At 46.5% G+C, this 57,671-nt stretch carries 49 protein-coding genes, 4 tRNA genes, 2 pseudogenes and 1 riboswitch (1 of these 56 running past the window's edge); of the genes and pseudogenes, 14 read left to right on the top strand and 41 right to left on the bottom strand.

Features of this window, described 5'->3' with window-relative positions; translation table 11 throughout:
• Together rluA and asnC are read left to right on the top strand one after the other, a co-directional pair.
• A protein-coding gene (rluA, locus tag DVO77_RS05355; RefSeq protein ID WP_119977612.1) for a bifunctional tRNA pseudouridine(32) synthase/23S rRNA pseudouridine(746) synthase RluA crosses the window boundary here: on the top strand, window positions 1-467 show its 3' portion. It extends 211 nt beyond the left edge of the window; only the last 467 of its 678 coding nucleotides appear in the window; its start codon lies off the left edge, out of view; the stop codon is at window positions 465-467.
• 127 nt (window positions 468-594) lie between these two features.
• Window positions 595-1,056, top strand: a complete 462-nt coding sequence (gene asnC / locus DVO77_RS05350; protein WP_110457221.1) for a transcriptional regulator AsnC — start codon at window positions 595-597, stop codon at window positions 1,054-1,056.
• A 117-nt stretch (window positions 1,057-1,173) separates the two neighbouring features.
• Here asnC and DVO77_RS05345 read toward each other — a convergent pair whose 3' ends face one another.
• The 3 genes from DVO77_RS05345 to DVO77_RS05335 all read right to left on the bottom strand — a co-directional run bounded on the left by DVO77_RS05345 (window position 1,174) and on the right by DVO77_RS05335 (window position 4,494).
• Window positions 1,174-2,280, bottom strand: coding sequence for a succinylglutamate desuccinylase/aspartoacylase family protein (locus DVO77_RS05345; RefSeq protein ID WP_119977611.1), 1,107 nt, complete (start codon window positions 2,278-2,280; stop codon window positions 1,174-1,176).
• Window positions 2,277-3,635, bottom strand: a complete 1,359-nt coding sequence (gene lysC, locus DVO77_RS05340; protein ID WP_119977610.1) for a lysine-sensitive aspartokinase 3 — start codon at window positions 3,633-3,635, stop codon at window positions 2,277-2,279. Before lysC ends, DVO77_RS05345 begins: the two co-directional genes overlap by 4 nt.
• 131 nt (window positions 3,636-3,766) lie before the next feature.
• Window positions 3,767-3,943, bottom strand: a riboswitch (Lysine riboswitch).
• A 119-nt stretch (window positions 3,944-4,062) separates the two neighbouring features.
• Entirely contained in the window at window positions 4,063-4,494 is a 432-nt protein-coding gene (locus DVO77_RS05335) for a DUF3293 domain-containing protein (RefSeq protein WP_110457218.1), read from the bottom strand.
• A gap of 573 nt (window positions 4,495-5,067) precedes the next feature.
• Here DVO77_RS05335 and arcA point away from each other — a divergent pair.
• Window positions 5,068-5,787 (top strand): two-component system response regulator ArcA, encoded by a 720-nt coding sequence (gene arcA / locus DVO77_RS05330; RefSeq protein ID WP_110457217.1) that lies wholly within the window; start codon window positions 5,068-5,070, stop codon window positions 5,785-5,787.
• 311 nt (window positions 5,788-6,098) lie between these two features.
• Here arcA and DVO77_RS05325 read toward each other — a convergent pair whose 3' ends face one another.
• A complete protein-coding gene (locus DVO77_RS05325; protein ID WP_259650883.1) occupies window positions 6,099-6,545 on the bottom strand; it encodes a lysophospholipase in 447 nt (148 codons plus the stop codon).
• Window positions 6,546-6,769: 224 nt separating this feature from the next.
• Entirely contained in the window at window positions 6,770-9,028 is a 2,259-nt protein-coding gene (locus DVO77_RS05320) for a S9 family peptidase (RefSeq protein ID WP_119977609.1), read from the bottom strand.
• Between the two features lie 215 nt (window positions 9,029-9,243).
• On the opposite strand from DVO77_RS05320, the gene DVO77_RS05315 reads away from it, so the two are divergent.
• On the top strand, window positions 9,244-10,233 hold the full coding sequence (locus DVO77_RS05315; protein WP_119977608.1) for a class 1 fructose-bisphosphatase: 990 nt from the start codon (window positions 9,244-9,246) through the stop codon (window positions 10,231-10,233).
• Window positions 10,234-10,354: 121 nt separating this feature from the next.
• Here DVO77_RS05315 and DVO77_RS05310 read toward each other — a convergent pair.
• From DVO77_RS05310 to DVO77_RS05290, 6 genes and pseudogenes are all read right to left on the bottom strand, one after another.
• A pseudogene (locus tag DVO77_RS05310) lies at window positions 10,355-10,600 on the bottom strand (transposase); the annotation flags it as partial.
• Between the two features lie 430 nt (window positions 10,601-11,030).
• Window positions 11,031-12,731, bottom strand: coding sequence for a hypothetical protein (locus DVO77_RS05305; RefSeq protein ID WP_119977607.1), 1,701 nt, complete (start codon window positions 12,729-12,731; stop codon window positions 11,031-11,033).
• 465 nt (window positions 12,732-13,196) lie between these two features.
• Entirely contained in the window at window positions 13,197-13,637 is a 441-nt protein-coding gene (locus DVO77_RS05300) for a hypothetical protein (protein WP_119977606.1), read from the bottom strand.
• A gap of 1,183 nt (window positions 13,638-14,820) precedes the next feature.
• Window positions 14,821-14,979 carry a hypothetical protein gene (locus DVO77_RS19000; protein WP_162924149.1) on the bottom strand — a complete coding sequence of 53 codons (159 nt, stop codon included), beginning with the start codon at window positions 14,977-14,979 and terminating at the stop codon, window positions 14,821-14,823.
• Between the two features lie 253 nt (window positions 14,980-15,232).
• Entirely contained in the window at window positions 15,233-16,636 is a 1,404-nt protein-coding gene (gene dbpA / locus DVO77_RS05295; RefSeq protein WP_119977605.1) for an ATP-dependent RNA helicase DbpA, read from the bottom strand.
• 303 nt (window positions 16,637-16,939) lie between these two features.
• On the bottom strand, window positions 16,940-18,376 hold the full coding sequence (locus DVO77_RS05290) for an MFS transporter (RefSeq protein WP_249038109.1): 1,437 nt from the start codon (window positions 18,374-18,376) through the stop codon (window positions 16,940-16,942).
• 513 nt (window positions 18,377-18,889) lie between these two features.
• On the opposite strand from DVO77_RS05290, the gene DVO77_RS05285 reads away from it, so the two are divergent.
• Window positions 18,890-19,201, top strand: coding sequence for a hypothetical protein (locus tag DVO77_RS05285; protein ID WP_119977604.1), 312 nt, complete (start codon window positions 18,890-18,892; stop codon window positions 19,199-19,201).
• 54 nt (window positions 19,202-19,255) lie between these two features.
• Here the strand turns inward: DVO77_RS05285 and DVO77_RS05280 are convergent, their stop codons facing one another.
• Window positions 19,256-19,456, bottom strand: a complete 201-nt coding sequence (locus DVO77_RS05280; RefSeq protein WP_110457518.1) for a YheV family putative zinc ribbon protein — start codon at window positions 19,454-19,456, stop codon at window positions 19,256-19,258.
• 175 nt (window positions 19,457-19,631) lie between these two features.
• Between DVO77_RS05280 and DVO77_RS05275 the strand changes: the two genes are divergently transcribed.
• A complete protein-coding gene (locus DVO77_RS05275) occupies window positions 19,632-21,545 on the top strand; it encodes an ABC transporter ATP-binding protein (RefSeq protein WP_119977603.1) in 1,914 nt (637 codons plus the stop codon).
• 248 nt (window positions 21,546-21,793) lie between these two features.
• Window positions 21,794-22,237, top strand: a complete 444-nt coding sequence (locus DVO77_RS05270) for a TIGR02444 family protein (RefSeq protein ID WP_119977602.1) — start codon at window positions 21,794-21,796, stop codon at window positions 22,235-22,237.
• A gap of 32 nt (window positions 22,238-22,269) precedes the next feature.
• Here DVO77_RS05270 and DVO77_RS05265 read toward each other — a convergent pair whose 3' ends face one another.
• A complete protein-coding gene (locus DVO77_RS05265; RefSeq protein WP_119977601.1) occupies window positions 22,270-23,862 on the bottom strand; it encodes a GMC family oxidoreductase in 1,593 nt (530 codons plus the stop codon).
• 106 nt (window positions 23,863-23,968) lie between these two features.
• Window positions 23,969-24,475 carry a TAT leader-containing periplasmic protein gene (locus DVO77_RS05260; protein WP_119977600.1) on the bottom strand — a complete coding sequence of 169 codons (507 nt, stop codon included), beginning with the start codon at window positions 24,473-24,475 and terminating at the stop codon, window positions 23,969-23,971.
• A 122-nt stretch (window positions 24,476-24,597) separates the two neighbouring features.
• Between DVO77_RS05260 and DVO77_RS05255 the strand changes: the two genes are divergently transcribed.
• The 3 genes from DVO77_RS05255 (at window position 24,598) to DVO77_RS05245 (ending at window position 26,798) form a co-directional block, all read left to right on the top strand.
• On the top strand, window positions 24,598-25,572 hold the full coding sequence (locus tag DVO77_RS05255; RefSeq protein ID WP_119977739.1) for a hydrolase: 975 nt from the start codon (window positions 24,598-24,600) through the stop codon (window positions 25,570-25,572).
• Window positions 25,573-25,575: 3 nt separating this feature from the next.
• Window positions 25,576-25,827, top strand: a complete 252-nt coding sequence (locus tag DVO77_RS05250; protein WP_119977599.1) for a YheU family protein — start codon at window positions 25,576-25,578, stop codon at window positions 25,825-25,827.
• Between the two features lie 83 nt (window positions 25,828-25,910).
• Entirely contained in the window at window positions 25,911-26,798 is an 888-nt protein-coding gene (locus tag DVO77_RS05245; protein WP_110457205.1) for a phosphoribulokinase, read from the top strand.
• A gap of 428 nt (window positions 26,799-27,226) precedes the next feature.
• On the opposite strand, the gene DVO77_RS05240 is transcribed toward DVO77_RS05245, so the two are convergent.
• Window positions 27,227-28,000 (bottom strand): tetratricopeptide repeat protein, encoded by a 774-nt coding sequence (locus tag DVO77_RS05240; RefSeq protein ID WP_110457204.1) that lies wholly within the window; start codon window positions 27,998-28,000, stop codon window positions 27,227-27,229.
• A 584-nt stretch (window positions 28,001-28,584) separates the two neighbouring features.
• On the opposite strand from DVO77_RS05240, the gene crp reads away from it, so the two are divergent.
• The 4 genes and pseudogenes from crp to DVO77_RS05215 all read left to right on the top strand — a co-directional run bounded on the left by crp (window position 28,585) and on the right by DVO77_RS05215 (window position 31,961).
• On the top strand, window positions 28,585-29,220 hold the full coding sequence (gene crp, locus DVO77_RS05230) for a cAMP-activated global transcriptional regulator CRP (protein WP_012156707.1): 636 nt from the start codon (window positions 28,585-28,587) through the stop codon (window positions 29,218-29,220).
• 83 nt (window positions 29,221-29,303) lie between these two features.
• Complete coding sequence (locus DVO77_RS05225; RefSeq protein ID WP_110457202.1) at window positions 29,304-29,642, top strand: PepSY domain-containing protein; 339 nt, start codon at window positions 29,304-29,306, stop codon at window positions 29,640-29,642.
• Window positions 29,643-29,921: 279 nt separating this feature from the next.
• Window positions 29,922-30,596 carry a response regulator gene (locus DVO77_RS05220; RefSeq protein ID WP_110457201.1) on the top strand — a complete coding sequence of 225 codons (675 nt, stop codon included), beginning with the start codon at window positions 29,922-29,924 and terminating at the stop codon, window positions 30,594-30,596.
• A pseudogene (locus DVO77_RS05215) lies at window positions 30,593-31,961 on the top strand (sensor histidine kinase). Before DVO77_RS05220 ends, DVO77_RS05215 begins: the two are co-directional and overlap by 4 nt.
• Before the next feature lie 178 nt (window positions 31,962-32,139).
• On the opposite strand, the gene DVO77_RS05210 reads toward DVO77_RS05215, so the two are convergent.
• The 26 genes from DVO77_RS05210 to DVO77_RS05095 all read right to left on the bottom strand — a co-directional run bounded on the left by DVO77_RS05210 (window position 32,140) and on the right by DVO77_RS05095 (window position 57,661).
• Entirely contained in the window at window positions 32,140-32,934 is a 795-nt protein-coding gene (locus DVO77_RS05210) for a DUF1338 domain-containing protein (RefSeq protein ID WP_119977598.1), read from the bottom strand.
• Between the two features lie 104 nt (window positions 32,935-33,038).
• Window positions 33,039-34,499 carry a succinylglutamate-semialdehyde dehydrogenase gene (gene astD / locus DVO77_RS05205; RefSeq protein ID WP_119977597.1) on the bottom strand — a complete coding sequence of 487 codons (1,461 nt, stop codon included), beginning with the start codon at window positions 34,497-34,499 and terminating at the stop codon, window positions 33,039-33,041.
• Between the two features lie 9 nt (window positions 34,500-34,508).
• Window positions 34,509-35,528: an arginine N-succinyltransferase gene (gene astA / locus DVO77_RS05200; RefSeq protein WP_110457197.1), complete on the bottom strand. Its 1,020-nt coding sequence runs from the start codon at window positions 35,526-35,528 to the stop codon at window positions 34,509-34,511.
• Between the two features lie 133 nt (window positions 35,529-35,661).
• Complete coding sequence (locus DVO77_RS05195) at window positions 35,662-36,879, bottom strand: aspartate aminotransferase family protein (RefSeq protein WP_110457196.1); 1,218 nt, start codon at window positions 36,877-36,879, stop codon at window positions 35,662-35,664.
• 408 nt (window positions 36,880-37,287) lie between these two features.
• Window positions 37,288-38,433, bottom strand: coding sequence for an HDOD domain-containing protein (locus tag DVO77_RS05190; protein WP_119977596.1), 1,146 nt, complete (start codon window positions 38,431-38,433; stop codon window positions 37,288-37,290).
• A 197-nt stretch (window positions 38,434-38,630) separates the two neighbouring features.
• Window positions 38,631-41,105, bottom strand: a complete 2,475-nt coding sequence (locus DVO77_RS05185) for a S9 family peptidase (RefSeq protein ID WP_119977595.1) — start codon at window positions 41,103-41,105, stop codon at window positions 38,631-38,633.
• 169 nt (window positions 41,106-41,274) lie between these two features.
• Window positions 41,275-41,850: an anthranilate synthase component II gene (locus tag DVO77_RS05180; RefSeq protein WP_119977594.1), complete on the bottom strand. Its 576-nt coding sequence runs from the start codon at window positions 41,848-41,850 to the stop codon at window positions 41,275-41,277.
• 178 nt (window positions 41,851-42,028) lie between these two features.
• Window positions 42,029-42,484 (bottom strand): ClpXP protease specificity-enhancing factor, encoded by a 456-nt coding sequence (locus DVO77_RS05175; protein WP_119977593.1) that lies wholly within the window; start codon window positions 42,482-42,484, stop codon window positions 42,029-42,031.
• A gap of 2 nt (window positions 42,485-42,486) precedes the next feature.
• Complete coding sequence (gene sspA, locus DVO77_RS05170) at window positions 42,487-43,116, bottom strand: stringent starvation protein SspA (RefSeq protein ID WP_110457191.1); 630 nt, start codon at window positions 43,114-43,116, stop codon at window positions 42,487-42,489.
• Between the two features lie 106 nt (window positions 43,117-43,222).
• Window positions 43,223-43,924, bottom strand: a complete 702-nt coding sequence (locus DVO77_RS05165) for a cytochrome c1 (RefSeq protein ID WP_110457190.1) — start codon at window positions 43,922-43,924, stop codon at window positions 43,223-43,225.
• Window positions 43,924-45,138, bottom strand: coding sequence for a cytochrome b (locus DVO77_RS05160; RefSeq protein WP_110457189.1), 1,215 nt, complete (start codon window positions 45,136-45,138; stop codon window positions 43,924-43,926). Before DVO77_RS05160 ends, DVO77_RS05165 begins: the two co-directional genes overlap by 1 nt.
• The gene (gene petA, locus DVO77_RS05155; RefSeq protein WP_110457188.1) at window positions 45,138-45,728 is read right to left on the bottom strand and encodes a ubiquinol-cytochrome c reductase iron-sulfur subunit; all 591 of its coding nucleotides are present in this window, start codon (window positions 45,726-45,728) and stop codon (window positions 45,138-45,140) included. The genes DVO77_RS05160 and petA overlap by 1 nt, the downstream gene beginning before the upstream one ends.
• A 324-nt stretch (window positions 45,729-46,052) precedes the next feature.
• Window positions 46,053-46,931 carry a protease modulator HflC gene (gene hflC / locus DVO77_RS05150; protein WP_119977592.1) on the bottom strand — a complete coding sequence of 293 codons (879 nt, stop codon included), beginning with the start codon at window positions 46,929-46,931 and terminating at the stop codon, window positions 46,053-46,055.
• A gap of 2 nt (window positions 46,932-46,933) precedes the next feature.
• Window positions 46,934-48,076, bottom strand: a complete 1,143-nt coding sequence (gene hflK, locus DVO77_RS05145) for an FtsH protease activity modulator HflK (protein ID WP_119977591.1) — start codon at window positions 48,074-48,076, stop codon at window positions 46,934-46,936.
• A gap of 41 nt (window positions 48,077-48,117) precedes the next feature.
• On the bottom strand, window positions 48,118-49,416 hold the full coding sequence (gene hflX, locus DVO77_RS05140; RefSeq protein ID WP_110457185.1) for a ribosome rescue GTPase HflX: 1,299 nt from the start codon (window positions 49,414-49,416) through the stop codon (window positions 48,118-48,120).
• 20 nt (window positions 49,417-49,436) lie between these two features.
• A complete protein-coding gene (gene hfq / locus DVO77_RS05135) occupies window positions 49,437-49,715 on the bottom strand; it encodes an RNA chaperone Hfq (RefSeq protein ID WP_110457184.1) in 279 nt (92 codons plus the stop codon).
• 92 nt (window positions 49,716-49,807) lie between these two features.
• Window positions 49,808-50,698 (bottom strand): tRNA (adenosine(37)-N6)-dimethylallyltransferase MiaA, encoded by an 891-nt coding sequence (gene miaA / locus DVO77_RS05130; protein WP_373317385.1) that lies wholly within the window; start codon window positions 50,696-50,698, stop codon window positions 49,808-49,810.
• Between the two features lie 28 nt (window positions 50,699-50,726).
• Complete coding sequence (mutL, locus tag DVO77_RS05125) at window positions 50,727-52,601, bottom strand: DNA mismatch repair endonuclease MutL (protein WP_119977589.1); 1,875 nt, start codon at window positions 52,599-52,601, stop codon at window positions 50,727-50,729.
• An 11-nt stretch (window positions 52,602-52,612) separates the two neighbouring features.
• A complete protein-coding gene (locus DVO77_RS05120) occupies window positions 52,613-53,935 on the bottom strand; it encodes an N-acetylmuramoyl-L-alanine amidase (protein ID WP_119977588.1) in 1,323 nt (440 codons plus the stop codon).
• Window positions 53,922-54,395 carry a tRNA (adenosine(37)-N6)-threonylcarbamoyltransferase complex ATPase subunit type 1 TsaE gene (gene tsaE / locus DVO77_RS05115; RefSeq protein ID WP_110457180.1) on the bottom strand — a complete coding sequence of 158 codons (474 nt, stop codon included), beginning with the start codon at window positions 54,393-54,395 and terminating at the stop codon, window positions 53,922-53,924. Before tsaE ends, DVO77_RS05120 begins: the two co-directional genes overlap by 14 nt.
• A 106-nt stretch (window positions 54,396-54,501) precedes the next feature.
• Complete coding sequence (locus DVO77_RS05110) at window positions 54,502-55,980, bottom strand: NAD(P)H-hydrate dehydratase (protein ID WP_119977587.1); 1,479 nt, start codon at window positions 55,978-55,980, stop codon at window positions 54,502-54,504.
• A 364-nt stretch (window positions 55,981-56,344) separates the two neighbouring features.
• Window positions 56,345-56,800: a hypothetical protein gene (locus DVO77_RS05105; RefSeq protein ID WP_110457178.1), complete on the bottom strand. Its 456-nt coding sequence runs from the start codon at window positions 56,798-56,800 to the stop codon at window positions 56,345-56,347.
• 441 nt (window positions 56,801-57,241) lie between these two features.
• Window positions 57,242-57,340, bottom strand: a tRNA-Gly gene (locus tag DVO77_RS18995).
• Between the two features lie 15 nt (window positions 57,341-57,355).
• A tRNA-Gly gene (locus DVO77_RS05100) sits at window positions 57,356-57,431 on the bottom strand.
• Window positions 57,432-57,478: 47 nt separating this feature from the next.
• Window positions 57,479-57,576 (bottom strand) — tRNA-Gly (locus DVO77_RS18990).
• A gap of 9 nt (window positions 57,577-57,585) precedes the next feature.
• Window positions 57,586-57,661, bottom strand: a tRNA-Gly gene (locus tag DVO77_RS05095).
• Window positions 57,662-57,671: the final 10 nt, after the last annotated feature.

Raw genomic sequence — 57,671 nt, 5'->3', positions numbered from 1 at the left:
TCGTCCTTGCCCTGCGCCGCAGCGCCGAGCGCGAATTGAAACGCCAATTTAGGGACAGAGAAACTCACAAAACCTACTACGCGCGCGTCGCAGGCCATGTTAAAACCCAAGGCGGCACCGTTGAGCTGCCGCTGATCTGCGATTGGCCTAATCGCCCCAAACAGAAAGTCGATCACCAATTAGGTAAGCCCTCGACCACCCATTTCGAGGTGATAAGCCGCGCGAAACGTTCAACCTTGGTTAAACTCACGCCTATTACTGGCCGCTCTCACCAATTGCGGGTACATATGATGGCCTTGGGACACCCCATTCTTGGCGATAACTTTTACGCCGATGCATTAGCCAAACGACTCGCCCCTAGATTACTACTGCATGCCCAGTCGCTAACCCTTCATCACCCCTACAGCGGTGAGCCGATGACCTTTAGCACAGACATCCCATTTGCAACGCCGAGCGAACAGCAATAGCTAACAACAACCTAACTAGGCTGCTATTAGCTATTGAAATTGGCATTAATTGGCCTAAAAAGTTAGCCGTTACTCAAAAAATATCGTAGATTAGCAAACAATATTAATCATAAAGCGGTATTGACTAGTGGATAGTTCATTTCAACGTGATCAATTAGATAATCAAATTCTGTCGGCATTAATGCAAGAGGCACGCACCCCCTTTGCCGAGCTTGCTAAGCGATTTGGTGTCAGTGCTGGCACCATTCATGTGCGGGTAGAAAAGATGAAGCAAGCGGGCATCATTACTGGCGCGCAGATCACCGTCAACCCTAAGGCGCTAGGCTACGATGTGTGCTGTTTTATCGGCATTAACCTTAAGAGCGCCGGTGACTACCCTGCCGCCATCGCTAAGCTGAATGCGTTAGAGGAGGTGACCGAAGCCTATTACACCACGGGCAACTACAGTATTTTTGTCAAGGTGATGTGCCAGTCTATCGATGGTTTGCAGCATGTGCTGATTAACCGCATTCAATCGATTGATGAAATCCAATCTACCGAAACCTTAATTAGCCTACAAAATCCGATTATTCGTGCCGTTAAACCATAAAGGTTACCAATAACGCAGCAGCGATGTCCGCTATAGGTAGTGGCGACCTCTGGCATCGCTAATACCTAAAACCTATGACGCTTTACAACTCAGGTTTATAGCTTGAATATCGGTGCATTAGAGCTCAAATACATGGGTCATTACTTTATACAGCTCGGTACCTTGATAAACCGAGGCAGAAGCAAAATGCAAAATCGGCACGCACGCTTGCGATAAGCATAAAGGGGTTAATGTAGACCCACAGCCATACTGATCCACCCGCAAAATAGTCGCTAAAGGCGAACCAGCGGCTAATGGCTCGCCTAACTTAGCGGTATACTCCACCATGCCCCCCATGGGGGAGTGGTATTTTTTATAGTCACGAAGATAACAGCCATACCGCGCCATCTTAGCGGGCAAAATGGGGTCGGCAACCACACCGCGATGACTCAAATACGCCATGATCCCATCGGCATCTAGGCGTGCATCGGCGAGATCGATATGCTCTTGCGAGCCCAGCTCCAAGGTAAACGCAGACACAGGTAGCGCTAATTCTCGCCCCTGCGCTGCTAGGTACTGACACAATTGCCACCAAGGATAAAATATCGATTCATCCATCGCCCCACCAAACTCATTAGGCATAAATAGCGTGTGGGCTATCGAAAATAACCTCGCGGCCTCACTATCATATTCTGGACAATACAGATGTTTGCAGGCCTTGGGCCCGGTGTGCAGATCCAACACGATATCCGCTTGATGCCCTAAATGCTGCAGAGTGACCGCTTGGCGATGCCCCGTCGTCACGCCCCACTCATGCTGCAGACGCTGCTGACAGCTATCAAGCAACATGGCGCGATAAGCCGCCACCAAGGCGTTATCGTCTAACTCGGCATGCTGTCGATACCAAGCGGCCACATCGATATGATGATTTAAGTATTCGCGATTCCAATTCACCCCGGTTATCGGGTCAAAACGCCCAAGGGTAAACTCACCACTTTTTTGGTTAATCCCCAAAGGGTTGGCGAGTGGCACCAAGGTGACACTGCCAAGCAACTCGCAGTTTTCCAGTTGCTGCATTAACTGGTAAATCACCGCATTGCCCTGCACCTCGGCGCCATGCACATTCGCCTGAATATAGACACTCGGCCCACGCATCACGGCTGGCGTAAACTGAAAAATGGGCAACTCGAGATCTTGCCCTGTCGCCAACTCGCCAATTTTCAACGTACTACGAGTGGGTTTCATCGTGCACCTTCGAACAGATTTTCATGTAACGAGCGGACCACCTGCGCCGCCTCACTTTCGGCAACCAACACACATAGGTTATGTGGGCTAGCTCCTTGGCAGATCATGCGCACATTATGCGGCTCTAGCACCTCAAACACTCGGCGGCATACCCCAGGTGTAGAGGCAATTTTATTGCCCACTATCGCCACTAAGGCTAAATTATCTTCCACACGCACCCGGCAATGCTGCGACAACTCTTGCAATAGCGCTTCACTAAGCAAATTATTGCCAGCCGAATCAGAGCCGGTTTTATCTAAGGTCAACGACACGTTAACTTCCGAGGTCGTGATCAAATCGACACTTATTTTGTGCCTTGCTAGCGTAGCAAAGGTCTCAGCCAAGAAACCTTGCGCATGTAGCATCTGCAAACTGTGTAGATTCAGTAAGGTTTGATCGCGGCGCACGGCCACGGCGCGGTAAATAGGCTCATCACTCACTTGATGACGTATCCAAGTACCGCCACGTTCAGGTTCTTTGCTCGAGCCCACAAACACCTGAATTTTTTGCCTTACCGCAGGTAAAATGGTCGCAGGATGCAGCACCTTAGCGCCAAAAGTCGCCATTTCAGCGGCTTCATTAAAGCTAATTTCGGCGATGGGCTGTGCATTGGGGGCCAAGCGTGGATCGGTAGTGTAAATCCCAGCCACATCGGTCCAAATTTCGACCGCCGATGCCTTAAGGGCCTCGGCCAATAATGCCGCCGAGTAATCGCTACCGCCACGCCCTAAGGTAGTGGTGGCGCCCTGTGCATCGGCCCCAATAAACCCTTGAGTAACAATACGCTGCTCGGCCAGCAGCGGGGCTAAATGCGCCGCACATAAGGCTGCAACCTGTTCAATTTGAGGCTCAGCACGGCCAAAATGACTGTCGGTGCGCATCACTTGGCGTACATCAAAGGCTGACGCCGCCTCACCTTTTTCACGTAACACAGCAGCAAACAGCGCCGCTGAACATTGCTCTCCTTGTGCTAACAACTCATCCATGGTGGCTTTGCAGCGTTCACGACTCAAGGACTCACTTAACATAGCGATACGGCTGAGCACGCCATCGAGCTGGGCTGCAACCTCTGCAGGACGACCGAGTTGGTCAAGGATTTGGTATTGAATTGAGGCAATCTGCTTAAGTAGCTGTTGACGTCGCTCGTCATCGAGCTGCGCTTGAGTCAACTCCACCAGCAAATTGGTGACGCCGCTAGAGGCACTCACGACTACAATACGTGTATTAGGATTGGCAATAATGATGTCGGCACAGCGACTCATTGCTGTGTAGTCAGCAACGGATGTACCACCGAATTTAGCTACGACAATCGACATTAGCCCACCTCAACGACATTGAAGCAGTAACAAGACACGACAAGAATAGATAACATGATAAACCTCCGAACTTACTTCGTTCGAAGAGCCTGGTGCAAAGATTACGCACCCCAAGACGGGAAATAGCGATCACCACCAGAAGCTCTCCACCAAAAAACAGGTGACAATCGACAGGATTCAACCATATCGACCGATAAACAAACGAAACCAAACACTTGTCTATCTCGGCGTTAATCTCCATCATAAGCAATCGTCAGAGTTTGGCCTCTTCATGCTTACTACCTAGTTAACGCTCCTCTTCTGTATCTCAAGCGCATTGACGCACAAGATGGTTGAAAATTAGCAAATATCTGTCTAATAAGTCAACGATATTTATTCAATATGAGTAAATATCCTTTCAAGGTGACCGTCATATTTAAAAACAGCGCTAAGATTGGATTTCGGGTAACTCACTGACCAGACAAACCCGCGCCGAAAAAGCGCCCATGGTCAGCTCAGGGTAATTAAGTAAGCAAGGCACCAATTGCAACTGATCGCCTTCGACAAAATAGATCGCATTTTGATTAAACTGCCTGCCCAGTGCCACCGCTAATGGCTTCTCTATTGGGACAGCCCAGCTTTTTTCCATATGACGACGGTCATAAGAAGCACCGATGATGGCACGATAAGGACGCTTAAGTTCGATGATATGTCGCTGTAATTGACTATCTAACAGACGATTTTGAGGCGCTGACAACACTCGCCCCCTTGGGTTGTGTGCGGTGATGATGGCGAAAGATAAGGCGGGAGAAAACCCTTGGGTCAATAGAAATTGGGTATGCTGATAACTGTGCCAAAAATGGTCATCTATGGTACTCATTCGCCGAACATTCCTAAATTAGCGTGCGATAATTATAGTTAAATCATCTCATCTGCCTAGAACAAACAGATTATATCTCTGTTAAATTATAATTAATGACCATAAAATCAAAAGATTAGCCATAAAAAATTGATAAACATCAAATCTAAGCGTAAATTTGTTAACATTTCATTTGTTAACAAATGACTAAAACGAGTACAATACGTCGGTTGATTCACTTCCACTCGTCAAGCATGAACAACTTTTGTTACGCCATGTCTAAATCACTGTGATCAAAAGTTGTCAATTTCCTATAGATATGAGCGATTTTGTCGCTTTTAATATTGAAACTTGAAAATTTCAATAGTTAAAGGAACTATTTCCTACTATTGTTAATCGTAGTGGATACAGTTAGCGCATCTTTTTCAACAAAGAGATACGCATACCTTACTAATCATGAAGTGTGTTGCGGTTTCAGTCGTTTTAGTGAAAGCACCTACGTGACTCGGTAATTTTCAACACGACAAGTTAGGGCGCAACCGCACGCCGCGCTCATGGTTAGCACAGATGTAAATAAATATTAGGTAGATAAATATGCAAAATCCGCACATTCTGATCGTAGAAGATGAAGCCGTTACCCGGAACACGCTAAGAAGTATTTTCGAGGCTGAAGGATATGTGGTAACTGAAGCCAATGACGGCGCAGAAATGCATAAAGCAATGCAAGAAAACAAGATCAATCTCGTCGTTATGGATATTAATCTTCCAGGCAAGAATGGTCTTTTGTTGGCACGTGAACTTCGTGAAATAAACAATATCGGTCTAATCTTCCTAACGGGCCGTGATAACGAAGTTGACAAGATCTTGGGCCTTGAAATTGGTGCAGATGATTACATCACTAAGCCATTCAACCCACGTGAGCTAACAATTCGTGCACGTAATTTGTTGACCCGTGTGAATAGCACAGGTGTAGAAACAGAAGAAAAGAGCGCGGTAGAATACTACCGTTTCAACGGCTGGAGCTTAGAAATTAACAGCCGTTCATTGGTTAGCCCACAGGGCGAGTCATACAAGCTTCCACGCAGTGAATTTCGTGCGATGCTTCACTTCGTTGAAAACCCAGGTAAGATCCTGACTCGTGCAGACTTACTGATGAAGATGACCGGCCGTGAGCTTAAGCCACATGACCGTACGGTTGACGTCACGATTCGTCGTATCCGTAAGCACTTTGAAAGCTTACCAGATACACCAGAAATCATCGCGACAATCCACGGTGAAGGTTACCGCTTCTGTGGTAATTTAGAAGACGCATAAGTTTACGCTTATGTTATTCAATGAAAAAGCCAGTCGTGAGACTGGCTTTTTTGTGTCCGGAACACTTATGCCACTGTGGACTAGACTTCGAATCCAGCTCGATATCATTTCAATCCGGCCGAGTGGCTTTTGGATATGCTGATTTGAAGCTAAAACCTCATGGTTACCCATCGCCTGCCCTGCGATATCTGCAGCACATTTTTGGCTAGATCAGCGAAGTCTAACTTAGTATTTATAGACGAAAAACAGGGATTATGAGTACGGTTGCCCCTGTCCCAATATTTGCGATTAGCATCATATTGCAGACCAAGTTACTCCGTAACTACGGTTTGCAACCAGTCCTGTAGCTGCTGTAATTCTTGGTTATTAAACATCACTAGACCAGCATGTGTCCTCCTCTGGGAAAAATGTAACTGCAGGTTTGGCGATTGTAAATGGCTAAAGTAACTTGCTGGAGCTATCGAATCTTGCTCTGATGCTATCAATAAAGTGGGTGTATTTGAACGGGTCAATAAAGGGGCGATTGCCGTATCTTGAAGAGTTATATTGCGTTGCTGCAAAACGGTATCTGTGATCTGGCGTAATTGCTGTTCGCCCAATATTCGGTAATACCATGAATATTCCTGTGCGACGTAATTCTTTAACCCGGTACTAAAGTCATGCATAGGCGCAATTAATACTTGTCCAGTAATGTTCTGTCGTCTTGCGCTAATTTGCGCAGCGACATTGGCGCCAAGTGAATGCCCCAATAAATACACAGGCCCAATTATTTGGTGCCTTTGTTGGTGGCGCTGGGCTTGAGCTCATAGAAGAAAAAGGAAAACAAGAAATTAAAAAGCTAAAACTGGCTAAAAAGGGCATCTGCAGTAAATAAGAATTAGTGATTCCTTTCCCCAAATAGCCCTGTGACTTATATCAAACCACAGGGCTTGTTGTTCTAACGCAGCGCTAAAAATTCCAGCTTGCCGCCTAGAAACTATCGTTAACCTTTCTGTTTCAGTTGTTTATCTAAGAAATCGGCCAGCGAGCGGTATAGATGCGTTCTCACTTTCTCACCGCGCATCGAATGCTTAGACCCGGGGTAGTCGATCATCTGAAACAGCTTGCCCTCATCTTGCAGCGCCTTATAAACCCGCGTGCTGTTTTCAAACAACACATTGTCATCGGCCATGCCGTGATACATCAACAATCCCGACTGATAATCTTTCACATAAGGCAGTACACTGCTGGCTTCATAACCTTTGGCATTGCTGCCTGGGTGCGACAAGTAACGCTCGGTATAGTGGGTATCATACAAGGCCCAGTCAGTTACCGGCGCTCCCGCAATCGCAGCTTTGAAATGCGTGGGGGCTTTAAATAGACTCATTAAGGCCATATAACCGCCGTAGCTATGACCATAAATCGCAATGTTGTCACCATCGACATAATTTAAGCTACGCAAATAATCGACGCCCGCCTTTTGATCGTCAACTTCCGCTTGCCCAAGTTGCTTGTAGATCACATGTTCAAACTGAGTGCCCCTATGGGCCGAGCCACGATTATCGAGCTGAAACACGATAAAGCCTTGTTGCAACAGGTACTGGGTAAAGTAGTCTTGTTCACTCCAGCTATTGACTACCAACTGAGCGTGAGGGCCACCGTACACACGCACTACGACCGGATACTGCTGGGTGGCATCAAAGCCTGTGGGTTTAAAGAGACGATATTGCAAGGCTTGACCATCTTGGGCTTTTATCTGACCAAATTCCGGTAATTGCCATTGACCGAAGAAGGGATATAAGGGATGAGATTCATCGACATTATTTTGCTCGACCCAAGCCAAGCGCTCCCCTTTAGCACCATGCAGGCTGACCTGTGGCGGCTGCGCTAGGCTATTAAAGTAATCGAGGTAAATAGGCTGATTGTCGGCAAATACCGGCCCATGCATACCCGCTCGACGGCTAATTTGCTCTATTTCGCCGCCAGTTAAGGGCACGCGGTATAGGTGCTTTTCGATGACACTGGTTTTGCGGCCCGTAAAATAGACCCAGCCAGCCTGCTCATCGACATATTCCACCTCATCGACCGCCCAAGCTCCTTTGGTAAGTTGCTTAATAAGCTTACCTTGCAGATCAAATAGGTAAAGATGATTAAAACCATCACGTTCCGAGGCCCAAACCAGTTGTGGCTGCTGTTTCAAGAAATGCAGGTCGTTGTTTAAATTAACCCAAGCCTTACTGCGCTCTTTGATAACCGTTGTAGGTGCCGCGCTGCCGTTTAAAGCGGCAATGCGTAGGTCTAAGGTCTGTTGATCTCGGCTTTGCCACTGAAATGACACATGCTGACTATCTGGCAGCCACTTAACCCGAGGCAGGTAGCTATCTGGGGTTTGGCCGATATCAATCCAGCGTACGTTGTTATCTTCAATATTGACCACACCCAGTTCGATACTGACATTATTTTTGCCCGCATAAGGGTAACGTTGCTCGGTAAGCTTGATGCCATCGGCATAAATTTCGTTGCGAGTCACCAACTCGACAGCCGACTCGTCGATACGGGTAAAGGCGATAGCCGACTCATCGGGTGCCCACCAATAACCAGTCATGCGGTCCATCTCTTCTTGCGCAACAAACTCGGCCATCGCATTTTTAATCGCGCCACCACCATCTTGGGTTAACGCAGTTAATTGGCGAGTCTCAAGGTTAAGCACATACAAGTTTTGCTCGCGCACAAACGATACAAAATGCCCCTTAGGCGACAATCTTGCGTCGGTAATAAAGCCCTCACCGGTTGGCAACACTTCCACTTTGGCATCGACAAGCGAATAGTAATACAAGGCTCCAGACGCTGGGATCAATATGGCTTGGCTGTCATCGGCCCAGAAATACTCCATGATCCCTTGACCATAAATGCGTTGACGCTCGCGACGGGCCTTCTCTTCGTCCGACAGCTCGCCACTTTTAAGGCGATCGGCATTGAGCAAGATATCTTGCTCGCCGGTGGCCACATCCATCTGCCATAGGTCATATAAGTATTGGTCGTCGACCCGCCCTGCAAGGTAAGTCACCCGTTGACCATCGGGAGACAAGGTTAACCCCCGCGGACTGCTGCCAGCTAATGCCGGCGAGGCATACAAGCGCTCGACAGTTAACGCTGCCTTACCTCCTTGGGGTTGATTAAGCTCGGCTTGCGCCGCAGATACACAGTGAGATAAAAGCATAGGCACCACCATTAGCGCAGAACTAATCCATTTTTTTTTCATTATTATGTCCTGGATATAAAACGAGTTTGATTAACTAAGCTATGACGCATTGTGCCTCAAAGTTGCGCAAAATAAAAACGCAGCCACTTAGCCCCCGGCGTAATTAGCCGCTGAAAAAACGATTCATCTACGGTAGAATAGCCGCCAGAATTAAACCCTATAAAAACATGCTGACCTCAAATGTGAGCCTAGCTCGCTATGTCATAGGAAATAACATGCAAACTCTGGCGCAACACCTCAGTTCACAAGGGATTGAAGCTCCTTTGTCTCAACTCATTCTGACCCTAGCCGACACCTCTAAAGCGATAAGCCATGCAGTGCGTCATGGCGCACTGGCCGGTGTACTCGGTGCCACCGAGCAAGAAAACGTCCAAGGCGAAACCCAAAAGAAGCTCGATGTGATCACCAATGACATGCTTAAAGACGCGCTAAAAGCCGATAGCACGGTACGCGGCTTAGCATCAGAAGAGGAAGACCATATTGTTGAGGTCGGCCAAAGTGGCGATTTTTTAGTGTGTTTCGACCCACTAGATGGCTCATCGAATATCGATATTAACTCACTGGTGGGCACCATTTTTTCGGTGCTACCCGCGCCAAAAGGTGAACTGAGTCAGCAGAGTTTTTTACAAAGTGGTCGCCATCAAGTGGCCGCGGGTTATGTATTGTATGGCCCATCGACCATGCTGGCCTTAACCACAGGTAAAGGGGTGCAGCTATTTACCCTCAACCCAGATACCAACGAATACTTACTCACCAATGATGCCATGGCCATTAGCAAAGATACTGGCGAGTTTGCCATCAATATGTCAAACCAACGCTTCTGGGAAGCGCCAATGCAGACCTATATTAGCGATCTACTGCTAGGGAAAATTGGCCCGCGTGAAAAGTCATTCAACATGCGCTGGATTGCCGCCATGGTGGGCGATGTGCACCGCGTATTGTGTCGCGGCGGACTCTTTACCTACCCAACTGACAATAAAAACCCAGACAAACCTTATAAACTGCGCTTGATGTATGAAGCCAACCCCATGTCGTTTTTGGTCGAACAGGCAGGCGGTAAAGCCTCAACCGGCTATGAAAACATCATGGATATTGAGCCCAGCGACATTCACCAGCGCGTCGCAGTGATTTTAGGCTCGGCTAACGAGGTCGATGCCTGCCTCGAATATCATGGCGTCGATTACAGTCAAGAGCCTAGCCTGTAGCCAATCAGCTAGCAGCACTCGCAACAAAAAAGTCGCCAAGGGCGACTTTTTTATTGCTTCTAACCATGACCTTTTGATGTAACGATGACTTGCTGCAAATATGTGCCAGCCATTATTAATCAGTCTCGATATCAATCTGTAGCACCACATGAAGGTGATTCGACATTACGGCAAATGCTGCTACATCCATGGCAAAGGCCGCTGCAAGCTCAAACACCAGCGATTCTATCCAACTGCGGCAATGATCATAATTTTTCCCCGAATAGGCATCATCACCACATAAAAAGGCGCGCCTCACTACACGGCTACAACAATGATAATAGGGTATGTCTTCAAGACTAATTTGGGTACGGCGAGGGCGTCGCATAACAACCTCCTTGTCTAATGCTTCTTCAAAGCTTAGTAGAAGGTCGTTTCTGATGCACATTAACTATGGGCGTCTATTTATTTCATTTAGTTAACGATAGTAGCGTTAACCTTCATCATTTTGAATTGCTTGCCGCAGGCCTTTCGTGCAGGTGCTTCCTCGGCACCGCTGTAAACCCATCCTTGGGCGCTCTGCGATTTCATCCCTGAAATCGAAGGCCTCAGCCGCACCTACACCCGAGTTCTTAATCTCTTCGATTTGACCTTACTAGTGTCACTCGGACAATCAAAAGTTAAATTGTTTTTGGACATTTTTGAGTTAGGACTTTTGGTCTACTATGTGAATTTAAGATTAATATTTCTATGGCTAACGCCGTGCTCTGCGGTAAATTTGGTGCGCAGCGGAAAATTTATCCGACAGAAGCACCTTGTTATGTGAGTATTTCAACGCTGCTCGCTGTCCTGCTATCATTAAAGGTAGCTGGATAGAATCTTACTCTTTTCCCAATAACCTTCGTTTTATGCTTATCCGAATCAATAACACTCAAATCAGTGAAGAAATAGCGATTACCAGCATCACACTGTATAAAGCCAGCGTCTTCGTGAACAAAGGAAATCTCACCTTCGATTTTCCCAGGTAGTGCAGCCTGTTCTATTAGTTCTTCACTTATTTGTGCAACCCTACTAATCCAAGTTCCATTCTCAAGGCTTCTTTCTTTGTTTTGCTTTTCTGTACCTTTAATATAATGGGTAGGCAGGTCACGCAGAATACAATATGCGTAATCAAAAGAATAAACCGTTCCCCTCCGCCCTGTTCCCAACTCTTCTATATTGATCAGGTTGTACTCTCTTGATTTACTGGTGTACTTGTATAGAACTGGCGACATATTTGGAAATTTGAATTTATAAGCGCCTCGTGTTTTACAAACGCTTATTATGTTCTCAAGAAATTCTTTTTCTTGCGCATTAAAAAGAGATTCAATATCTTCGCCATGCTCTTTAAGCGCTTCAAAAACAAACTCTTTTGTAACCATTAGATTGTCTGGAGACTCCCTAAAAGTAACATTTAGCGACGAGTCGAGAAGTTGTATTAATCTACGCATGTTACCTTGCGAAGCATAAAGAAGCTGCTCAAGGCAGTCTCCGTATTGGCTGTCATTTAATGAAAAAATATCAGTGGCTTTATATTCCACATCATCATGTGATTCAGGATTTAGATAATTATTAATTAGAGTTTCAATTTTCCTTCTATACCGGAGGTAGCCCCTCTCCGTATGTATAGTTTCCTCAAGTCGAACAGCATCCCCATACCTTGTTTCTGTGAGCATATCTGAATACGAATTAGGATATACAGCAATCTTTGTTCTCATAAATGAGGAAGTTCGAAACTGATTCATGAGAATTTCAAAAAATGCAGACCCTTCATCATTTTGAAAAAACTTCCGATCAAGTGACCCCGCTTCATCAATTAAAAGGATTATTTTGCCAGTTTGACCTTCAAGCAGGTTTTTATAACACTCTTCTATATCCTTGATACCCGGGTTAGGTTTTTTCTTAATTTCCGTGAATTCAGTCCCTTTCCACTCTGAAGAAAGCTCAATAAATTTAGATTTAACACCGCCTTTTATTCCTAATTCGTTGCTTACACGTTCTACATACTCCTCACTTCCCAACTTAGCTAATTGCTTCATGCTCGCTGAAAGCCTGTGAGCAGAATACATATCGTCTGTTAGGTATTGAAACCCCTGATGAATCTCAGCAAGTCTTTTTTGATCTTCAAGATGAAGATATATAGAGGTTAACTCTTCTATTATCTTGATAATAATAGCTCGATATATTTCAGAAGGTTCTTGCAGGTGCTGGAAGTCACTAAGCCGGATAAATACGGGCAAAATAACTTCTGACTCAGGGTCGAGTAAACTTGGGACGATGCCATAAAGATAGAAGGCATAATTAGCTCTAAGATACATCGTTTTACCAGAGCCCATTCTTCCTTTGACGATTGTATTTTCATAGTCAAAAGGAGTATTTAGTCCAATGATTGGATTCACATACAAATTTAGAATGCTGGACAAATTAAATTCGTCAGCATTGCGGGTTTTAAAAGGTCTAGACTTGAATAGTTCTTCCATAATCTCTTATCTTATTTATCAATAAACCTGATTCACTTGAGCACATAACGATCGTGGTTCACGAGACGAAGGTCTCGTGTAACGGGTTGTTCTTTACTTTCGGAGAGAGGAGGTTATCGCTACTCAATCCGTGAGCTCTTATTCCATGACCTTGGGGCTTAATTGATGCCCCCTGCGGCGTGAGGGAAGCATCGCTTCTTTACTTGAAGTCAATTGCAGGTCTCTTTGAAAGCTTCGCTTTACGAGCCTTAGCAAGTGCCTTCAAGCTATCATAAATGAGGCGTTTCTTCCATCGCGTTTGGCTCTATCTATGCCTTCGGCTAGACTTAAATATCACTTCTTTTTTGCTAAAAATCGTCTACCGCAGGTCAAGAACGCCGCCGTAAGAGGCGGAAAATGCTTGGCTATAATTAGCGAAGAATGAGCGCAAGCCAAGCTTTTTTGCGTCCTTTCTTGACGGCCTTGTTATGTTACGGGAACTCTAATGCTTAAAAACTTACGTAGCTCAGAATTAAATTTAGAGGCTTTTTTCTGAATTTCTTTTTTGTCATTACTAGACAGCGAGTGCAAGTAACCGTTACGCAACTGCCTAGCTGATTTTTCATTTTGTTTGCCCGGCCCGCCTTTAAATAGTTTGGGTAAATCTGCGTCACTAAAATCGAGCTTGAAATGATCTAAAGCGGCTTTAAGAGCTGTAATGTTTAGCTCATCTTTGCTATTTTTGTTGGTGTCCGTTCGATAATATCGCTGTAACTTTTTTGCGAAAACTTCCGACTGTAAATACAAACCTATAAAAGTTCCAACATCTCCTTGGCAACTAAACTGAGGATCTAATTTTCGAACAGCATCTAACTCTTTGTTTCTAGAATTAGCTAAAGCTTCTTTTTGTTTTATAGATTTAGACACTAACCTTCCTTAGCAACATAACGATCTAGTTCACGAGCCGAAGGTCTCGTGTAACGGCTTGTTCTTTACTTTCGGAGAGAGGAGGTTATCGCTACTCAATCCGTGAGTTCATATTCCATGCCCTTGGGGCTGATGTGAGCCCCCTGCGGCGTGAGGGAAGCATCGCTGCTTTACTTGAAGACTCTTGCAGGTCTCTTTGAAAGCTTCGCTTTACGAGCCTTAGCAAGGGCCTTCAAGCTATCATAAATGAGGCGTTTCTTCCATCGCGTTTGGCTCTATCTATGCCTTCGGCTAGACTTAAATATCACTTCTTGTTTGCTAAAAATCGTCTACCGCAGGTCAAGAACATTTTATTAGTGCGCATGCGCATATATTTGGCAAAACGCGCATGCACATTTAATAAACCTATTATTTAAAATTTACTAAATGAAAGCTATTGATTTATAAGCACTCTATCAGAACAACGCTGGATAAACGAGCATAAAAATCTGCAAAGTGAGCATTGGCATTGGTGTTGAATCGAAAGTAATAAGTAATTGTCACTTATAGATTAGTAATAGTAGGTCAATAGTCTCGTCACTGTTCTGCACTGCTTATCGCCTGTAACTCACAAAGGGGCAAAAGTACGTTAGCTTTTAATTCTGAGTTCACACCAAATACGGCTAAATCGAAGAGGCGTTAGAGATAGGTGTAAGCGCGGTTTTGGCCTTCGAAATCATGGATGATTTCGCAGAGCCCACACGGACGTGCTTGCGGCGAGCCAAAAGAGCGCTTGCACATAAGCCTGCTGCAAGCAATTAACTCACATTGAAGGTTCGACCTTCAAACACTTTCAATTAATAAAAATACAGCCAGCCGCTACTCAAGAAAATGTCATTGTTCTTCATTTCAAGACCTCCAAACTTTGGGGCGAACGTTTGTTAGCTTTTGAACTAGCGGCTCACACCAAGTGAAGCTAAATCGAAGAAACGTTCGAACCCAAGTGTAAACGCGGCTGCGGCCTTTGCCAGCAGGGATGCTGGCGTAGAGCCCACAAGGATGTGCTTGCGGCGTGTCGCAGAAGTGTTTGCACATAAAGCCTGCGGCAGGCAATTAACAACCATGAAGGTTCGGCCTTCAAACACACTTAACAAATAAGATGTAGCCGAACGCTACTATAGCTAATCCCAAAAATGCCAAACCTTCATTCCAAGGCCAGCACACTTTGGGGCAAAAGCTTCTTAGCCTTTAACTCACTAGTCGTATCAAATGAAGTCCAATCGAAGAGGCGATAGATATAAGTGTAAGCGCGATTTTGGCCTTCGAAATCATGGCCAAAAATATTCCCAACATTTTTCGGCATCCATACCTCTCTCGTTCGTAAGCATAAAGCTACGCTTCACTCACAGTGTCGCAGAAGTATCTGCACATAAACTCACCGCAGGTGATAGGTTGCCATAAAAGTACGCCTTCAAACCCACTTAACCAACACCAATTCGGCCAAACACTAAACAACAAAAACACCAATACACAACAAACAAAAAAGGAGCTAACGTTAGTTAGCTCCTTTTCAACATAGCCTGATAGCTAATTAAGCCCAATCACTAGCTAAAGAGTTAGCGCAGTTCCCAGGCGCGATAGCTCTTACCTTTAAGCTTACCCTTGGTTATCTTGTTAAGGGCTTTATTGAGCACTTTGCGATCGACAGCAACGTATGAGCGAAACTCGGTGATCTTAATCTTGCCCACTTCTGAGCCTTCGATGCCGTTGTCACCTGTGAGGCAACCTAAAATATCGCCTGGACGAATTTTGTTTTTCTTACCGCCATCAATTTGAATGGTGACCATGCGTGGCTGGGGTGGGTAAGTGTCGAGCAGGCTTTCGCTTGGCAAGGCTTCGCCCACGATGTCACGGCCAATTTCATCTTCAAGTAGTGCCATTTTGTAACCGTCTTCATGGTTAAAGAAAGTATGCGCTGCCCCTTTGCTGCCCGCGCGACCAGTACGGCCAATTCGGTGAATGTGCACTTCGGTGTCGTAAGCAACATGGTAGTTAACCACCATATCGAGCGCATCGATATCGAGCCCGCGTGCGGCCACATCGGTAGCCACCATCACGCTGGCACTCTTGTTGGCAAATCGCAGTAACATCTGGTCGCGATCACGCTGCTCTAAGTCGCCGTGCAGCGCCACAACGCTAAAACCATCGTTAGCCAATTTCGCGGCCACATCTTTGGTTTCGCGTTTGGTATTACAAAACACCACGGCACTTTCTGGCTTGTGATGCAGTAGCAACAGGCGCAGGGCTTTCATGCGATCATTATTGTTACCGCACTCATAAAAATGCTGGTCAATGGTGTCACCGTCGTGCTTGCCTTCAACCTTGATCATCACAGGGTTGACCAAAAACTGCTCGCTAATGGTTTGAATTTGCTCAGGGAAAGTGGCGCTAAACAGCAAGGTTTGGCGCTCACGCGGCACGGCGAGCATGATGGCGTCGAGCTCTTTTTGAAACCCCATTTCTAACATGCGATCGGCTTCATCCAGCACTAACATGTTAACGTTTTCAAGATCTAAACGACCGCGATCGAGATGATCGATAATACGACCCGGCGTACCCACAATGATATGGGCACCATGTTCAAGCGAGCCAATTTGTGGCCCCATAGGCACGCCGCCACACAAGGTTAAAATTTTAATATTGTGGATGCCACGGGCCAGCGTACGCAGATCGGCCGCCACTTGGTCGGCCAGCTCGCGGGTTGGGCACATCACTAACGCTTGAATGCGAAAACGTTTCACATCCAATTTATTGAGTAATCCTAAGCCAAAGGCGGCGGTTTTACCCGAGCCTGTTTTGCCTTGGCCAATCACATCTTCGCCGTTTAAGATGGCTGGCAAGCTTTTGGCTTGAATGGGGGTCATAGACTCAAAACCTATGGTGGTTAGGGTCTCGAGCAGTTCAGGTTTTAACGCCAGGCTGTTAAAAGCAGTTGCGGTGTTATTGTCGGCTTGACTCACGGTATTTTCCTAGTCGGACAGCTGGGCTTGGCCGAGTATTAATCGCGCGTGCACAGCTAATCGAATTTAAAGCATGTCGATAGGCAAACCCAACACCCTCATATTACCGAATGCGCTAAGCTCTGCCCTGTATTGGCGGCGATTATAGCAATCTTTTAGTCAAAGTGCGTTAGGCAAGTGTGCTTAAAAAGGTTTATCGCTAAAAAGCCCCCGGCGCCGCGTGAGTGTTTGTCTACGCGGTGCAGGGGCTTGAGATAACAGCTGTTAAGATAATGGTTAAAGTGCAGCTACAAGAGTCGCGATTTAAGCGGTGGCCAGCTCGGCCTCTGCAGTCACTTTAGCATCCATGCGTTTAATCACAGCGCCATAGATAATTAATGAGACTGCTGACACGCTGGCGATACCGGCAAACACGTACCAGATATAGTGGGCATGGGATGATGCTTCAACCCAAGCAGCATGGTCACTAAAAGTGCGCGGATCGGGGCAGTAGGCCTCGAGTAAATAGCCTGACAAACCAAAGCCCAGTAATGAGCTAATAAACGAGTGTAGATGTGAGAAACCTAAGTACAGCCCCTCTTCGCCCTTAGGTGCTTGCAGTGAAAAGTATTCCAAGAAACGCGGCGAAATAAAGCACTCAGCTAAGCCTTGGAACACAATGCCGATGATCATCATCGCCGCAATAGGATGCATGCCTAAAATAGTGTCAGTCCCGGCAAACATATTGCCCGAGGCCATTAATAGTGCCGAAACAGGCATAATAAACATGCCTATGGTCATCGAAGAAAGTGCGCTGCGTTTTGCCATTAGCGTAGTCACTAGGCTCACACACAGAAACACCACCAGCGGATTAACGTTAGCGTACCAAGAAGGAGAAGACCCTTCGCCCGCCATGCGCAGCACATATTTGGGCATGGTGGCATACAGCTGATGTTGCACCATCCAAAAACCAGAAATGATAATGGTCAGCGAAATCAAACGGCCATTAGACAGCACTTTCGTTAATGCTTGCCAAATTTGCCCCAGGCTCTTACCCGAGCGATTGTTATCGGTACTCTTAAAGAACAGCAAAATACTGATAAACGCCAGTAGCGTCATGCTGGCGGCAAAATAGTTGAGGTTAATTAACCCCAGATCGCCCATCGACTCGCGCAGCGGTTTAACCACAGTTTTACCGGAAAAGGCGCCAATGTTAACCATCATATAAAAGATAGAAAAGCCCTTAGCGCGGGTTTCTGTGGTGGTCGATAGCGCAACAGTGCCAGTGATCACCGCCTTGATAAAAGAGCCACCAATCATGATGACGATTAAAATAGGGATAATCGCCCAGCGAATATCGGCTTCGCGCAGCCCGTGATAAACGGTTTCCTTGCCATAGTCCACCAGTCCTTGAGTTTCTATCAGCATGGGGAAAATCGCTAATGACGCATAACCTATGGTCAATAGACCAAAGGCCAGCAGCAAGGCCCCCCTAAAGCCTATCTTATCGGCTAAGGCACCGCTAAAAGTGGGCAAAAAGTAGAGACCTGCCGAGAAGGAGCCAGCTAACCACGCCGCTTCTACGTCGCTAAAGCCCAAGATACGAGACAAATACAAGGTGATAACGACAAATACGCCGTAATAGGCCGCGCGTTCGAGCAGTTCGACGCCATTGGCGACCCAAAACATACGCGGAAAAGCCGTCTTAGAGTGAGTCGACTCTGCCGGCTCGGTGGCTTTGGATGTAACTTTATTATTCATTTGATGTGATCCAAAAATAAAAAAACACAACAAATTACCCCGCAGCGTACAACAAGGCAACACTTGTGACCTAAATTACCCCGCCATTTTATCAAGGTTGCGATACACACCACAGGCTCCCCCCTTGGTTTATGGGTTTAACCCCCTTGGCTCAGTGACGCTACTGAGTCACTGTGATTAATAAGCCGTGATTAATCTGCAATAGTTAAAAAGCAGTGGCGGAGCGAAGTCGTATTGGCGAAGTAACATTGGCTAAATGGCAATGGCTTTAAGGCAATGACGACACAAGCTGGGATAAGCGATAGGGCTTACGCTAGCGATAACAAGCACATCACCAAGATGTGCAGCTTGAGGCCAAGTCAATTAAGGCTTAGTTAGTCAATTAAGGCTTAGTTAATTGAGGCTTAGTCAATTAAGCCTAAGTTATCGGCAAGCTACCATTTAGCATCGCATCGCCCGTTATAAATCGGTATCCTAAGCGGCAAGATTTTTCAGCCAGTAATTACCAACCCAATGACACAAGCCAATATCAGCAAAAGCCAACTTATCGAACAACTTGAACAATGGAAAAATCAGCAGATCTCAACTGAGCAGCTACAAGACTGGATGGTGACTCACTATGATCCCGACGAAGTCACCATAGGCCTAGGTGAGTGCGAATGGACGGTCGAGGCGATGAACATAGTGATGAACGAATATGAGATAGCTAAGCTCGATAAGTGTCGCCAAGAGCAGGCGCAACTGGCTATCGACTTTATCAACAGCGATGAAGCACGCTTTAACCAGACGCGTCATCTGTTTTTATATGAAGGCTTTAAAGATTAACCATCAGGCTCAGTGCTAGGTGCTAGCACCTAGCTGTTTTAGGCCTTAAGTAATTTAAGGCTTAAACACCCCAATAACCGCACCTGTCGCCTTAGCGGCAACCTCGGCTTCGGCTTGTTGCTCACGGTAATCACACTCGATGCACTCTACCGTTTCAACTCCTTGCTCTTTAAACAGCACGATACTGTCTACCGCTTTACACTTGGGGCACTTAGCGCCGGCAACAAAACGTTTCTTTACTCTGACTTTACTCACGTTGCAATTAACCTGTAGTCTGTAAATTAGCAATTCAATGACGGCATTTTGCCATAAGCCAATCAAAAAGACTTCCATTAGTTAGAAATTGTTATTGCTAAACGGTGGCTAAAATAGGCAATTTTACGCTATTATCCTCAGCCAATTATCTCCATGCAGTATCAAGTCGACCTTAATGATCACCATTACTCAAGCACAACTTATTCGTGGTTCAAAAACCCTATTGGACGAAGCGTCACTGACTATCTATCCCGGCCATAAAGTCGGCTTAGTGGGCGCTAATGGCACGGGTAAGTCATCCTTGTTAGCGCTGATCCTCGGTCATTTAAGCTTAGATAAAGGCGAGTTTAGCCTTCCTAGTGGCTGGCAAATTGCCTCGGTGGCGCAGGAGACACCCGCGTTAGATGTCAGCGCATTAGAATATGTGATTGACGGCGATAAAGAATATCGACAATTAGAGCAGGCACTGCATCAAGCCCAGCAAGATAACGACGGTAATGCCATTGCCTTGCTGCACGGCAAACTCGATGCCATCGGCGGCTATACCATTCAATCGCGCGCCGCCAGCTTATTGGCAGGCCTTGGCTTTGCCGAAGCCGATCAGCAAAATCCGGTTAAAAGTTTCTCGGGTGGTTGGCGCATGCGACTCAACTTGGCCCAAGCGTTACTGTGTCGCTCGGATCTGTTGCTGCTCGATGAGCCCACCAACCACTTAGACTTAGACACCATGTATTGGCTTGAGGGGTGGATTAAGTCCTACCAAGGCACCTTGATTCTGATCAGCCACGACAGGGACTTTATCGACGCCATTGTGGATGAAATTGTCCATGTCGAACACCACAAACTCAACTATTACAAAGGCAACTACAGCGCCTTTGAACGCATTCGCGCCGAGCGGATGGCGCAGCAACAGGTGGCGTATGAGCGCCAACAAAAAGAGCGTTCGCACATGCAGTCGTTTGTTGACCGTTTTCGCTATAAGGCCAGTAAGGCTAAGCAGGCCCAGAGCCGCTTAAAGGCGCTCGAACGCATGACCGAGCTACTGCCGTCTAAAGCCGATAGTCCATTTTATATGGAGTTTAAAGCGCCCGACGCCCTGCCCAATCCACTGGTCAAAATGGAGCAAGTCTCTGTAGGCTATGGCGATAAGGTGATTTTAAACCATGTTCACCTTAACTTGGTGCCAGGTGCGCGTATCGGCCTGCTCGGGCGTAATGGCGCGGGTAAATCTACCCTGATTAAATTACTGTCGGGGCAACTGCAACCGCTAAGCGGCATCTATGAAACCAACCCCGGACTTAACATAGGTTACTTTGCCCAGCATCAACTGGAATTTTTGCGCCTAGATGACTCACCACTGCAACATTTAATGCGCCTTGCGCCCAACCATCGTGAGCAGGAGCTGCGTGATTTTCTGGGCGGATACGGTTTTAACGGCGACATGGCATTATCGCCAGTGCGGCCTTTTTCGGGTGGCGAAAAAGCCCGCTTGGTGTTAGCGCTCTTGGTCTGGCAACGCCCTAACCTGCTGCTGCTCGATGAGCCCACCAACCACTTAGATCTTGAGATGCGTCATGCGCTCACCATGGCACTGCAATCTTTCGAAGGGGCGATGATTATCGTCTCTCACGATAGGCACTTATTGCGCCTCAGTTGCAGCGACTACTACTTGGTGGATCAAGGTGAAGTGCGTAGTTTCGATGGTGATCTTGATGATTATCACCAATGGTTGCTCGATGCGGCCAAGAGTGATAATCATAGCGATGGCGTGAGCGACGCCTCGCCCGCACAAGATAAAAAACTGCAAAAGCGCCTCGAAGCGGAATTAAGACAAAAACTGTCGCCGCTCAAGAAAGTACAAGCTAAGCTGGAAAAACAGCAGCAAGAGTGCAGCGAGCGTCTCAGCGAGCTAGAAAATATGCTGGCCGACACCAGCCTGTATGACGCCGATAACAAGGCCAAACTGACGGCGGTACTTAGCGAGCGAACCGAGTTGACCCAAGCATTAGAAGAGAGCGAAATGGAGTGGCTAGAACTGCAAGAACAGATTGAAGCGATGGAGCAAAGCGTCACCGCGCAAATCACCTAGCTACAATCACCGCATCATAGTCACCTAGCACAACCACCCAACTCCCTTGAGGCGGTTTATTCGCCTCAAGGGCAGATTACAGCGAAAGTTAATGTCAACGCTCATAGCGGATGTTGGCGCGAAAGGCTAATATGAACGCTCAAGGCTTTCGCTAGCGCGCACAAATACTTAACCAAATTTTGGATGAATCACACTCACTGATAACAGCGGTTAATCGTAATCAATTAGTAGCACAAGGATCTGTCACCATGGCGTGTTTAACCCAACTCCCCCTGTCACTTTGGCAAGACTGCGACTTACTCTATGCCCAGCATCAGGCTGAATATCTCAAACTACAGGATGAACACGGGGTAAATGTTAACTTAGCACTGTTGGCAACTTGGCTCGACAACCATGACTATCTTATGCCTACTCAAGGCTGGCAACACCTCATCACACAGATAGCAAGCTTTGAGCTCAACTTGCTGCAACCCTTTCGCCGCCTGCGAAAACTCAGTAAAGGGCACCTCGCCCCCGATGAGTATCAGCAGATGTTGACGGTGGAACTGATGTTAGAGCGCAAGGTACAAAGATTGATTTTGCGCAGCCCAAGCTTACTGCAATTATCCTCCCATACCGACAATCTAATGCGCTATTTGAGCCTGTTCGAGGTGGAGATAAGCGCTTACTCGATGCTCATCTCAAACCGTTAGTTCATCGCGTTGTGACACTGAAATAGAGGGTGTTATTGTGCAGAGGTTAATCGCTGGGCTAACGCGGTGGCATTTTTAGCTGTGATCGCATAGATCGACAGTTGTGGGTTGGCCCCCAAACTGGTGGGAAAGATTGAGCCATCCATCACCGACAAGTTATCGAAATAGTGCGATTGCCCCTGACTATTGACCATCGCCATTGCCGGATCTTCACCCATGGGACAACCGCCCATCACATGCGCCGACGCCACGATGGTTTTTAGTGGTGCTAAGGTCATCTCGGCAATCGCTTGTTTCGCCTCGGCCCAGCTCGATAGCGGTCCCACCCCCTCACTCATAGGCAGCACTTGCTTGGCGCCCGCCGCAAATTGCAGCTCAGCCATACTGGCAAAGGCGCGCCGCGCCGCGCCCCAAAACACGTCGTTAAGCGGATAATCGAGATTAAATCCATTATCGGTTAACTGCACTTGGCCTCCCTGACTGTCATTATGGTAACCATCGCGCACCAGCGCTATGGTCACCTGCAGTTGATTAAACTGGGCCATTAACTGCGCATGACTCTGGCCATATCCTAAGGTTTTAGAAGCAATTAACACCGGGTGGATCGGCGGCACCTCAAGCTTATAGCCGAGCTCGCCAGAGGCACCATTTGGCCACACAAATTGATCAGAATAGATAGATTGCGGCGCGCCGCTGTGGCCATTAATCGCATCATTAAACACTGCGCCACTGAGTAAGGTGGGATGTAAAAAGGTGCGTTTGCCGATGAGTTGATAAGGATCGGGCAGTTTTGAGCGCAACATCAAGGTTGGGGTGTGTATGGCACCAGCGCTTAAAATATAATGCTTGGCCTTAAACAGCACTTCGACCCCTGTCGGCATGAGGCTGTCATTCAGCACCTGCGCTTTTAAGGCAAACACTTGCTGCTTGTGGTGCTCAATTTTAGTCACTTTCACTCGACTGACTAACGTCGCCCCTTGGGATAGCGCCGCCGGAATAGTGGTCACTAACATTGACTGCTTGGCATTTACTGGGCAGCCCATGCCGCAATAACCGGTATTCCAGCAGCCCGCCACGTTACGTTTGATCACTGTGTGCTGCCAGCCTAGGGCTTCACAGCCGCGCTTAAGCGCCAGGTTATTGTTATTAGGCTCAATAGACCATTCAGTGATATTGAGTCGCCGCTCCATCCGCTCAAACCAAGGCGCGAGGATATCACTTGTCAGGCCGCTCACCGACTTTTCCGCCCCCCAAAAGCGCAGCGCCTCGTCGGGGGTACGAATCGATGTGGTCCAGTTGATGGTGGTTGAGCCACCTACGGCGCGTCCCTGAAAAATGCCTATCGCCTTATCTTTGGTTTTCATCGAGGCCGCTTGTTGGTACAAGTTGGGATAGGCGCGGCGCTCTTCCATATTAAAACTCTCTGAGGACTTGAGCGGCCCCGCCTCGATGATGATCACCGATAAACCGGCTTGAGTAAGGATCTCCGCCGCCACACCCCCACCTGCGCCGCTGCCTACAATCACGACATCGGCTTCTAACGTGGTGGGCGCGTCAAGATGACTGCCATCTATGTGATGCCATCCGCTTGCTAGGCCTTCTACTATGGGGTCTGGTATCGCCAAGGTATGGCCTCCGTGTTAATGCTGTAACCCTTGTTTAAGGGGGGATATGGTGGCTATCATTACGCAGCGAACCGGTATCGTTAGCCACATGAGTGAGCCTAATGGTTTAGCCAAACAGAGCGGGCTTTTGGTAATGCAGCCGCGGCCAATGCTCTGGGCAGGCGTAGTAACTGGCCATGATCAACTCCCTTAAACCTTGGTATGCGATGACCATCATATCTAAATAACTGTTTCGCCAGTTTTCTAACATGGCAATCAGTTGCGCTGGGCTACGCAGTAGCAGTGGTGTCATGCTCCCGGTGAGCAGCAACATGCCAAGCCGCGACTCCAATAGGTTCAGTAACTGCTCTAGCTCGGCTTGCGCATCTAAGGGAAGTAATACCATGGTGTCGCTAATGGCATCTAAGGTACGATTTTGCGCGGCAATTCGCAGCGACTCGGTTTGCGGCAGCGCACCATCTAACACCACAGGTAGCAGTAAACTGAATAACAGCCGGTGATGACGGTCGAGCGCCTTGTTAACTCGCACATAAGGCGGACGATAAAGCGTGACACCTAAAGCCAATGCTCCAGTGCCGACAAGCGCGGTAGCCAAAAAAGTCCGTCTTTTCATATACCATTCCTTATATTCAATCATCACCCCCCATGACGTAATTTCAGCATGGATTTGTGTGATACACTAGCCGATACTTACAATAATTAAACACACGTTTTAACATTCAGCAACAGCCAATGATGACGCAACCACATTTTTCACCCCCTTGGTGGGCTAAAAACCCGCATATCCAGACGATATTACCGGTGCTGACAAAAGTAAGCGGCCCCGCGCTAACACGCCATCGCCTCGAACTCGATGATGGCGACTTTATCGATGTTGATTTTTTAGGTGAACCCAAGGCCAATCAAGCCATTGTGGTCTTGGTGCATGGCTTAGAAGGCAGCGCCGACTCTCATTATGTCAGGCGCCTACTTAACCGCTTGGCCAGTATGCAGGTATGCGCCGTAGTGCACCATCACCGCAGTTGTTCTGGAGTGAGTAATCGCTTGGCCCGCAGTTACCACAGCGGCGACACCCAAGATTTACAGGCCACCCTTAGCATGCTTAAACGGCGCGCTCCCACCAGCCCCTTATTGGCTGTCGGCTATAGCTTAGGTGGTAACGTATTGGCAAAGTATTTGGGCGAGCAAGCCGATAACAGCTTGGTGGACCGAGCCATAGTGATCTCGGCACCACTGCAACTGGCGGCTTGTGCCACTAGGCTGAAAAGCGGCTTTTCGAAAGTGTATCAAACTTACCTTATCAAACAGTTGCAGCAAAAAGTGCGTGAAAAACTCGATATGCCCTCCTTGCAAGGCCAGATGCCAGTGTCCCATGCCGATATTGCGCAGTTAACGACCTTCCATCTGTTTGACGATCGGGTCACCGCCCCCTTACACGGTTTTACTGGTGTAGCCGATTATTATCAACGCGCCAGCGGCCTAGCCTATCTGAGTAAAATCACCAAACCGACACTGGTGATCCACGCTAAAGACGATCCCTTTATGACTGATGAGGTGATCCCCAATGCCAATGAACTGGCGAGCGCGGTGCAGTATGAGCTGCATCATAATGGCGGCCACGTGGGATTTATCGACGGCGGTACACCACTAAAACCGCAATATTATTTAGAAAAACGTATTACCCATTTTCTGTTCGACATAGGACAATAAACCATGCTGGTGCCTTACTCAGCGTTACTGCAACTGCCCAGTGACACATTAAATAACTTGATCAAAGAGTTTTTATTCACTCAGATGGAAGATGGCAGTTTTGCCGCCCTCGATGATGCGGCGATGTCCACAGCAATACGACAATGCCAACAGGCATTATCGCGCAATGAGTTGGTTGTAGAGTACAGCGAAGAGGATGAATCTATTGCGATTCGTCACAAAGACAATACCTTAGCAACATCAACAGAAGATTGACCTGCACAGGGTCTGTACCGTATAACTATTGCTTCACTCCTGCTTAGCAGGCCGTGACTACTTCAGCGTTTTTAGGTAAATAAATGTCAGCAAAACACCCGATAATTGCCGTGACGGGCTCCTCTGGAGCCGGCACCACCACTACCACGACTGCGTTCAGCCATATCTTTCGCCAACTGGGGATCAACGCGGCGGTGATCGAGGGAGACAGCTTTCATCACTATACCCGTCCCGAGATGGAACTGAAGATCCGCCAATCGCAAAACGACAGCAAAAATATCAGCTATTTTGGCCCGGAAGCCAATGACTTCGAGAGACTCGAGCAGTGTTTTCGAGATTATGGCGCAACGGGCCAAGGTGAGACACGCTCCTACCTTCACACTTTTGATGAGGCTGTGCCTTTTAATCAGATGCCCGGCACTTTTACCCAATGGCGACCGCTGCCCAACAATACCGATATGCTCTATTACGAGGGCTTACATGGTGGGGTGGTCACCGATGAGTGCAACGTAGCACAGCATGTGGATCTCCTTATTGGTATGGTACCCATTGTTAATTTAGAATGGATCCAGAAGATCATTCGCGACACCTCTGAGCGTGGTCATAGCCGCGAGAAAGTGATGGGGTCAATTGTGCGTAGCATGGACGATTATATTAACCATATGACGCCCCAGTTCTCACGCACTCATATTAACTTTCAGCGCGTGCCTACCGTCGACACCTCTAACCCTTTTAGCGCCAAAACCATCCCCAGCTTAGATGAAAGTTTTGTGGTGATCCGCTTTCGCGGGATCAAAAACGTCGACTTTCCCTATTACCTTAAGATGATCGATGGCTCATTTATGTCTCGCATCAATACCTTGGTAGTGCCTGGCGGTAAAATGTCGCTCGCGATGGAACTGATATTGAATCCGCTTATCCGCGATCTACAAGAAAAGAGACAACAGCTGCTCGATTTAGATACTGAATAACGGCTTAGGTTAAGCTTCATTTAAGTCAGCCCACGTAGAATCTCACACGTCGGGATTTCAGGCGAAAGACTGATAGTTAGTATACTCTTGGGAGTGAATTCCCCCATCTTGATCTGTTTGCTTCCTTGAGTATGCTAGCGCACCACTTCCCTCGCCAAACTCCGGCTTAAATCCCCCGCCTTAGCATTAGCTTGAGCCTCGTCTTAGCATCCGATACAGTTATCCCGAACTCTAATACTGGTGATTCAGACTAAAAAATCACACTTGGGCGCCCGTAAGTAAGGCCGATCCCTAACTTGATAACCGAATACAGAGAAGCTTGTTACTAAGAGCGAAAGCGCAAGGGGAGATGGCAACGTTCATGTTAGCAAGTGGCGAACAGCCTCCCTTCATACTCGATGAAGAAAGGAAGCGATAAGAGTAAGCAACTATAAAGGTAAGGTTTCGCGATAAGGTTTCTGCTGCTGATAATGCTGCAAGCGTAACTGAAACTCATCAAAACGATGCTGATCAGCCATCTGCTTAAGCGCATGGATAGCTTGTTGCTGGATATTGACTGCGGCGTTAAAGTCACCGATTTCGGCGTACGCCGCCGCAAGGTTATCTAAATGCGTCGGATCTTGGTTATTGGCTGCAACCAATCCCTTAGCGATAGCCATCGCCTTATCGCCATTACGATATTCAGATTCTGGGCAAGTCGCTAATATCCATGAAGCGTTGCCCAACGCCACGTTATCACCTACGGCAAGAAAATAATCGACCGCCTTACCACAATTGCGCACCACCCCATGACCACCTGAGGCATAAATAAACCCTAAACGAAATGTCGCTCGTGTATCGCCTTGAGCCGCTAATTGTTGATACCAGCGCTCCGCTTGAGCTAAATCTTTATCAATAAGCTTGCCATCGAAGGAGAGATCGGCAATGGTTTGCACCGCTTTAAGATGGCCCTGCTCAGCAGCGCGAATAAGCCATTGCGGCCCTAAAAGGGTGTCTTGTGCGACAAAACGCCCCGAAACATACATTAATCCTAACAAATATTGCGCTTCGGCTTGGCCTTGAGCCGCTTTCAGCTGAATATGCGCCAGCTTACTAGCGGCTTGCGCTTGCGCCGTGGCAGGGATCGAAAATGCGAACGCACCATGGCTCATCGCACTGCCAAGCAATAAGCTGGCGGCTATCATCCACGTATTGATCTTCATGGTTCACTTCTCCCAAATCAAACAGCTTATTCGGTCCGGCAAAGGCCGACTTAAGCAATAAAAATCGCTGGTGCGATAAAACAACCACGTAGCCATTCATCTTTAACACTAACGTTGTCAATTAAACCAATCATTGATGAGTCATCAAACGATGGAACTCGACAGCCAAGACGCAAGAAGGCTGGTTAAACGAATGCCAACACAGACCAATAACGTTAGCAATAATCGCCTCATTAAGTCGAGAGAAATCGTTAAAAAAACCGTGTTCTTTAACCAAAATTGACAGTCTCAGCCAATAAGTAGCATTAGGCGTAAATAAAGGGTTAACGAATAGCGTAAAGCGCTTGATGTGATGCATACTGCATTGTCGGGCAAATAGCGCCGACTAAATGCAGTAATAGTTGACATATATTACTAATGTATCATTATAAAGTCCGATATTTACACTACGGTAAAATCTACTTATTGGGTTGCAAATTTGTCGCAAAGTTTGATCTCTCACGAGGTTTTTTCTGCTCAATTGACGTAATCTACTTATTTAGCATATTCTTGTATATACATTAATTCAGTCGAGGAACACAGGCATGGCTCTGATTGGTAAGCCTAAACCGGATCCAACTTTGGAATGGTTTTTATCACACTGTCACATTCATAAATATCCAGCCAAAAGCACACTGATCCATGCTGGTGAAGACTCAGATACGCTGTACTACATAGTTAAAGGCTCTGTTGCAGTATTAATCAAAGATGAAGAAGGTAAAGAGATGATCCTCTCTTACCTTAACCAAGGCGACTTTATTGGTGAATTAGGCTTATTTGAAGAACAGGCTGAACGTACCGCTTGGGTTCGCGCTAAGCAAGCCTGTGAGATAGCCGAGATCTCTTATAAGAAGTTTAAACAATTGATCCAGGTTAATCCTGAGATATTGATGAAACTCTCTTCGCAAATGGCTTACCGTCTGCACAGTACCAGCCAGAAAGTGGGCGATTTGGCTTTCCTTGATGTTGCTGGGCGCATTGCGCAAACCCTGCTTCATCTTGCTAAACAGCCTGATGCGATGACCCATCCTGACGGTATGCAGATTAAGATCACTCGTCAAGAGATTGGCCAGATCGTAGGGTGTTCACGTGAAACCGTAGGCCGCATCCTAAAAATGCTTGAAGAGCAAAATCTTATCCAGGCGCACGGTAAAACTATCGTAGTTTATGGAACTCGCTAAGCTAGCGTTAAGTTAGATTTAATAGATGTTCGCTAAAGTGGCCTGACATTTTTGTCAGGCCACTTTTTTTTAGGACAGCATTAGTGAAACCCATCTACATTGCTAGTGCATTCATCCTCTATGCCCTCTCAGTCGCCTCGTTATCTGCCACGCCCTTTACCGAACTTGAGCACAATCAAGCCAAAAAACTGGTCAGCGACGGAAAAATACTGCCATTTGATGTCGTACTCGCCAAAGTCGAAGGCTATTGCAGCGTCAAACTGCTCGACGCCCATCTGTATCAAACTCAAGGCCAATGGCATTACCACCTACAACTCAGAAGTCCGCAAGGGGAATTAATCTCCCTGAAAATGGATGCCAGCACTGGCGAGCTAACAGACACCACCGAACTGCCCTCCAGTTGCCAACACGACAAAAAATAACACGGTGCTACATGGCCACTTGGAAAAGGTGTATGATTTATACCAATTGCAATAATTACCTGATGATTCTTGATGGTTAACCTGCGCGGCTATGGTGTTATAAAATGTATATTTAACCATGACTACTGATTGCAATTTCCGCCTTATAGTAACCATGTTTAATCGGTCAATAGAGTACTGGCTTAATTGGTACTCGACTTGATTAGTCACAGTTTAGGAGTCATCACTTATTGAAAGGCTCCCGTTTGAAAATGCTCACCCAAACAGGTAAACCCATATATGAAATTGCTGCTCGTTGAAGACAATACCCTTTTAGTTGCAGAGCTTGTAAAACAGCTAAAACAAGCGGGTTACGTTACCGATGTCACCGATAAAGCCGCAGAAGCCGACTACCTTATCAAAGAGACCAATTATGATTGCGTGATCCTCGATATAGGTTTGCCTGATGGTAACGGCTTATTGTTACTACAAAACTGGCGTAATCAAGGGGTTAACACACCGGTCATTATGCTGACGGCTCGCAGTCAATGGCATGAAAAAGTAGAAGGTTTTAATGCTGGCGCCGATGATTACTTAGGCAAACCGTTTCATACTCAGGAGTTGTTGGCCCGCATCAATGCACTGATCAACCGTGCCCACGGCAAGGCCAGTACCCCCACTAAAGAACTCAGCTTCGAGGGGGTGACTTTAGATGAGGGTCAACAAAGCGTCAGCGTAGGCGAGCAGCATTTTGAACTGACCGCCATGGAATTTCGCTTACTGAAGATTTTTTTGATGTCGCCCAAAAAACTACTATCGAAAGCGCAGTTGACCGACAAACTGTATCAATTTGACGACGAAAAAGAGAGTAATGTGGTTGAGGTTTACGTGACCCATCTGCGTAAAAAACTGGGCAAAACCGCCATCGAAACGCGCCGCGGACAAGGGTATATTTTTCACGGCTTAAAACAATGATCTCCATTCGTACCAAGCTGAGCTTATGGTTATCAGGCTTAGTGATCATCTCAACCTTTGTTGCCATCGTCATTTTTGAGTCGATGCTCAGGCAAGCGTTTCATGACTCGATTATTGACCGTCTCGAAGAAGATTTACAGCAGGTATTACTGGCGATTCAATTCGATAACGGCGACATCACCATAGATCAAAGTCAGCTATCGAGCTTCTACAAACCTGTCTATTCGGGGCGCTACTACCAGCTTAATATGGATCATATCGAGCTAAGATCGCGCTCCTTATGGGATCAGCGCCTCGATATTCGCCCTTTAACCAAAGGGGAAACCCGAGTCTGGCAGACCAAAGGGCCGCAAAATCACGACATCCAACTGCTCTCTTTAGGGCTAAGCAGCGAGACTGCCTTAGTACAGGCCACCATTACGGTCGCCCAAGACTTGAGTATTGGCCGTCAAGTCTTTACCCAAGTTTATGGCACTAAACTTGGGGTCAACTTAGCCATGCTGCTGGCCATGATTGCGGGGATTTTTTATAGTTTTAAGGCAATCCTTTAAACCGATAAACGATATGCAGCAGGCTTTAATCAAACTGCGTGGTGGAGAAATAACCTCTTTAGATGTCAATAAGATACCACCAGAGCTTGCGCCACTAGCCACCACTTATAACGAGCTGTTGCAATACTCAAGTAAGCAGATGGAACGCAGCCGTAATAATTTAGGCAATCTTAGTCATGGTTTAAAAACTCCGCTGGCGGTGATGCAGCAGCAAGTGGAAGCGCTGGGGCTAAAAGACCCAGACTCGGCCATGGCATTGCAAAAGCAACTCGATCTTATTCATAAAATGATTGAGCGCAAACTGGCGGCGGCGCGGATAACTGGCGACATGCTACCGGCGGCGCAGATGCAGCTGCCCAAAGATCTGCATGATCTGTGTCATACCTTAAATAAAGTCCACCATGGCAAACAGATACAGTGCCAATTTGCCGTTGATGACAGTATCAATCGTTTGCCGATACACAGGGAAGATGGCATGGAGCTGATTGGCAACCTGCTCGATAACGCCTTTAAATGGGCTAAATCTCAAGTGTCTATTAGTGTAACGACGGTGACTGCTAGCACAACCACGCCAGCGCAAGATGCTGATAAGCCGATACTGTTAACCATCGAAGACGATGGCTGTGGTGTCGATAGTGATCAGCTGTCATTACTCACCCACAGAGGAACCCGTTTAGATGAGAGCATCATAGGTCATGGCTTAGGGCTTTCGATTGTGAAAGACATTGCCGAGCAGTATGAGATTGAGCTTAGTTTTGAGCACAGTGTCGCCCTTGGAGGCTTAAAAATTCAGTTACGCTTTACGCCGCAGTGAGCCAGTGACGGCTCGATTCATCGACGTTAAGGGCTTTAAACCGCTAGTATTTAAACCAAGGTAATAAAACCGCGATGGCTTAATTTGCTTTAATTTGTCGCGTTAAGCCAATAAAAAAGCCGATGCTTCAACATCGGCTTTTTAGTGCCTTGAGGCAACAAGCTAGCTACCAGGGCAGTTAACTATTGGTGCTTTCAAAAATCTTGTCCGCAGAGGCCGCAACAAAGCCGGTGTAAAGCTCACCGTTGGCTTTAGGGTAACGCAAGGCAAACTCATAAAAACAGCTAGGGATCGTCTTCTGCCCGTCGCTAAAGCTCACCGCTATTTTATCGGCCATGGTCGATGATTGCTCAAGTAACACCTCTGGCGAGCCTTTAATCTCACCGCCCACACAGTTAAGCACAAAACCATTATCTTTTAGGATCTCATTAACCTCAGCTAGGGTTTCGACCCCCGCTAAATGGTTAATCGATACCGTAAAATGATTAGCTCGGTAACCGATAGCGGCAACCCAAGCGGCATATTCACTTTCAGCGAGTAAGGCTTCATAGGTGGCAATATCCAGCGTCCAGTGACGCCCAGAATAGAGGAAGTTATCCGCCGTGGTGGCAGCAACATCGACTTGGTCGACCAAGTCTTTCACTATGGCTTGCAACTGCGGGCTAAACTCTTCCACCAATAGCTCAGAGATAAACACCTTAGGCTGAGTCGCATCAGGGTGCTCAAAGTGTTTTGCTTTAAGTTTCTTGGCTTCGAAATGGTAGTCGCCACACGCTACATACCCCAAAGACTCAAAATGGTTGGCCAACACACTTAAATTAACCTTGTCGAGATTAAAGGTACGCAGGGCAATGTGATCGTTAATGATCGGCTCACCCTTACCCAAGAGTTGGTGTACTTTTGCGGCAGAAGGGGTCATTTCAACATAATCATCCCACAGGGACGCAAAAAGCTGGTTTACATCTGTGTGCATCAATTTCATCCTTAAACGGCATCTATTGTCCGTTAATTATGTCGCCAATAAACTTGCAGCTAGTCTATAAACATGGGGGAATAAGGTCCCCCATCTATTGAGCGCTATACCGTTAAACCTGGGCTGAGTGTCACAGGTAAGCTCACCACATCGGCTTCTACCGAGGCAACTGGATAGGCACAGTAATCGGCCGCATAAAATGCGCTGGCTCTGTGGTTGCCCGATGCGCCGACACCACCAAATGGCGCCGCGCCCGACGCCCCTGTGATCTGTTTATTCCAATTAACGATGCCAGCTCGAATACGCGCTAAGAAATACTCATAATCGTCACGGCTGTCGGCAAGTAGCCCTGCAGACAAACCATAACGGGTAGCATTCGCTAACGTAATCGCTTGATCAAAATCGCTATAACGCACCACTTGCAGTAGCGGGCCGAAATATTCTTCATCAGGCAATTCAATCACCTGAGTGACATCAATAAGCCCAGGAGAAACCAGCCCGGTACCTGCCTCTAGATGCGTTAACTCCGCCAGCGCGGTAGCACCTAAGTTAAGTAGATTACGCTGCGCCGCCACCATGCCTTTGGCGGCAGTCTCTGAGATCATTGAGCCCATAAAGGGTTGAGGCTGAGCATTCCATGCCCCCACCTTGATCTGTTTGACCGCTTGCACGAGTTGATTGAGTAACTCATCACCGGCATCGCCTTGCTCTATGTAGAGTCGACGAGCACAGGTACAACGCTGCCCAGAAGAGATGTAAGCCGACTGGATAATATCGTGCACCGCGGCCTTAGTGTCTTTGACATCTTTGATGATAAGTGGATTATTGCCGCCCATCTCTAATGCCAAAATCTTACCCGGATGCCCTGCATATTGCTGATGCAAAAGATGACCCGTGCGCGAACTACCAGTAAAGAATAAGCCATCAATTTGCGGATGTGATGCCAAGGCTTTACCTGTGTCGACCTCGCCTTGCACTAGGTTAATCACTCCGGCTGGTAAACCCGCTTGTTGCCACAGTTTTAGCATCAGCTCAGCGGTTTTAGGCGTTAACTCCGACGGCTTAAATACCACAGTGTTACCCGCCAATAGTGCAGGCACTATATGCCCATTAGGCAAGTGTCCAGGGAAATTATAGGGGCCAAACACCGCCACCACCCCATGGGGCTTGTGACGCAATACAGCGCGTCCAGTAGGGGTTTCATTCTCGCTGCTACCTGTACGTTTATGGTAAGCGGCAACGGATAATCCGATTTTGCCAATCATGGCCCCCGCTTCGGTAGCAGTTTCCCACTGAGGCTTACCGGTTTCTTGGGCGATGGTTTCGGCGATATCATCTTTGTGCGCCTCCAGTTCGGCGCGGTAAGCTTCAATAATCGCCAAGCGTGCATCAAAACCAAGCATAAACCAGTCAAACTGTGCCGCGCGCGCCGCTGCAACGGCTTGATTGACCTGCTCTGCTGTCGCCGTTTTGCTGCGCCAGATAATGTCATTATTTGCTGGATTAGTTGAGGTCACATCGTGACCAAGGCCGGCAACCCATTGGCCGTTAATAAATTGAGTCATTGGTTATTCCTACATTGCTAAGACACGGATGGGATCGCCTGTGGCAACCATTAATGCGGCCGCGAGTTCAGGAGAGAGAATCACTTCATCGGTTTCATCGCTCACCAACAGCTTGGCTGAAGTGGCACGATAATCGGCTAACAAAGTATTTGAGAGGATAAAACTACTGTCAGAGGCCGGCATATCACCGACCTTGACCGTCAACAAACGGCTTTCTCTGACCGAGCGAATATCATTAATATTGCATTCGACCGTGGGGCCGCCATCAAAAATATCCACATACCCGCGGCAACGAAAGCCTTCAGCTTGCAGCAGATTAAGCGCCGGACGCGTATTAGTATGTACTTCGCCAATCACCTTTTGCGCGGCTTCTGGCAACATACACACATACACAGTGTTTTTAGGCATCATCTCTGCCATAAACGCTTTTTGCCCTAGGCCTGACAGATAGTCAGCCTGCACAAAGTCGATACCTAAAAAGTGTTGCTGCAACCAAGTGTAAAAAGGGGAGTTTCCCTCGGCGTCACTCTCGCCACGCATCTCGGCGATCACCGTCTCACCAAAACGTTCGCTATGTTGCGCTAAAAATAGAAAACGGCTGCGTGACAGCATGCGGCCATTATTATTTTTACGGTATTTGTCACCCAAAAACAGAGTACAAAGCTCGGCTGAGCCCGTGTAATCGTGGCATAAGGTTAAGGTCTCAACCTCATTGCGAACATCAATCTGTTCCGAGTGATACACTTCGGTGCCTAAACGATAATGATAAAACGCATCGACCATGCCCACAGCGGCTTCTAAACCGCAGGTACCCACCACCTCTTGGGTGTCGGTATCTTCGAGCACCATCAGATAACCTTCATCAAATGGCTTGTCGATAGTTTTGACAAATGAGGCTTCTGAGCGGGCAATCTTATTGCGCAGCAGTTCCTCATTGACGGGTAAAGACGTAAATCCATGGCCTGATTCTTCTGCGATGTGGTACAGCGCAGCAAAATCGCTCGAGCGGATGGGGCGGATAATTAACATCTTTGAGTCTCCTCACTTATCAAGGCGCTCAAGTACAGGCAGCACGGCGCGTATGCGCCGCAAATGCACTTGAGAGCCAAGAATTTATGCTAACAAAAAAGCACGATAATGGAGCCTCGCGCTTTTTCGCCTCTTAGTCTGCAGCCACTTGAGCTACCGCGCGCTCGAAACGCACCAGACCTTCGGCAATATCTGCCTCTGGGATAACAAGAGAAGGAGTAAAACGGATCACATTGGCACCGGCAATCAGGCTCATCAGCCCTTGCGAGATACCTGCGACTAAGAAATCTTTAGCACGGCCTTGATATTGCTCATTCAATACCGCACCCATCAACAAACCCTTGCCACGAATTTCAGCGAAGACTTGATACTTGTCATTGATCTTGTTTAAGCCATCACGCAACAACTGCTCACGGCGTTTAACCCCGTCAAACACCTCAGGTGTATTGACCACATCCAGTACGGCATTACCTATGGCACACGCTAATGGGTTACCACCGTAAGTTGAGCCGTGAGTGCCGATTTTAAGGTGCTCGGCAATCTCAGTGGTCGTCAGCATTGCCGCAATCGGAAAGCCACCACCCAAGGCTTTAGCCGTGGTGAGGATATCTGGCACGACGTCGGTCAACATGTAAGCATACAGCGCACCTAAGCGCCCTACACCAGTTTGCACTTCATCGAAAATAACCAAGGCGTTATGTTTGTCGGCTAGTGCACGCACCGCAGCTAAAAATTCAGGTGAGGCGTCGATAATTCCACCTTCACCTTGCAGAGGCTCAAGCATAATCGCACAAGTTTTATCTGACACTTCAGCTTCAAGCGCGGCAATATCATTAAACGGTAAATGCGTCACGCCCTGAGGTTTAGGGCCAAATCCATCAGAATATGCCGCTTGGCCGCCAACCGTCACAGTAAAAAAAGTTCGGCCGTGGAAGGCTTTATCGAAAGCAATAATTTGCTCTTTACCAGCGCCAAACTTATCCAGCGCATAACGGCGAGCCAATTTAAGCGCCGCTTCGTTTGCTTCGGCGCCAGAGTTAGCAAAATAGACTTTTTCAGCAAAAGTAGCATCGACCAATTTAGTCGCCAACGCTAAAGCAGGTTCGTTAGTCATCACATTCGAAAGATGCCAAAGCTTTTCGCCTTGCTCTTTTAACGCCCCAACCAATGCTGGATGACAGTGACCTAAGCAATTTACCGCGATGCCACCGGCAAAGTCGATAAATTCATTACCATCCTGATCCCATACTCTGCTCCCCTCACCACGCACAGGGATCACGGCAGAAGGTGCATAATTAGGCACCATAACTTCATCAAACTGGGCTCGGGTTAGCTTGTTATTAACGCTCATTCCTCTATCCTTTCTTTGTTGTCGATGGCTTTAAAAACCATTCGTACCCGCCTTTAGTCGTGACAATGACCTGCAACGACGACGGTTATTGAGTTATCTTAGATGACATTAATAACGAAAATGTGAACAAAATACTAGTTTCTAACACGATACACCTTGAAGAGGTGCACGATTAATGCATAAAGATTTGGCTTTATGACTTATACAAGCGTTTAAAGGCGGGGTTTGCAGCATATTTAGTCACAAAAAAACTTAGTTGACCACAAAACCGTTAACAATGCAGCAATAATGAATATATACACATTTATTAACTGTGGTGTAACCAGGTAATTAATTACGTCTGTATTCATTTACAACCACTAAGACTATCGACGCCAGCCTTGGTTAAACAAAGAGGGGAAAATGAGCTTATAAGAGATCTAACTTACGGTAATTTTGCCCCTTGAGTCTGAGCAACTCTTGCTCTGATAACTCATAATAATCAAACATTAAATGTTTTTCTTTTGGGGTGATTAAGCGCATCTCTTCTAACATCATCACCTTAGCAAAGCAGTTCGCTCGGGCGACTAAGGCCGCATAGCTCGATAGCTCGCTGTAAGATAAATGGGTATCGAGTTCAATTTGTACCTGAGTCAAGGGGCTCGCGGTAAAATCGAGCAAGCTAGGCAGTTGCCAGTTTAGTTTATGAGCATGCTGTAATGCCTGCTGATAAATATTATCAGCAGGGAATTCAGTTGCTAATACAGCATCATACAGTTCTTTATCACGGCTAGCGCTAGCCTCTCTAAGCCAGTTACCCCAGACAGTTTCAAATACTTTTGCACCATTTTTAAGTACCACAGAAGTGCCTAACTGATATAACAAGCTGCAACTATAAGCAAAGGCGACGTCTTGCTCATTAAGCTGAGCCAAAGCTTTAGCCGCTATGCCGGTAAGCATCGAATAACGCCATAACTTACGCGTAGTCCATAGCAGATTGGCATTAGCAGTTGGCAACCAATTTCGTAGGCAAAAATAGGGGATCACTTGCCGCAGATTTTCAATACCAATAAAATTAAGCACTAACTTCAAGTCAGTCACTTTCACATCGGAACGCTGTTGTCGTTTTTGTCGAAAAGAGGGGCTGTTAACGATATTGCTCAGGTCACGGCACAGCCAAGGCAGATCGTTAATGATCAACCTTAAACGATTTATATCGAGGTTTTGCTGATGTAACACCTCTAACATCAACATTTGACTCTGGTTGAGCCCCGATTGCGCCAACAGTTTTTCTGGTGAGGCTAATTGATTATCTAAAGTGGAGTTAACCGTACTAATGAGCTGTGCAGATACAGCCTCAAAGACTTGCCTGGCTTGAATTTGCTTAGATAAACGTTCAAATATGGCATCGCGCTCGATAGCCAGCTTATTAGCGTCACCTTCAAGTTCTCTATCGAGTTCATCAAACATCGAAGCCGTCGTTTTTTGCTTACCCACAATCAGCTGCTTCAATAACCTATGTTCAATATCGACAATAATGCCCGGACGCACACCACCTGAAACAGATCTTCCCACCTAAACCCCTTTATGACAGGCCAAAATTAACGCTTAATCACTTTATATTACACTAAATCCTTACTCAGACAGCTCGCTGTCGTGGTAAAAATACGGACATTTTAATAACCATAGATAACTAAATATTCTGCTATTAAGCTAACTTATTTATTTTGCGATATAAAAAAGGCTTCCCATAGGAAGCCTTGTGTTGTTATTTATTTAAGCTCTTGCTCGAATAACTTAAAGATTCGACGATATTCATCCAGCCAACTCGATGGTTGACGAAAACCGTGGGGCTCTACCGGGTAGATGGCCGTTTCAAACATTGGCTTTTCCAATTCAATGAGACGTTGTACTAAACGCACACTATCTTGAAAGAAGACGTTATCATCGAGTACACCGCTCATGATCAATAATGGCTTGTTAAGCCCTTGGGCGTGCTCTATGGGTGAGCTGCGCTCATAGGCGATAGCATCCACTTCAGGGGTATTTAGAATATTAGAGGTATAAGGCGCATTATAATGCGCCCAGTCACTCACAGGGCGCAGAGCGGCACCAGCTTGAAATAGCTCAGGCTCGGTAAATAGCGCCATAAAGGTAAGGAAACCACCATAAGACCCCCCATAAGTACCAACACGATTAGCGTCAACATTGACGTTACTTGCCATCCAGCTCACACCATCTTTTAGGTCTTCGACCTCGGGATGCCCCATATTACGATAAACCGCGGTGCGCCAATCACGACCATAGTCCTTAGATCCACGATAATCCATATCCATCACAACATAGCCATTTTGAGTCAGTAAGTTATGAAACATAAACTCTCGAAAATAACCCGAGAAGCCATAATGGGCATTTTGCAGATAACCCGCACCATGATTGAAGATCACCGCCGGATACTTATCCACCTTGGTGTTATCAAATCCTTGAGGTAAATAGACTCGCGCATAAACATCATCGGCACCATGCGTTGATGGCACAGCAACGACTTCGGGCGCTTGCCATGGGTATTGCTTAAACGCATCACTGGTATAATGAGTTAGCTGAGTGAGTTCTCCCCCTATGGCCTGCACAAATAGCTCTGCAGGCTGGGTACGACGAGATGCATTAAGCAGCAACTTGGTTCCGTCTGGGCTAAGTTGGTAATCGAGTTGACCCTCCCATTGGGTTAACTGCTGCTCTTTCCCGGAGGCTATTTCAACCCGATAAACATTATCGATCCCAGGGTGCTGTTTATTGGCTTTGTAGTAGATAAACTGCGCCTTTGGACCAAGGGTAATATCGCTAACAACATATTTCCCCTGAGTCAGTGGCGTTGCCTCCTCCCCTTTGGCCTTAATATAAAGATGAGAATAACCTGTCTCTTCAGACAGGTAATAAAGACTATCGCTATTGGGTAACCAGCCAAACTGATTAAAGTTGTAGTTTACCCAAGCCTCGTCGTGCAATCTGTGCTGGGTAACTAAACGCCCTTTATTGAGATCGAGTGTGGCTAGCCAGCGATCTTTATTGTCGATAGCCTCCAGCATCACAGCGACTTTGTCCTGCGTGGGTTGCCATTGAATGGCGCTTTGAGACCAGCCCCAATCTTGCATTAATTGCACCTTACGCGGCGCAGTTTGGCTCTGGTAGCGTTCACCCTTCGCTTGCGCATTTTCGGCTTTAACCTTGGCTAAGACATCTTCATCAAAACCAATTAACCCTTCGATAGTGATCTCTTTTTTATCACGAGTTTGCAAATCTAATAACACTAAACGCTCACCAGGATGCTTGTCTTCTGCAACCCGTGCCCGTACAGGAACTGCATCAACATAGCCATCTTTTCCTAGGTAATTAGGCATGATGTCGTGCTCGGCGCGCCAGCTATAATCTTTGTCACGCAGCGACAATAAAACATAACGTCCCGTTGGCGACAGGCTTAGCTGGCTCACCACCTCTTTATCACCCAAATACCATGTTTTGGCCGATAGGGTTGGATCGCTCTTGGCAAGCTGAGCTTGATAGGTTTGCTTTGCGATAGCGCTTTCTTGCTGCAAAGCCACATATTCAATCAATCTGTGCTGTTGCTTGGCAATATAGCTAGATGGTGCCTCTACCGCTTTGGGCTCTATGGCCATCTTGATATTAGCCATCTGCTCTAGCAGACCAGAACCTTGATGGATCTTAAAGATATCATCGCCTTGCCAATACGCGATATCGCCATTACTTAAAAAGCGCACCCCATCGATAGCTGTATTTTGGCGCGTTAACTGAGTCACTTGGCCTGACGACAGGTTTTTAACAAACAAATTGCCTTGGTAAAGATAGGCTTTACGTGTTTTGGCGAAATCCAAAACCCCATGTTGCTGTGACGCTGCATGTAATTGATCTAATGCTAACTCGTGAGCACTGGGCTCGGTTAGACGCTGTTGATAATAGGTCTTAATCGGTGCACCGTGGGCTTGTCTGGCAAAATAAATGGATTGACTGTCATCGCTCCAATATTCGCCCTTGGCAAAAATTCCCATCCAATCAGGATTGGCCATTATTTGCTTAAGTGTGAGGGGTTGGCCAATACTTGGCGGTGCAGCCAAGGTGACTGACGCAGAGGTTGTCGTCTCTGCTGAATTGTTTTGTGCTGAGGTCGCACAGCCGCCCAACATGGCGAGCGTTAATAGGCTGAGGCCAAAACCACGAAAAGCACCCATCATCATCCTTCCTTCTTGTTATTTTGCATAAACAGCAGTCGCTGTATGGCAGTTATTTTGCTGCCTTTTATATCACAAAATAGACTAAAAACGCGGAAGGATAAGTATAAATGTTGTAACAGTTTGAAAAGAGAAAGCAGACACACTGTAACATATTCAGGCTATGCCTAAGTTAACCTGCCATATCGATAAAGTGCTTTAGTAACTCCACCCCTTGTTCTGTCAAAATCGACTCTGGATGAAACTGAACGCCATAGATAGGTAGAGAGCGATGGCTCATAGCCATGATCTCGCGCCCGTAAAGCGGATCGTCAAACCAAGCATCGAGTACAAAATCTTTCGGTACACTGTCGACCAACAGTGAGTGATACCGAGTCACAGTTAACGGCTGATTTAGCCCTGCAAATAACCTTTTATCACTATGGGTAATACGACTGGTTTTACCGTGCATCACGCGTTTAGCACGCACCACATCCGCCCCAAACACCTGAGCAATGGCTTGGTGACCTAAGCAGACACCCAATATCGGCAATTTACCAGCAAAGTGGCTGATAGCAGCCAATGAAATCCCCGCCTCATTTGGTGAACAAGGCCCCGGCGAGATAACCAGTAAGCTAGGCGATAACTGTTCGATTTGTGCCAGAGTGATCTCATCATTGCGTTTTACTATGATTTCCTGCCCGAGCTGCTGAAAATACTGCACTAAGTTAAACGTAAATGAATCGTAATTGTCGATCATTAAGATCATATACTGCTGCTAGCCTAAGGTCGTGAGGTTATTCTTGTGGCGCAGATGCTAACACAGAGAAGTGAACTATTCATCCACTAGCAAACCTCGTTAGCTTCAATGGTTCACTTGGCAAAGTGTAGGCAATAAAAAACCAGCCATTAGGCTGGTTTTTTATAATACGCAGTTAAATGTATTGCTACTTAACGACCGTTAGATGACCACGGCGCTTAGGTTTAGCCTCATCACCTTCAGATGTTGAAGCAGACGCTGGCGCTGGTTTCTGTTCGACTACCGATAGACTGGTCTCTTCTGGCTCAAGTTCAAGCTGATAGGCTTCTTCTTGGTCAAATACCGTACCTGCACCATTTTCTCGTGCATATATAGCCACGATGGAGGCCATAGGTAAAATCACTTGCTGGGGCACACCACCAAAACGAGCACTAAACTCGATAGCATCGTGACCAATCTGTAGATTACCCACCGCACTGGCGGTAATATTCAGCACAATCTGTCCATCTTTAACATATTGCTGAGGCACTTGTGTTCCAGGAACATAAGCATCCACCACCACATGGGGGGTTAGCTCATTATCCATCAGCCAATCATAATATGCTTGCAATAAGTACGGACGATTAGGTGTCATGGGTTTCATTTTTAGATACCCATGCGCATTTCGCGCTCGGACTCTGTTAGTGATGCTTTAAATGACTCGCGATCAAATAGACGTGTCATGTAGGCTTTAACTTCCTTCGCGGTACGGCTGTCTAACTCGATACCCAGTACAGGCAGACGCCACAATAGCGGGCCTAAATAACAGTCAGCCAGACCAAACTCTTCCGCCATAAAATAAGGCATTTCATTAAAGATTGGCGAAATAGAAGTTAGACTCTCTTGTAACTGTTTACGAGCGGCATCGGCGCGATCACCTTTACGAATGCGATCCACTAAGGTGTACCAATCGTTTTCGATACGGTGCATCATCAGACGCGTCTGGCCACGAGAAACAGGATAAACAGGCATTAATGGTGGATGAGGAAAACGCTCGTCCAAATATTCCATAATAATGCGCGAGTTATAAAGTACTAGCTCACGATCAACTAATGTCGGAACTGTATTGTATGGATTTAGCTCAATAAGATCTTCAGGCATTTCATTAGGATCAACCTGTAGAACATCAACGGTAACGCCCTTTTCCGCCAATACGATACGTACTTGGTGGCTATAGAGATCGTCAGCGCCTGAAAACAGGGTCATGATTGAGCGTTTATTGGCAGCAACAGCCATTGATACCCTCCAAAATTAAGTCGAAAGCTAAAAAAGCAAAAACAAACGAGGGGCAAGGCCCCCCGTTTGGAATATGCGGATAATACATTCTAACCTTTATTGGGGGTTAGTGTACATCTTTCCAGTACTCTTTCTTTAGCAGATAAGCCACGATAAAGAAAATAAACAGGAAGCCCATCACCCACCAACCTAAGCTTTCACGCTCAAGTTTGACCGGATCGCCTGAATAAACCAGGAATCCTGTGATATCGCGCACCACTTGGTCATACTCTTCAGCAGTAAGCTTACCGCCAGTAGTCACAAAACTACCATCTTCTTGCTTAACCGACAGACCTTGCAGATCTTGCAGTACATGAGGCATGGCCACTGATGGGAAGACGGTATTATTCACCCCAAATGGACGACTCTCATCATGATAGAAGCTCTTAAGGTAAGTATAGAGCCAATCTTCACCACGCACGCGAGCAACCAAAGTCAAATCAGGCGGCGCAGCGCCAAACCATTTTGCCGCATCGACTTCTGGAATCGAGTTTTCCATCAAGTCACCAACTTTAGCTCCCTCTACCACCATATACTTATCACGCATATCGTCTAGTGAGATATCTAAGTCTTCTGCAACACGGTTATAGCGCTGATATTGAGTGCTATGACAACCTGCACAATAGTGCTGAAATTTATCTAAACCACGTTGCAGTGACTCAGTATCGTTTAGGTCGATGTTGGCACTTTCTAAATGTACATTTGCGCCACCTGCAGCAAAGGCAAGCGATGGCACCAAAGTAACTAATGCAATCAATAATTTCTTCATTAGTGAGTCAACCTCTCTGGTACAGGCTTGGTCTTCTCACTCTTGCTGTAAAGCCAAAGCGCTAAGAAGAAACCGAAGTAAGTCAGAGTAAAGATACGAGCCGCAATGGTTAGTGCTGGTGTGGCAGGAACCGCACCTAAGTATCCTAAGACAACAAACGATACAGCGAACTGACCAATATTGAGCTTATGGATCATGCTACGGTAGCGAATCGACTTAACCTTACAGCGATCTAACCATGGTAAAACAAACAACACGGCAATCGCTAAGCCCATCCCCACAACCCCTAGCAGCTTGTCAGGGATCGCACGCAAAATCGCATAGAAAGGCGTGAAGTACCATACTGGTGCAATATGCTCAGGTGTTTTCATGGGGTTAGCGGCTTCAAAATTTGGCTTCTCTAGGAAGTAACCACCGCCCTCAGGCATAAAGAACAACACATAACAGAAGACAATCAGGAAGCCTGCGACGCCCATAATATCTTTAACTGTGTAGTAAGGGTGGAATGGAATACCATCTTTTGGCCAACCATTTTCATCTTTGTTCTTCTTAATTTCGATACCGTCAGGGTTATTTGAACCCACTTCGTGTAACGCGATTAAGTGCAGGAATACCAGCACAACCAAAACTAATGGCAAGGCAATAACATGCAGTGCAAAGAAGCGGTTAAGCGTCGCACCAGAAACAACGAAGTCACCACGGATCCAAAGTGTTAGGTCATCACCAATCACTGGGATCGCGCCAAAGAGCGAGATAATTACCTGCGCTCCCCAATAGGACATCTGTCCCCAAGGCAGTAGGTAACCCATGAAGGCTTCAGCCATCAACACAAGGAAGATCAACATACCAAATAGCCACAATAGCTCTCTTGGCTTTTGATAAGAGCCGTAGATAAGACCACGGAACATATGCAGATAGATAACGACGAAGAAGGCAGATGCACCAGTGGAGTGCATATAACGCAGTAACCAGCCATATTCAACATCACGCATGATGTATTCAATAGAGGCAAACGCACCTTCCGCGGTTGGTACGTAGTTCATCGTTAGCCAAATACCAGTCAGTAACTGGTTAACTAGCACTAACATGGCTAATGAGCCAAAGAAGTACCAAAAGTTAAAGTTTGTTGGTGTTGCATATTGGCCAACATGGCGGTTATAGGTCGCCGTCATTGGGATTCTTGCATCAATCCAATCAATAATATTCTTTACCATTACGCAGCTCCCTGATCGACACCGATAATGACGTTGCCGTCATCAATGTATTGATGAGGTGGAACAACAAGGTTTAGGGGTGCTGGAACGCCTTGGAATACACGGCCTGCCATATCAAACTTAGAGCCATGACATGGGCAGAAGAAACCAGAGGCCACACCTTCGACTTGCTCACCAAAGGTATCGGGAAGATACGTCGGAGAACAACCTAAGTGAGTACAAAGACCTACAGCGATAAAGTACTCAGGCTTAATTGAACGAACCGCATTTTGCGCATAGGCAGGTTGCTGCTCTTCATTTGAACCAGGATCACGTAATTTATCATCGAGAGTGGCAAGACCTTTTAAGATCTCTTCGGTGCGACGGACAACCCATACAGGTTTTCCACGCCATTCAACACGGATCAGCTGACCCGGCTCTAACTTACTAATGTTTACTTCAACCGGTGCGCCTGCAGCTTTCGCTTTGGCACTCGGATTCCATGACTTTATAAAAGGAACCGCTACAGCGACGGCACCAGCACCACCTACTACGGCGGTTGCTGCGGTCAGGAATCTGCGACGTCCGGTATCGACTGGCGCATTGCTCATCCACTTATCTCCAGAGAGTGTTGGAATTTTTGTTTTAAAAACTTTGATATTGGGGTTTTACCCCAAAGCACAAAAATCAAATTTGAGGCGGGGCTCATTATAGCCAAAAATTAGAAGCAGATCATAGTAAAACAGCCAACAAAGTTAACGCTGTTTACAAAACAATCAATATATATGGCCAATAGCAATGAAAAAGTCACAAATTACGCGGATAATGGGTAGTAAATTGTTTAAAGCTAGAACAACAATTTAAGCTAAATTAGCAGGTTGAATTAAACAAATACAAAAAAGCCCGAACTCGTCGGGCTTTTTTATGTATATGGCTTATTTGCCGTCAGAACGCTTCATATATTTGAAGAAGTCACTGTCTGGCTCTAATACCATCACGTTTGAGCCGCTTGAGAAACTGGCTTTATATGCTTCCAAACTACGTAAGAAAGAATAAAACTCAGGATCTTTATTGTAAGCATCTGCATAGATTTTAGCCGCAATAGCATCACCTTCACCACGAACGGATAAGGCTTTACGCTCAGCTTCAGCAATTTGAATTTCTACGCTCGCATCGGTCTTAGCACGAATGATCTCAGATTGCTCCTTACCTTGTGCGCGATGCTCTTTCGCTACTGCGGTACGCTCTGCGCGCATACGCTGGTAGATACTCGAACTCACGTTAGCTGGTAAGTTAATCTGCTTAACACGCACATCGACCACTTCGATACCCAAATCTTTGGCACTGTCAGACGCGTTTCTCAACGCATCTTGCTGTAACTCATCTCGGCTACCAGAGACGATGTCTTTGATAGTACGGCGACCAAACTCGGTACGTAGATCGTTATTAATCTTACGTTGTAATAAAGATTCCGCCTGGACTTTATTACCACCGTTAGTCGCTAAGTAGTATTTTTCATGATCAAAAATACGCCACTTGACATATGAGTCGACCATTAAGTCTTTTTTCTCAGAAGTCACAAAGCGATCTGCTGCGCCGTCCATAGTCTGGATGCGAGAGTCTAAAAACTTAATCTTATCGATCAATGGCAGTTTAACGTGTAAACCAGGCGTATAAATCCGTGTCACGCCATCATCTTTAAGAATTTTACCAAAGCGCGATACGATCGCACGCTCACCTTCATTAACGACCAACAGTGAAGATAAACCGGTCGCAATCAAGATTGCGATAATAATGACAGATAATCTACCCATGATTAGTTTCTCCCCTGGCGAGTACGGTCGCTACGAGAAGGACGCCCGTCGAGTGGCATGCCGACACTATTCACTATGCTGTTAGCAGACTCATTAGATGAGCCTTGCGCAGCCGCTTGAGGTTGCTTAGATGTCTTGCTTTGGTCCATCAGTTTATCCAGTGGCAGATACATCATGTTGCCGCTGCTTTTCGCATCGACCAATACTTTGTTAGCACCCGAGTAAACCTTAGACATTGCATCGATATAAAGACGATTACGAGTCACATCTGGAGAAGCTTGATACTCTGGAAGTAATTTTTCAAAGCGTGCCACTTTACCACGCGCTTCTAAAATTTCACGTTCCTTGTAAGCGTTAGCTTGTTGTTCCATACGTTGTACGGTACCACGAGCTTTAGGCTCAATCTCACGCGAATACGCTTCTGCTTCACGGATAAAACGTTGCTCATCCTCTTGCGCTGCAATAGCATCATCAAAGGCATCTTTCACCTCTTCTGGTGGACGCGCTGGCAAGAAGTTAACATCTCGGATCTCTATACCCAAATTATAAGGTTCGATAATACGATTCACTTCATCCCAAGTGTCACGGCGAATTTGATCACGCCCAGTGGTCAAGATGTCATCCATGCGATTGTGACCCACCACATAGCGCAAAGCACTATCGGTCGCTTCACGCAAGCTAGAATTCGCATCGACAGCGCTAAACATATAGCGATAAGCATCGACTACAATGTATTGCACATCAAGCTCAACCAACACCACGTTTTCATCTGCAGTCAGCATGCTGCCAGATGCGGGGATCGAGCGAACGTTACTCACGTTTACCGGAAACACTTCATCGATGAAGGTCGCTTTCCACTGTAAGCCAGGCTCCACTTCACCGATATATTTACCAAAGCGTAACGCAACCCCTTTTTCAGCTTCTTTGACGGTATAGAAACCCGAAAGTCCCCACACCACCACGGCGATACCTAAAACAATAACGAATCCTAATGCACTGAATCCACCGCCAGAACCATTACCTTTGCCGCCAAAGCGTTTAGAGATATTCTTAAACACTTCGTCGAGATCTGGTGGCCCTTTGTCATTGCCATTTTTATTTCCCCAAGGATCTTGACCCTTGTTACCGGGCTCGTTCCAAGCCATTTAGCACTCCATAGGTATGAAATAAACGAGATTACTAAAAACTACTCTACTGCTGTTGTTTCAACAATAAAAGTTTCCAATTCCCCTTGGCTCTGCTTTGTTAATCGATGCCAATCGGCTTCTAATAAACGTACAGATAAGATACAGTTCCCCAGATCGTCATACTCTTTCTGCTGTATCACATCCAGTCGATAAAACTGACCAAGATAATGCCCAGCCGTCGCTGGGATTTGCAAGGTAAACTCTAAAACAGCACGACCCACAATTTTGTTGATCGCCTCCTCGAGTAATTCCAAGCCTTTGCGTTGTTGAGCCGAAACCCACACACGCGTAGGTACCCCTTCGCTATCGTAATCGATCTTAGGGCCCACATCTTCCAACAGGTCTATCTTGTTACAGACAACCAATTGTGGAATATCATCAGCACCAATCTCTTTAAGCACCAATTGCACTTGCTCAAAGTTATCACCCATATTGTCATCGGAACAATCGACGATATGCAGTAACAGATCGGCTTCACGCGTCTCCTGTAATGTCGCCTTAAAGGCGGCCACAAGATCATGCGGAAGGTGCCGAATAAAACCAACGGTATCGGCTAAAATAACCGGCCCGTCTGTTAACTCTAACTTTCTTAAGGTCGGATCGAGCGTGGCAAACAATTGGTCTGCCGCATAAACATCTGACACAGTAAGCGCATTAAATAATGTTGACTTACCAGCGTTAGTGTAACCAACCAAAGACACGGTGGCTAATTCACTGCGCTGACGAGCTCGTCGACTCTGCTCACGCTGCTTATCGACTTTTTCCAAACGCTTATTAATGGTTTTGATACGCCCACGCAACAAACGTCTGTCCGTTTCAAGCTGGGTTTCACCCGGACCACGTAGACCAATCCCGCCTTTTTGCCTCTCAAGATGGGTCCAACCACGTATTAGGCGCGTCGACATGTGGCGCAATTGCGCTAGCTCCACCTGTAATTTACCTTCATACGTACGTGCTCGTTGGGCAAAAATATCGAGGATCAGTGTTGTGCGATCTAATACACGACACTGACAAACCAACTCAAGGTTTCGCTCTTGAGCCGGACTCAATGGGTGATTAAAAATAACCACACTCGCGTCAGTGGCAGCAACTAACGCTGCTAACTCTTCCGCTTTACCTGAACCAACAAAAAATTTACGATCTGGAGAGCGACGACTTCCCGTTATCACACCAACGGTTTTTGCTCCTGCCGACTCGACTAATAAACGAAGTTCAGTAATATCTTCTCTACTGCTTTCATCGGCAAAATCGATGTGAACAAGAACGGCTGCGTCTCCCGCTTCATAGCGATCAAACAAAAAACAAACTCCTCAAGAAATTACTCAGCACTTTCATCTGTAGGTGCGTTGTAACTGCTCGCTTGATTTGGGGTGTTGTGATGGTTGCTCACATTAAATGGGCGCGCTGGCACAACTGTAGAAATTGCGTGCTTATATACCATCTGGCTGACAGTGTTCTTCAATAAAATAACAAACTGATCGAATGATTCAACTTGTCCTTGAAGCTTGATACCGTTAACTAGGTAGATAGATACCGGAACGCGTTCACGACGTAATGCGTTCAAAAATGGGTCTTGTAAAGATTGCCCCTTTGCCATTATATAATTTCCTTTTTATTAAAATTAAATAAAACCTAATGCTGCATCAACTTTGGGTTTGGTTTTAGTATTATATAGAGTGAATGAATTAGCTAGCGACAATATTGTATTAGTCGACCTATATTTGCATCATCACCGCTCTCCAGCCAATTTAAATCGGCCCAGCCGCGTAACCATGTTAATTGACGCTTTGCCAATTGCCTAGTCGCCGCGACGGATTTTTCAACCATAGTATCATAGTCGTAATCACCATCGAGGTATTGCCATACTTGGCGATACCCAACACATCGCATAGAAGGTAGCTCTAAATGCAAATCATCACGCGCCTTGAGTGCTTGCACTTCTTCTATAAATCCTTGCTGTAACATAATATCGAATCGTGCAGCGATAGCAGAATGTAACACTTTCCGATCACTTGGCGATATACCAAATTGCACAACAGAGTATGGTAATGCAGCAGATTTAACCGCCGTTAATTCGGTTAAACTTTTACCGCTAATACGAAACACCTCTAATGCTCGCGATAAACGCTGCGGATCATTAGGATGAATACGCTGCGCCGACACAGGATCGATCTGCTGTAACTGCTGATGTAATGCTTGCCAGCCTAGAGTTTCAGCCTCTCGGGCTATCTCGGCCCTGATCTCACTGTTTGCAGTAGGAAGAGGAGATAACCCCTCAAGCAAGGCTTTAAAATAGAGCATGGTTCCACCCACTAATAACGGGGTTTTGCCAGCAGCTAAAATACGTTCAATTTCGTTAAGCGCATCACGACGAAAATCAGCGGCAGAATAACTTTCACTAGGGTCACGAATATCAATCAATCGATGTGGTGCACGGCGCTGCTCTTCAACACTGGGCTTAGCGGTGCCGATATCCATTTCACGATAGATAAGCGCTGAATCAACCGAGATTATTTCACACTGGTGATGCTCTACCAGCTCAATAGCTAACGCCGTTTTGCCGGACGCCGTTGGTCCCATCAGGGTTAAAATTGTCGGCTTATTATTGCTATTCACTCGTTTGCTCACTTAACCACAGTTGCCAAGGTAACAACTTGGCTTTCGATATTATTTGTTGCTGTTGCGGCTCAGGCAACTGACTGAACTCAGTCCAAAGTGCTGGTGCCGATGTAAAATGTTCTCGGCCATGGCTAACTAACCAATTCACAATAGCCTCATCGGCTGGCTCTTCAAAACGAATCCACTGTAAAAAATCTGCGATAACACTCGCTAATTGGCTTTGCCTTAGATATGGGGGCACTTTTTTGATAATCAACTGCCCCAATCGAATAGTTAATTCGATGCCCAGCTTCCTGATAAGTTGCTCTCGTTGTTCAAAAGTTTCAAGCCAGTCATTGTCTGCCTTTATCGACACCGGCATCAATAGTGGTTGCCCCACGAGTCCTGATGCAAGCTTGTGCTCTATCTGTTGACGCAGCACCGCCTCTGCGACGGTTGTAAACGCCAATAACTTGAGTGCATCGTCTTGTGTTATTACCCAGTATTGCCCCGCTAAAACCAAAGGCATAGGTGATGAGGGTGCTGTTGTGGGCCTGTTTACATTCGGGGTTGCAAGCAACTGCGCATAATTATCAATGGCCGCCTGCGAAGGTAAATCTGCTGCTTGATAACGATCTGAGCGGCTTGAGCGGTGCTCTGCCCCTGAAGACTGGCTATAGCCTGATTCCCTTTGACCATAGGCCGAAGCAACTCGTTCATGCACATGGCGTTCGCTAGCGGGAGGGGTTACAGACAAAGATGCGCTATAGTGCCCAGCAAAAGGCGACGATGGACGGTTTGCAGCAGGCGTTGATTGCACTAATGGCGCTTCAGCGTGATCCATTGGAGCCTCATCGCCCCCAGGCTGATGAGCGTTCAACGGTAGTTGTTCAGCCTGTGACAGAGCCGATTGGAGTGCTTGTAAAATAAAATCATGTACATAGCGACTTTCATGAAAACGCACTTCATGCTTTGCTGGATGCACATTGACATCTACTTGATGCGGGTCAAGTTCAAGCATCAACACATAGCCAACCTGAACGCCTTGCAGCTGCTCAGCAAACGCTTGTCTCACCGCATGATTAACCAACCTATCGCGCACTAATCGACCATTTACATAAAAATACTGAGTATCACTTGAGCTCGCGTCAAAATACGGCGACTGGATATAACCACTGAGCTTTAACCCGTTATGCTCGCAATCAACCGCCAACGCATGCTCGGCAAATTGTTTACCGCTCACCTGTGCTAAACGCTGTAGATACTGGTTTTGAGTATTCGCTGCGCGATAATTTCGCACCATTTTACCATTATGCTTAAGGGTAAAATGGATATCGCGCCGCACTAAAGCAATCCGTTTAAGCCACTCATCAATATGAGTAAACTCCGTTTTATCGCTTTTCAGAAAACGACGACGAGCGGGGGTATTAAAAAACAGATCGACCGCTTCTACCGTAGACCCCACAGGATGCGCGGCGGGGATCACGGTTACCGCCATTTCAGAGCCTTCAGCATATGCTTGCCACGCCTCGGTTTGGCTGGCGGTGCGCGAGGTGAAGGTTAAACGCGATACCGAACTAATACTGGCCAGCGCTTCACCACGAAAACCAAAGCTTAAAATTGCATCGAGATCATCTAAAGAAGCCAATTTAGAGGTCGCATGACGCGATAGCGCCAAGCCAAGTTGATCTTTTTCGATCCCAGAGCCATTGTCTTGAATCTTAATTAGCTTACTGCCCCCCTTATCGATTTCGATATCAACTTTAGTGGCGCCAGCATCTAGGCTGTTTTCTACCAACTCTTTGATAACCGATGCAGGACGCTCAACAACCTCACCAGCGGCAATCTGGTTAGCCAACTGAGGAGGCAAAATTTTAATGGTCATTTTGACTCCTATTAAGCGCGGGGAATGACCAGTTTCTGGCCTATACGAACTGTGTTTGATTTAAGATTATTGGCTTTTTTGATACTGCTAACAGATACCTGATAACGATGAGCGATAACCGACAACGACTCACCTTTTTCGACCTTATGACTCAAGGTGCCGCGATTAGCCAGAAGGGTATTGGCAGGCGGATTGGTTTCAAAATAGCGTAATATGCCCTTATGTACCGCATTGGCAATATTGTTTTGGTGCTCGCGCTGTGTCAGTAAACGCTCCTCTTTATGGTTAGAGATAAAGCCTGTTTCAACCAAAATAGAGGGAATATCAGGGGACTTTAATACCGCGAAACTGGCCGCTTCTGGCTGGTGCTTATGTAATTTAGTGACCTTACCTAAATTGAGTAATACATCACCGGCGATATTATGGCTAATAGCCATAGATCGATCCATCGACATGTCGAGTAATGTCATGGCAAGATACTGTTCATTATCGGCATTTTGAATGATCTCACCCGCACCGCCGAGCAGCTCAGAGTGCTTCTCTTTTTGTTCCAGCCAACGACCGATCTCACTGTTAGCCCGTCGCATCGACAACACCCAAACCGAGGCACCTTGTGGCTGAGGCGAGGTAAATGCATCGGCATGGATTGACACTAATAGATCGGCTTTACTGGTGCGTGCAATTTCAGAGCGCTTATTGAGATTAACAAAATAGTCTCCAGAGCGGGTCATGACCGCCTTCATACCTGGGGTGGCGTTAATTTTCGCTTCGACTTTTTTTGCAATCTGCAACACCACTTTTTTCTCATAGGTGCCCTTAGGGCCTATAGAGCCAGGATCATCTCCGCCATGGCCGGCATCAATCGCGACAATCACATCCCTTAATTCAGGAACAGATTGTGCTTTTACTACCGGTTTATCCGGCCCACCGCCATCGAGATCGACAACCAAACGATTGCCGTATGGCGCTGTAGGAGTTAAAGCAAATAAATTCGCTTTTACAGGCTTAACTAAATCGATAACGAGTCTGAGCGTGCCTTTTTTCGGCGGCTGACTAATGCGCACCTTTTTGACCAGCTTACTATTATTCTCGATTTTACTCAGATCCATTGCGGTGGAAGTGCCACTCAGGTCGACCACCAGTCGATAAGGATTCGTCAGGGTAAAGTGGCTGTACTGCGGCGGCTGACGCAGGTCAAATACCACCCGCGTCGATTCTGGCGCGGCCCAAATTCGCACACCATCTAACCTGTTTGCGCTGTGAGCTATTGCTGCTGGAACACACAGCAGTAACAGTAGCAACACGCGCTTGATAATCGAGTCAGTTGTTATCATTATTATGTAAGCTATCTATCAGTAACTGTCCTGCAGGCTTATTTGCCCTTAAGGTGACCTCTCGCCCTTGATCAAGGTATTTTATATCGATAAGCAGATCGGCTTCAGGTAAAATACCCGCCCCTTTATCGGGCCACTCCACAATGCATAAACTGTTATCGGCAAAATAGTCTCTAATCCCCATAAACTCTAACTCTTCAGGATCACTGAGCCTATATAGATCAAAGTGATAGACATCAATACCATTCAGTTCATAGGGTTCAACTAAAGTATAAGTAGGGCTTTTAACTGCTCCCTGATGGCCTAAACTTTGGATCAAACCACGACTAAATGTCGTTTTTCCAGCGCCTAATTCACCACTCAAATAGATGGTTAGCGGAGGCCTGATTGCTTGAGCTAACTGCTGCCCTAAGCTCACGGTATCAAACTCATTTTCAAGATAAACTGTCACTGGCGTCATGGTGTATTCGTTGTAACCTAAATTGGGCAAACTGATTATAACCAGATACTTTAACCCAAACTGAATTCTATCTAAACAAACATTAGCTGTTTTTAATCTGACGGCTTTAAATCTTGTCCACTAGTGTCCGAATATGCGGAAACAGATCGCAAGCCAACATGCCACGCTCTCCCTCTTCAGCAGCCATGTCAGCGGCGACGCCATGCACTACAACACCAGCACTGGCAGCATCCATATTGGACATCCCTTGCGCCATAAACGCCGCAATAATGCCCCCTAATACATCACCACTGCCACCGCTAGCTAATCCAGGATTACCCACTGGGGCGACATGACAACGAGTACCATCGTAAATAAGTGTGCCCGCACCTTTCAATACCACAACACCACCATACTTGGCCTGTAGAGCATAAACCGCTGCAAAGCGATCTTGTTCAACGTCTGCAATACTTATCCCCAGTAATCTTGCCGCTTCGCCGCTATGGGGCGTCAACACCCAATGTCGCTGCTTATTAGGCTCAAGTGCCAGTAAATTAAGGGCATCTGCATCCATGACACAGGGCTTGTCACTCAATCCGGTGGCCTTGAGTAAATTGTATCCCCAATCGTGCTTGCCAAGTCCAGGTCCAATTAGCAATACATCGGCCCACCCTAAGCGTTGATATACCTCCATATCAACCAATTCACAGCCCCAAAACATCAGCTCTGGTCGCCCAGCATTGATAATAGGGAGGTGCTGCGGCCTAGAAACCACAGCCACGAGACCTGCTCCGGCGCGTAAACAGCTTTCTCCGGCAAGCCTTGGCGCGCCCGCCATACCAATATCCCCCCCGATCACAGTGACCTTACCACAAGAGCCTTTATGGCTGTTTTTAGCGCGAGTGGGCATGCCTAAGTCAGTGACTCGGTGCGCAATATTAATGACGGTAGACGCGGGAAGGTATGGGGTTAATCCAATATCGGCAAACCATAAGTAACCGACGCAATCTCGGGCCTTACCCGTAACAAGCCCCTGCTTTACCGCTCCCATGGTCAATGTCACATCGGCTTTAATCGCCAGTTGCCCAGCTCCTGTATCGGCATTAATGCCCGAAGGTACATCTATAGACAACACCCAAGAAGGCTGCTGATTAACGGCGGTAATGATGGTCATAAACGTCTCATTGAGCTCACCGTGAAAGCCAGTGCCGAGTAAGCCATCTATCACCACATCTGCCGCTAATAATGCTTGCTGCCAATCCTGCTCTAGGTGACCACCTGCTGCCAAAAATACGGCTTTGGCATAGCTCACGCCTTCACCAATAGGTTCTCGCTCTAAAGCATACAGCTTAACTTGGCAGCCAGCCTCAAGCAAAAGCGTGGCACAGATATAAGCATCAGCCCCATTATTGCCGTATCCAGCTAACACCAAAATATGGCTAGTTAACTTATTTTGCTGTTGCAGTAATGCAAAGGTCGCCTGCCCTGCGCGATCGATTAACCCTAATAAAGATATGTCGCCTGAATGGATAAAATGGGCCTCAGCCTCTCTCACCATTTGAGTCGAATATAATGTTTGTGGTAGCTGTGCATCACAAAACAACATGGGGAGACTCCTAAATACGTTAATAAAACATCCTATGCGCTAGCTAAGGCTTAGCATATTCGATGTTAGATAACATATTGGTCATTAGATTCACGGGTTACTGTAATTATTGAGATAAGTTTGATCTTGCACAAAAAAATGAGCTAGATAGTAAGGCTTAAGTCTGAAATTTAAGTAAACGTTAGTAGGGCGGGAGTTAAACGATGTGGTGACCTTGAACGATAAAGCAGAGGGGAAGCGCGCCAGAATGAGAACGGTGCTCGTGCTTCAAGCCAATGGCAATAACACCAGATGATGGGCTTAGCCCTAGCAACAAATAACTCGGTAGCTTTAGCCTATTAAACTACCGAGTTTACGATAGAATTTAAATATCATCCATACGAATACAACTATGCACTAAACGCTGCTGTTGAATTTTCTTTACTCGTACCAACTCGCTCATCGCATTTTTCACATCGCCGGGAACGGATGATTCGGCCGTTTTCTGCAGCAGTCCAATCAAACGATTATCTAGATCTAAATGTAATTCCAATAGATCTTCTTCGTTCATATTGGCTTTAGGAACGATATCTTGACAACGTTTGATAAAATCTTCAAACACAATATCGTTGTACCAAAGTTCTAATAATTTAGAGGGGGCCTCTTCGATATAGTCATCTATCTTCTGTGACATCTCTTTTTCATGCTGTTGTAAATACTCAAGCATCAACTTGACGCGTGATGAATCAACCGCACTGTGCAAACGCCCATATAATCGAGCCATTTCTAAGCGACACTTAGAGACATATTCCAATTGTTCATTAAGCTGCTGAAATCTCATCTTACCCTCTCCAATCCAAGCCATTTGACTAGGCGATAATATTGACTCGATTTTATTATGAAGTATTTTGCGGATATTTTTTTGAACAAGGTCATAGTTTACACAGTTCAATCATCTTTATATTAGGTTTCGTTAAAGAAATGGGGCACAAATCACCCAAGTTAAAATTGAACTTATGCAAGACGTTTAAAAAGCAACCACAACAAACAATGCACAATTGAGGCGATAGATGAGGTTAGAAATAGATACCAATGACGTTTAACCTTTATATGGTATCCCTCTTACCTAAATAATAGAATCAGCAGAACTCATATCGCTTAAGATGAGATAATCAAAAATAGGGAAATTGGAACGACATGTCGTGTTAGAAGCACGCCATACTCTATAAATCAGTAATTTATCTAACTTGAGTTTAAGGGGATAATAAAACCTGAGGGAGATTGGAGCGACATATCGGGCTTAAAATAGGTACCGATGACCTATACCTTGGCAAAGTATCGCCCTTTTGCTCTAAAAAAGAGTCAACTGAGCTAATGTCGCTTACATCTTTAAATTTGGAGCGACATATCGGGTTCGAACCGATGACCTATACCTTGGCAAGGTATCGCTCTACCAACTGAGCTAATGTCGCATAAATCTTTGCATCTATAACATTCGGTAATGTTGTAGATTGTAATTTGGAGCGACATATCGGGTTCGAAATGGATACCGATGACTATACCTTGGTAAGGTATCGCCCTTTTGCTCTAAAAAAGAGTCAGCTGAGCTAATGTCGCAATCAAATTTGGAGCGACATATCGGGTTCGAACCGATGACCTATACCTTGGCAAGGTATCGCTCTACCAACTGAGCTAATGTCGCATAAATCTTT

It is taken from the genome of Shewanella algidipiscicola, assembly GCF_003605125.1.
In the GTDB taxonomy this organism is placed as follows: domain Bacteria; phylum Pseudomonadota; class Gammaproteobacteria; order Enterobacterales; family Shewanellaceae; genus Shewanella; species Shewanella algidipiscicola.
Note: the sequence above shows the minus strand (reverse complement) of the source record. Positions and strands in the feature narration are given on the sequence as shown.

Bases quoted from the DNA above. Each gene is read 5' to 3' on its own strand.
- DVO77_RS05345 (WP_119977611.1), bottom strand. From the start codon at position 2,280: ATGAAACCCACTCGTAGTACGTTGAAAATTGGCGAGTTGGCGACAGGG.
- lysC (WP_119977610.1), bottom strand. From the start codon at position 3,635: ATGTCGATTGTCGTAGCTAAATTCGGTGGTACATCCGTTGCTGACTAC.
- DVO77_RS05335 (WP_110457218.1), bottom strand. From the start codon at position 4,494: ATGAGTACCATAGATGACCATTTTTGGCACAGTTATCAGCATACCCAA.
- arcA (WP_110457217.1), top strand. From the start codon at position 5,068: ATGCAAAATCCGCACATTCTGATCGTAGAAGATGAAGCCGTTACCCGG.
- DVO77_RS05320 (WP_119977609.1), bottom strand. From the start codon at position 9,028: ATGAAAAAAAAATGGATTAGTTCTGCGCTAATGGTGGTGCCTATGCTT.
- DVO77_RS05315 (WP_119977608.1), top strand. From the start codon at position 9,244: ATGCAAACTCTGGCGCAACACCTCAGTTCACAAGGGATTGAAGCTCCT.
- DVO77_RS05305 (WP_119977607.1), bottom strand. From the start codon at position 12,731: ATGGAAGAACTATTCAAGTCTAGACCTTTTAAAACCCGCAATGCTGAC.
- DVO77_RS19000 (WP_162924149.1), bottom strand. From the start codon at position 14,979: ATGCCGAAAAATGTTGGGAATATTTTTGGCCATGATTTCGAAGGCCAA.
- DVO77_RS05290 (WP_249038109.1), bottom strand. From the start codon at position 18,376: ATGAATAATAAAGTTACATCCAAAGCCACCGAGCCGGCAGAGTCGACT.
- DVO77_RS05285 (WP_119977604.1), top strand. From the start codon at position 18,890: ATGACACAAGCCAATATCAGCAAAAGCCAACTTATCGAACAACTTGAA.
- DVO77_RS05275 (WP_119977603.1), top strand. From the start codon at position 19,632: ATGATCACCATTACTCAAGCACAACTTATTCGTGGTTCAAAAACCCTA.
- DVO77_RS05270 (WP_119977602.1), top strand. From the start codon at position 21,794: ATGGCGTGTTTAACCCAACTCCCCCTGTCACTTTGGCAAGACTGCGAC.
- DVO77_RS05260 (WP_119977600.1), bottom strand. From the start codon at position 24,475: ATGAAAAGACGGACTTTTTTGGCTACCGCGCTTGTCGGCACTGGAGCA.
- DVO77_RS05255 (WP_119977739.1), top strand. From the start codon at position 24,598: ATGACGCAACCACATTTTTCACCCCCTTGGTGGGCTAAAAACCCGCAT.
- DVO77_RS05250 (WP_119977599.1), top strand. From the start codon at position 25,576: ATGCTGGTGCCTTACTCAGCGTTACTGCAACTGCCCAGTGACACATTA.
- DVO77_RS05245 (WP_110457205.1), top strand. From the start codon at position 25,911: ATGTCAGCAAAACACCCGATAATTGCCGTGACGGGCTCCTCTGGAGCC.
- DVO77_RS05240 (WP_110457204.1), bottom strand. From the start codon at position 28,000: ATGAAGATCAATACGTGGATGATAGCCGCCAGCTTATTGCTTGGCAGT.
- crp (WP_012156707.1), top strand. From the start codon at position 28,585: ATGGCTCTGATTGGTAAGCCTAAACCGGATCCAACTTTGGAATGGTTT.
- DVO77_RS05220 (WP_110457201.1), top strand. From the start codon at position 29,922: ATGAAATTGCTGCTCGTTGAAGACAATACCCTTTTAGTTGCAGAGCTT.
- DVO77_RS05210 (WP_119977598.1), bottom strand. From the start codon at position 32,934: ATGCACACAGATGTAAACCAGCTTTTTGCGTCCCTGTGGGATGATTAT.
- astD (WP_119977597.1), bottom strand. From the start codon at position 34,499: ATGACTCAATTTATTAACGGCCAATGGGTTGCCGGCCTTGGTCACGAT.
- astA (WP_110457197.1), bottom strand. From the start codon at position 35,528: ATGTTAATTATCCGCCCCATCCGCTCGAGCGATTTTGCTGCGCTGTAC.
- DVO77_RS05195 (WP_110457196.1), bottom strand. From the start codon at position 36,879: ATGAGCGTTAATAACAAGCTAACCCGAGCCCAGTTTGATGAAGTTATG.
- DVO77_RS05185 (WP_119977595.1), bottom strand. From the start codon at position 41,105: ATGATGGGTGCTTTTCGTGGTTTTGGCCTCAGCCTATTAACGCTCGCC.
- DVO77_RS05180 (WP_119977594.1), bottom strand. From the start codon at position 41,850: ATGATCTTAATGATCGACAATTACGATTCATTTACGTTTAACTTAGTG.
- DVO77_RS05175 (WP_119977593.1), bottom strand. From the start codon at position 42,484: ATGAAACCCATGACACCTAATCGTCCGTACTTATTGCAAGCATATTAT.
- sspA (WP_110457191.1), bottom strand. From the start codon at position 43,116: ATGGCTGTTGCTGCCAATAAACGCTCAATCATGACCCTGTTTTCAGGC.
- DVO77_RS05165 (WP_110457190.1), bottom strand. From the start codon at position 43,924: ATGAAGAAATTATTGATTGCATTAGTTACTTTGGTGCCATCGCTTGCC.
- DVO77_RS05160 (WP_110457189.1), bottom strand. From the start codon at position 45,138: ATGGTAAAGAATATTATTGATTGGATTGATGCAAGAATCCCAATGACG.
- petA (WP_110457188.1), bottom strand. From the start codon at position 45,728: ATGAGCAATGCGCCAGTCGATACCGGACGTCGCAGATTCCTGACCGCA.
- hflC (WP_119977592.1), bottom strand. From the start codon at position 46,931: ATGGGTAGATTATCTGTCATTATTATCGCAATCTTGATTGCGACCGGT.
- hflK (WP_119977591.1), bottom strand. From the start codon at position 48,076: ATGGCTTGGAACGAGCCCGGTAACAAGGGTCAAGATCCTTGGGGAAAT.
- hfq (WP_110457184.1), bottom strand. From the start codon at position 49,715: ATGGCAAAGGGGCAATCTTTACAAGACCCATTTTTGAACGCATTACGT.
- miaA (WP_373317385.1), bottom strand. From the start codon at position 50,698: ATGGGACCAACGGCGTCCGGCAAAACGGCGTTAGCTATTGAGCTGGTA.
- mutL (WP_119977589.1), bottom strand. From the start codon at position 52,601: ATGACCATTAAAATTTTGCCTCCTCAGTTGGCTAACCAGATTGCCGCT.
- DVO77_RS05120 (WP_119977588.1), bottom strand. From the start codon at position 53,935: ATGATAACAACTGACTCGATTATCAAGCGCGTGTTGCTACTGTTACTG.
- tsaE (WP_110457180.1), bottom strand. From the start codon at position 54,395: ATGACGCCAGTGACAGTTTATCTTGAAAATGAGTTTGATACCGTGAGC.
- DVO77_RS05110 (WP_119977587.1), bottom strand. From the start codon at position 55,980: ATGTTGTTTTGTGATGCACAGCTACCACAAACATTATATTCGACTCAA.
- DVO77_RS05105 (WP_110457178.1), bottom strand. From the start codon at position 56,800: ATGAGATTTCAGCAGCTTAATGAACAATTGGAATATGTCTCTAAGTGT.